This window comes from Caulobacter sp. BK020, from assembly GCF_004342605.1.
Lineage (GTDB): Bacteria > Pseudomonadota > Alphaproteobacteria > Caulobacterales > Caulobacteraceae > Caulobacter.
The window spans coordinates 1-55,626 of sequence record NZ_SLZL01000025.1 but is presented as its reverse complement, the minus strand read 5'-3'; the positions used below and the strand labels follow the sequence as shown (position 1 = coordinate 55,626).

51 protein-coding genes and 1 pseudogene (1 of these 52 only partly in view) are annotated in these 55,626 nt (G+C 69.5%); 22 read left to right on the top strand and 30 right to left on the bottom strand.

Annotation, left to right across the window (positions count from 1 at the left end):
- The 3 genes from EV278_RS21705 to EV278_RS21695 all read right to left on the bottom strand — a co-directional run.
- Positions 1–256 carry the 5' portion of a helix-turn-helix transcriptional regulator gene (locus tag EV278_RS21705; RefSeq protein ID WP_132095973.1) on the bottom strand. The gene continues 134 nt to the left of window position 1, outside the view, so only the first 256 of its 390 coding nucleotides appear in the window; the start codon lies at positions 254–256; its stop codon lies off the left edge, out of view.
- A 47-nt stretch (positions 257–303) separates the two neighbouring features.
- On the bottom strand, positions 304–528 hold the full coding sequence (locus tag EV278_RS21700) for a helix-turn-helix domain-containing protein (protein ID WP_132095971.1): 225 nt from the start codon (positions 526–528) through the stop codon (positions 304–306).
- A gap of 144 nt (positions 529–672) precedes the next feature.
- The gene (locus EV278_RS21695) at positions 673–894 is read right to left on the bottom strand and encodes a helix-turn-helix transcriptional regulator (protein WP_207905544.1); all 222 of its coding nucleotides are present in this window, start codon (positions 892–894) and stop codon (positions 673–675) included.
- Between the two features lie 79 nt (positions 895–973).
- Between EV278_RS21695 and EV278_RS21690 the strand changes: the two genes are divergently transcribed.
- Positions 974–1,396, top strand: coding sequence for a helix-turn-helix transcriptional regulator (locus EV278_RS21690; protein ID WP_132095967.1), 423 nt, complete (start codon positions 974–976; stop codon positions 1,394–1,396).
- A gap of 173 nt (positions 1,397–1,569) precedes the next feature.
- On the opposite strand, the pseudogene EV278_RS24545 reads toward EV278_RS21690, so the two are convergent.
- A pseudogene (locus EV278_RS24545) lies at positions 1,570–1,661 on the bottom strand (hypothetical protein); the annotation flags it as partial.
- A gap of 729 nt (positions 1,662–2,390) precedes the next feature.
- Positions 2,391–2,987 carry a hypothetical protein gene (locus EV278_RS21685; RefSeq protein ID WP_132095965.1) on the bottom strand — a complete coding sequence of 199 codons (597 nt, stop codon included), beginning with the start codon at positions 2,985–2,987 and terminating at the stop codon, positions 2,391–2,393.
- A 139-nt stretch (positions 2,988–3,126) separates the two neighbouring features.
- On the opposite strand from EV278_RS21685, the gene EV278_RS21680 reads away from it, so the two are divergent.
- From EV278_RS21680 to EV278_RS21665, 4 genes are all read left to right on the top strand, one after another.
- Positions 3,127–3,684, top strand: a complete 558-nt coding sequence (locus tag EV278_RS21680; protein ID WP_132095964.1) for a hypothetical protein — start codon at positions 3,127–3,129, stop codon at positions 3,682–3,684.
- 160 nt (positions 3,685–3,844) lie between these two features.
- Positions 3,845–4,156 (top strand): hypothetical protein, encoded by a 312-nt coding sequence (locus tag EV278_RS21675; protein WP_132095962.1) that lies wholly within the window; start codon positions 3,845–3,847, stop codon positions 4,154–4,156.
- 56 nt (positions 4,157–4,212) lie between these two features.
- On the top strand, positions 4,213–5,295 hold the full coding sequence (locus EV278_RS21670; protein ID WP_132095960.1) for a glycerophosphodiester phosphodiesterase: 1,083 nt from the start codon (positions 4,213–4,215) through the stop codon (positions 5,293–5,295).
- Positions 5,296–5,362: 67 nt separating this feature from the next.
- Entirely contained in the window at positions 5,363–6,670 is a 1,308-nt protein-coding gene (locus EV278_RS21665) for a hypothetical protein (protein WP_132095958.1), read from the top strand.
- 149 nt (positions 6,671–6,819) lie between these two features.
- On the opposite strand, the gene EV278_RS21660 is transcribed toward EV278_RS21665, so the two are convergent.
- Entirely contained in the window at positions 6,820–7,884 is a 1,065-nt protein-coding gene (locus EV278_RS21660) for a DUF2855 family protein (protein ID WP_132095956.1), read from the bottom strand.
- A 194-nt stretch (positions 7,885–8,078) separates the two neighbouring features.
- Here EV278_RS21660 and EV278_RS21655 point away from each other — a divergent pair, with 194 nt between their 5' ends.
- The 3 genes from EV278_RS21655 to rpoD all read left to right on the top strand — a co-directional run bounded on the left by EV278_RS21655 (position 8,079) and on the right by rpoD (position 13,568).
- The gene (locus tag EV278_RS21655; protein ID WP_132095954.1) at positions 8,079–8,975 is read left to right on the top strand and encodes an EamA family transporter; all 897 of its coding nucleotides are present in this window, start codon (positions 8,079–8,081) and stop codon (positions 8,973–8,975) included.
- A 310-nt stretch (positions 8,976–9,285) separates the two neighbouring features.
- Positions 9,286–11,178: a DNA primase gene (gene dnaG / locus EV278_RS21650; protein WP_132095952.1), complete on the top strand. Its 1,893-nt coding sequence runs from the start codon at positions 9,286–9,288 to the stop codon at positions 11,176–11,178.
- Between the two features lie 437 nt (positions 11,179–11,615).
- Positions 11,616–13,568 carry an RNA polymerase sigma factor RpoD gene (gene rpoD / locus EV278_RS21640; RefSeq protein ID WP_132095950.1) on the top strand — a complete coding sequence of 651 codons (1,953 nt, stop codon included), beginning with the start codon at positions 11,616–11,618 and terminating at the stop codon, positions 13,566–13,568.
- Positions 13,569–13,739: 171 nt separating this feature from the next.
- Here rpoD and EV278_RS21635 read toward each other — a convergent pair whose 3' ends face one another.
- The 12 genes from EV278_RS21635 to EV278_RS21580 form a co-directional block, all read right to left on the bottom strand.
- A complete protein-coding gene (locus EV278_RS21635; protein ID WP_132095948.1) occupies positions 13,740–14,585 on the bottom strand; it encodes a hypothetical protein in 846 nt (281 codons plus the stop codon).
- A 177-nt stretch (positions 14,586–14,762) separates the two neighbouring features.
- Positions 14,763–16,862, bottom strand: coding sequence for an ATP-binding protein (locus tag EV278_RS21630; protein WP_132095946.1), 2,100 nt, complete (start codon positions 16,860–16,862; stop codon positions 14,763–14,765).
- Between the two features lie 107 nt (positions 16,863–16,969).
- A complete protein-coding gene (locus tag EV278_RS21625; protein WP_132095945.1) occupies positions 16,970–17,623 on the bottom strand; it encodes a hypothetical protein in 654 nt (217 codons plus the stop codon).
- A gap of 72 nt (positions 17,624–17,695) precedes the next feature.
- On the bottom strand, positions 17,696–18,778 hold the full coding sequence (flhB, locus tag EV278_RS21620; RefSeq protein WP_132095943.1) for a flagellar biosynthesis protein FlhB: 1,083 nt from the start codon (positions 18,776–18,778) through the stop codon (positions 17,696–17,698).
- A gap of 9 nt (positions 18,779–18,787) precedes the next feature.
- Positions 18,788–19,543 (bottom strand): flagellar biosynthetic protein FliR, encoded by a 756-nt coding sequence (gene fliR, locus EV278_RS21615; protein WP_132095941.1) that lies wholly within the window; start codon positions 19,541–19,543, stop codon positions 18,788–18,790.
- Positions 19,544–19,553: 10 nt separating this feature from the next.
- Positions 19,554–19,817, bottom strand: coding sequence for a flagellar biosynthesis protein FliQ (gene fliQ, locus EV278_RS21610; RefSeq protein WP_132095939.1), 264 nt, complete (start codon positions 19,815–19,817; stop codon positions 19,554–19,556).
- Positions 19,818–20,087: 270 nt separating this feature from the next.
- Entirely contained in the window at positions 20,088–20,582 is a 495-nt protein-coding gene (locus EV278_RS21605; RefSeq protein ID WP_132095937.1) for a RidA family protein, read from the bottom strand.
- 96 nt (positions 20,583–20,678) lie between these two features.
- The gene (locus tag EV278_RS21600) at positions 20,679–21,083 is read right to left on the bottom strand and encodes a cytochrome c (protein WP_132095935.1); all 405 of its coding nucleotides are present in this window, start codon (positions 21,081–21,083) and stop codon (positions 20,679–20,681) included.
- Between the two features lie 41 nt (positions 21,084–21,124).
- Complete coding sequence (locus EV278_RS21595) at positions 21,125–22,741, bottom strand: flavin monoamine oxidase family protein (protein ID WP_132095933.1); 1,617 nt, start codon at positions 22,739–22,741, stop codon at positions 21,125–21,127.
- Positions 22,742–23,045: 304 nt separating this feature from the next.
- Complete coding sequence (locus EV278_RS21590) at positions 23,046–25,448, bottom strand: TonB-dependent receptor (RefSeq protein ID WP_132095931.1); 2,403 nt, start codon at positions 25,446–25,448, stop codon at positions 23,046–23,048.
- A gap of 479 nt (positions 25,449–25,927) precedes the next feature.
- Positions 25,928–28,324: a TonB-dependent receptor gene (locus tag EV278_RS21585; RefSeq protein ID WP_132095929.1), complete on the bottom strand. Its 2,397-nt coding sequence runs from the start codon at positions 28,322–28,324 to the stop codon at positions 25,928–25,930.
- 394 nt (positions 28,325–28,718) lie between these two features.
- On the bottom strand, positions 28,719–31,280 hold the full coding sequence (locus tag EV278_RS21580) for a family 20 glycosylhydrolase (protein ID WP_132095927.1): 2,562 nt from the start codon (positions 31,278–31,280) through the stop codon (positions 28,719–28,721).
- 177 nt (positions 31,281–31,457) lie between these two features.
- On the opposite strand from EV278_RS21580, the gene EV278_RS21575 reads away from it, so the two are divergent.
- On the top strand, positions 31,458–33,068 hold the full coding sequence (locus tag EV278_RS21575) for a carboxylesterase/lipase family protein (RefSeq protein ID WP_132095925.1): 1,611 nt from the start codon (positions 31,458–31,460) through the stop codon (positions 33,066–33,068).
- 99 nt (positions 33,069–33,167) lie between these two features.
- Here the strand turns inward: EV278_RS21575 and EV278_RS21570 are convergent, their stop codons facing one another.
- The gene (locus EV278_RS21570) at positions 33,168–33,557 is read right to left on the bottom strand and encodes a hypothetical protein (protein ID WP_132095923.1); all 390 of its coding nucleotides are present in this window, start codon (positions 33,555–33,557) and stop codon (positions 33,168–33,170) included.
- Positions 33,558–33,686: 129 nt separating this feature from the next.
- Positions 33,687–34,853 carry a glutamine-hydrolyzing carbamoyl-phosphate synthase small subunit gene (carA, locus tag EV278_RS21565; protein WP_132095921.1) on the bottom strand — a complete coding sequence of 389 codons (1,167 nt, stop codon included), beginning with the start codon at positions 34,851–34,853 and terminating at the stop codon, positions 33,687–33,689.
- Positions 34,854–35,180: 327 nt separating this feature from the next.
- On the opposite strand from carA, the gene EV278_RS21560 reads away from it, so the two are divergent.
- The 4 genes from EV278_RS21560 to EV278_RS21555 all read left to right on the top strand — a co-directional run bounded on the left by EV278_RS21560 (position 35,181) and on the right by EV278_RS21555 (position 36,769).
- Entirely contained in the window at positions 35,181–35,468 is a 288-nt protein-coding gene (locus EV278_RS21560; RefSeq protein ID WP_132095919.1) for a DUF1272 domain-containing protein, read from the top strand.
- Between the two features lie 127 nt (positions 35,469–35,595).
- Positions 35,596–35,727 carry a hypothetical protein gene (locus EV278_RS24660; RefSeq protein ID WP_279389385.1) on the top strand — a complete coding sequence of 44 codons (132 nt, stop codon included), beginning with the start codon at positions 35,596–35,598 and terminating at the stop codon, positions 35,725–35,727.
- Between the two features lie 107 nt (positions 35,728–35,834).
- Positions 35,835–36,002: a hypothetical protein gene (locus EV278_RS24120; RefSeq protein ID WP_165916739.1), complete on the top strand. Its 168-nt coding sequence runs from the start codon at positions 35,835–35,837 to the stop codon at positions 36,000–36,002.
- A 71-nt stretch (positions 36,003–36,073) separates the two neighbouring features.
- Positions 36,074–36,769, top strand: a complete 696-nt coding sequence (locus EV278_RS21555; protein WP_132095917.1) for an HAD family hydrolase — start codon at positions 36,074–36,076, stop codon at positions 36,767–36,769.
- Between the two features lie 18 nt (positions 36,770–36,787).
- Here EV278_RS21555 and EV278_RS21550 read toward each other — a convergent pair whose 3' ends face one another.
- Positions 36,788–38,062 (bottom strand): S8 family serine peptidase, encoded by a 1,275-nt coding sequence (locus tag EV278_RS21550; RefSeq protein WP_132095915.1) that lies wholly within the window; start codon positions 38,060–38,062, stop codon positions 36,788–36,790.
- 128 nt (positions 38,063–38,190) lie between these two features.
- On the opposite strand from EV278_RS21550, the gene EV278_RS21545 reads away from it, so the two are divergent.
- Together EV278_RS21545 and EV278_RS21540 are read left to right on the top strand one after the other, a co-directional pair.
- The gene (locus EV278_RS21545) at positions 38,191–38,691 is read left to right on the top strand and encodes a sigma-70 family RNA polymerase sigma factor (protein WP_207905543.1); all 501 of its coding nucleotides are present in this window, start codon (positions 38,191–38,193) and stop codon (positions 38,689–38,691) included.
- Positions 38,688–39,515 (top strand): anti-sigma factor, encoded by an 828-nt coding sequence (locus EV278_RS21540; RefSeq protein ID WP_132095914.1) that lies wholly within the window; start codon positions 38,688–38,690, stop codon positions 39,513–39,515. The genes EV278_RS21545 and EV278_RS21540 overlap by 4 nt, the downstream gene beginning before the upstream one ends.
- Positions 39,516–39,601: 86 nt before the next feature.
- On the opposite strand, the gene EV278_RS21535 is transcribed toward EV278_RS21540, so the two are convergent.
- Complete coding sequence (locus EV278_RS21535) at positions 39,602–39,841, bottom strand: flagellar basal body rod C-terminal domain-containing protein (RefSeq protein ID WP_132095912.1); 240 nt, start codon at positions 39,839–39,841, stop codon at positions 39,602–39,604.
- 99 nt (positions 39,842–39,940) lie between these two features.
- On the bottom strand, positions 39,941–40,132 hold the full coding sequence (locus EV278_RS21530; RefSeq protein WP_132095910.1) for a hypothetical protein: 192 nt from the start codon (positions 40,130–40,132) through the stop codon (positions 39,941–39,943).
- A gap of 220 nt (positions 40,133–40,352) precedes the next feature.
- Here EV278_RS21530 and EV278_RS21525 point away from each other — a divergent pair, with 220 nt between their 5' ends.
- Both EV278_RS21525 and EV278_RS21520 read left to right on the top strand, forming a co-directional pair.
- The gene (locus EV278_RS21525; RefSeq protein ID WP_132095908.1) at positions 40,353–42,005 is read left to right on the top strand and encodes a M28 family metallopeptidase; all 1,653 of its coding nucleotides are present in this window, start codon (positions 40,353–40,355) and stop codon (positions 42,003–42,005) included.
- A gap of 102 nt (positions 42,006–42,107) precedes the next feature.
- Positions 42,108–42,773 carry a DUF998 domain-containing protein gene (locus EV278_RS21520; protein WP_243692292.1) on the top strand — a complete coding sequence of 222 codons (666 nt, stop codon included), beginning with the start codon at positions 42,108–42,110 and terminating at the stop codon, positions 42,771–42,773.
- On the opposite strand, the gene EV278_RS21515 is transcribed toward EV278_RS21520, so the two are convergent.
- Together EV278_RS21515 and EV278_RS21510 are read right to left on the bottom strand one after the other, a co-directional pair.
- Positions 42,752–43,303 (bottom strand): YbhB/YbcL family Raf kinase inhibitor-like protein, encoded by a 552-nt coding sequence (locus tag EV278_RS21515; protein WP_132095906.1) that lies wholly within the window; start codon positions 43,301–43,303, stop codon positions 42,752–42,754. The two genes, EV278_RS21520 and EV278_RS21515, sit on opposite strands and share 22 nt — an antisense overlap.
- 59 nt (positions 43,304–43,362) lie before the next feature.
- Positions 43,363–43,983 (bottom strand): TIGR02466 family protein, encoded by a 621-nt coding sequence (locus EV278_RS21510; RefSeq protein WP_132095904.1) that lies wholly within the window; start codon positions 43,981–43,983, stop codon positions 43,363–43,365.
- 60 nt (positions 43,984–44,043) lie between these two features.
- Here EV278_RS21510 and EV278_RS21505 point away from each other — a divergent pair, with 60 nt between their 5' ends.
- From EV278_RS21505 to EV278_RS21490, 4 genes are all read left to right on the top strand, one after another.
- Entirely contained in the window at positions 44,044–44,301 is a 258-nt protein-coding gene (locus EV278_RS21505; protein ID WP_132095902.1) for an antitoxin, read from the top strand.
- Positions 44,302–44,304: 3 nt separating this feature from the next.
- Complete coding sequence (locus EV278_RS21500) at positions 44,305–44,586, top strand: type II toxin-antitoxin system RelE/ParE family toxin (RefSeq protein ID WP_132095900.1); 282 nt, start codon at positions 44,305–44,307, stop codon at positions 44,584–44,586.
- A gap of 19 nt (positions 44,587–44,605) precedes the next feature.
- Positions 44,606–46,516 (top strand): excinuclease ABC subunit UvrC, encoded by a 1,911-nt coding sequence (gene uvrC, locus EV278_RS21495; RefSeq protein WP_243692294.1) that lies wholly within the window; start codon positions 44,606–44,608, stop codon positions 46,514–46,516.
- A gap of 96 nt (positions 46,517–46,612) precedes the next feature.
- Entirely contained in the window at positions 46,613–49,930 is a 3,318-nt protein-coding gene (locus EV278_RS21490) for an AAA domain-containing protein (protein WP_132095896.1), read from the top strand.
- Here EV278_RS21490 and EV278_RS21485 read toward each other — a convergent pair.
- The 5 genes from EV278_RS21485 to EV278_RS21465 form a co-directional block, all read right to left on the bottom strand.
- Positions 49,876–51,408, bottom strand: coding sequence for a sodium:proton antiporter (locus EV278_RS21485; protein WP_132095894.1), 1,533 nt, complete (start codon positions 51,406–51,408; stop codon positions 49,876–49,878). The genes EV278_RS21490 and EV278_RS21485 overlap by 55 nt on opposite strands.
- 94 nt (positions 51,409–51,502) lie before the next feature.
- Positions 51,503–52,666 carry a saccharopine dehydrogenase NADP-binding domain-containing protein gene (locus EV278_RS21480; RefSeq protein WP_132095892.1) on the bottom strand — a complete coding sequence of 388 codons (1,164 nt, stop codon included), beginning with the start codon at positions 52,664–52,666 and terminating at the stop codon, positions 51,503–51,505.
- Positions 52,667–52,750: 84 nt separating this feature from the next.
- Positions 52,751–54,034 carry an MFS transporter gene (locus EV278_RS21475; protein WP_132095890.1) on the bottom strand — a complete coding sequence of 428 codons (1,284 nt, stop codon included), beginning with the start codon at positions 54,032–54,034 and terminating at the stop codon, positions 52,751–52,753.
- 161 nt (positions 54,035–54,195) lie between these two features.
- Positions 54,196–54,606, bottom strand: coding sequence for a type II toxin-antitoxin system VapC family toxin (locus EV278_RS21470; protein ID WP_165916738.1), 411 nt, complete (start codon positions 54,604–54,606; stop codon positions 54,196–54,198).
- Entirely contained in the window at positions 54,603–54,836 is a 234-nt protein-coding gene (locus tag EV278_RS21465; protein ID WP_132095887.1) for a hypothetical protein, read from the bottom strand. The genes EV278_RS21470 and EV278_RS21465 overlap by 4 nt, the downstream gene beginning before the upstream one ends.
- Before the next feature lie 82 nt (positions 54,837–54,918).
- On the opposite strand from EV278_RS21465, the gene pgsA reads away from it, so the two are divergent.
- Positions 54,919–55,536: a CDP-diacylglycerol--glycerol-3-phosphate 3-phosphatidyltransferase gene (gene pgsA, locus EV278_RS21460; RefSeq protein WP_132095885.1), complete on the top strand. Its 618-nt coding sequence runs from the start codon at positions 54,919–54,921 to the stop codon at positions 55,534–55,536.
- Positions 55,537–55,626: the final 90 nt, after the last annotated feature.

The following is a 55,626-nucleotide window of genomic DNA, read 5'->3' as shown; positions in this document are numbered from 1 at the left end:
CGGCGCGGTCGGGGGGTTCGACGAAGAACGCGCCCAGCGGGGCGCCCAGGACCAGGGCCAGGCGGTCGAGCAGGTCGACGGTGGGGTTCTCGCGGCCGCGTTCCAGGCCGCTGACATAGGTGCGGTCGACGCCGGCCTCCTGGGCCAGCCGCTCCTGGGTGAGGCCGCGCGTCACGCGCAGGCGGCGCAGGTTCCAGCCCACGCGCGCACGCTCGTCACGACCGCCGCGCGGGGGATTGTCCGACCGCTGTTCCATCGCCCCAGTATGGAACAAAACGGGTACGACGCAATCCCCGGCGACGGTCAGGGCGCGTCGGCGGCGCCTAGCAGGTCGGCGGCGCTCGCGTCCAGGGCGCGGGCCAGGCGGACGAGGACGGTGAAGGGCGGGTCGGCGTCGCCGGCCTCGATCGCCGCGACCGCCTCGGCGTCGAGGTCCGCGGCGGCCGCCAGGCCCTCGCGGGTCCAGCCCCGCGCCTCGCGGCGGTCGCGGAGCGCCCGGCCCAGCCGTCCGAGATCCGGCCTAGCCATGGCGGCGAAGTCCGGTCGGAGGGCGGCGGCGCGCGGGCGGGGCGATGGGTCGGCGGCGGGTCATCCGACGACAGAACAGCAAGCCGGCCCGTCAAACCACGGACTATAGACCACAGATTTCCGATTTCGCCGGAGGTCCAGGCCCTAGCCGACGCCCGCCACCAGATCGGCGGCCCGGACCTCCAGCGCCTGGGCGACGCGGAACAGGGTGGTGACGCTGGGATTGCGCTCGCCGCGCTCAAGGAAGCCGACATAGTTGCGGTGCAGGCCGGCGCGCTCGGCCAGGAGTTCCTGGCTGAGGCCCAGCGCCTTGCGATGGCGGCGGATTTCGCGCCCCAGGGCGAGGAGATCGTCTTTGTCGGCCACGCCGGACCGTTGCCTTGGTCGGCGTCGCATTCTACATACTGACAGTGTGTATTTTCTCAACCAGGAGGCAAGTCACGCCATGAAACCCATCGCCGACCGCCATCCCGTCGACGTCCATGTCGGCCAAGCCGTGCGGTGGCGGCGCAAGCTGCGGGGCCTGAGCCAGGAGGCGCTGGCCAGGCGGCTGGGCCTGACCTTCCAGCAGGTGCAGAAGTACGAGACCGGCGCCAACCGGATCAGCGCCTCGGCCCTGCACGCCATCGCCCGGGCGCTGGAGGTTCCGGTGGCGGCCTTCTTCGAGGGCCTGCCGGACGCGGCCGATAGCGCGCCGGCGACGGGCGAGGCCGAGGCCGGCGCGTCGCTGACCGCGCGAATGCTGGGCGCGCCCGGCGGCCTGGCCCTGGCCGAGGCCTGGCTGGACCTGCCGCCCGGTCCGCTGCGTCACCGCCTGGCCGCCCTGGTCCAGACGACGGCGGCGGCGCTGCGCGGCGCGGCGGCGTAGGGCGCGCGGCCGGGGACGCGCCCTCGCAGCGTGTCCCCAGAGTTCGCACTGAGCCAGGGCTTGGGGACACGCCGCAAGGGCATGTCCCCGTCACTGTGGCGGACAAGCCGCTGATCTTGCTGCGCTAAAACTTTATGCCCCTCACCCTCTCCGGGCGCCCTTATCCTGGTCTCACCTCGACGCGGGGAAAGGGCGCATGGCCAGCGACCGATGCGGCGGCGGGGGGCGATCGAGCGGGACTGGGCTGGAGGGGGTTACTCCAGCGTGTCCGGGGAGCCTGGCGTTGCAGGCCCCGCCCGCCGTCGGCGTCGATGGGGACCAAGCGCGTGATTGCCTGGCGGCCCGCGCCCCTGTCGTCCGGTTTCTCCCCAAAGGGATCGAGACCGGGTCCGGCTAAGCGTTAAGAGCGCTGCCTACCGGACGCTGGCGAATAACGAGCGCGCGGAGCGATATGGGCTTCGTCGAAACGGTAATAACTCAAAGACCTCCGGACGATGTCCGGCGCTCCGCGACCCTTTCCATCCGCTCAGCGAGTGATCGCGTGAGGATGAGAGATCGTGCCCGCGAACACTTGCCCCCACCTGACCGCTTCGCGGTCTGTCCGCCCCCATGGGGGGCGGAGCCAGCGCTCTTCCCCCTCTGGGGGAAGACGACCGCGAAGCGGTCCGTAGGGAGCAAGTGATCGCCTCCCCCGGTCCTTGAAACAAAAAAGGAGCCCTTCCAATGACCCAGCCCCGCGCCAGACGCGTCCGCCGACCCCGGCTCAAGCGCGCCATGAAGGGCTACATCAAGGCGATGCGAAAAGCCGGCTTCGTCCGGGCGGCGATCGCCAAGTTCGCCCAGATCCGCCGCGACCATCCCCACGACGCCCACCAGGCTCTCCTCCACTTCCCTCGCTGGGTGCGCCAGATGGCCGAGGACGGCGTCGCGCCGCCCGAGCCGGACATGTGGGCCTTCTACTGGCGAGGCCGGGGCGAGAAGAACCGGGGCCAGCCTAAGCCCCCCGCTTCAGCCGCTCGCGATACGCCCCCGAGCTCGCCACATAGCCCTCGGCGTCGCCATAGGCCTGGAAGTCGCGATAGCGCTCGTGGCTGCCCTTGACCTTCAGGGCGTGCTTGATCGGGCACCAGTACTGCTCGGTGCGGGCGGTGATCTCGCGGGCGTAGGCGATGACCCCGTTGCCGTAGCCGCAGAACACGCAGTTGAGCTTCTGGACGGGGTTCAGATAGCCCAGCCGGTGGCGGTCGATGACGACATAGTCGGAGCGTTTGACCCGCTGGATGCCCCAGGCGGTGAAGCAGCCCAGCTGGTAGAGGCTGACGCTGAGGTCGAGGATCATCAGCGGCAGGGCCATGCCGTAGATCAGCGGCATGGTCAGCAGGGTCGGCCACGGGGTGGCGGCCAGGCGCAGGCCCTTGCGGTGGGCGCGCTGGCGGCGCAGGGCGTCGGCCTTGAAGCAGGGCTTGCCGCCCTCGATCACCAGGCCGGCGGCGGCGCTCCGCTCGGCGTCCCGCGCGGCGAAGGCGGCCTCGATCTGCGCTTCCACCAAGCGCAGGCGGTCGATCAGCTGTTCGAGGGTTTCGTCGGCCATGGCGGGAGCATGGGGCGAGTCGCCAGGGAAGGCGCGGGCCGTCTGAGATAGGGCGAGGCGGGGCGGGGCGAGGCGGGGCGGGGCGAGGGGGGCGAGACGGGGCTTTCCCGCCGGCCGCTGAACGCGTTAGGCTTGGTCCATGCCTCACCTGGTTTCGAGTTCCCGCCGCCTGGTCCCGATCCTGCTGCTCGGTCCCGCCCTGCTCGGCTTGATCGCCTGCTCCCGCACCGACGACCGGACCCACGACCCGGCGGCCGGCTCCAGCCAGACGCCGATCGCCCAGCCGGACGCCGCCCCGGTCGCCGGCGGCCCCACCACCCTGAAGCCCGGCCTGTGGAAGACGGTCACCCAGACCCCGGCCGGGCCCGAGGATTCGACCCAGTGCGTGGGCCAGGGCTTCGACCCCGGCGCCGAGGCGGCCCGCAAGGTCTCGCCCTGCGGCAATCCGACGGTGACGCGCACGGCCGACGGCTTCCGCCTGGACCACGCCTGCCAGAAGGACCACATCGACTACGCCCTGACCGGCCGGGTCAGCGGCGACTTCGTGACCACCGCCAGGACCGACCTGGAGCTGGTCGTCTCGGCCTTCGGGCGCAAGCAGACCCTGCGCCTGAACGCGGTCAGCACCTACCAGGGCCCCTGCGAACCGGGGGCGCCGACGGCGGGCAAGCCGGCGACCAAACCCCCCGCTTCATAAGGGCGCAAACCACCTCCGCGCGAAGCTGTGGCATGGGGGCCACGGCGCCGGACGATCGTGCGGAACGGCGCCGGGCCGGGGAACGCTCGGCCCTGGCGCAGCCTTCTATTGTCGAGGGCCGGCGCCACGTCCGGACGCCGCCCGAGGAGGCGACGACGTCATGAACGGTCCGCTTTTGACCCTGGTCCCCGAACAGACCGGCCCCGTCGAGGTCTATGATCTCGGCCGCGGGCCCGAGACCACCACCCAGCGCGTCCGGCGCCTGCAGCGCGAGGCGCGGCTGCTGGCCCGCGAGCAGGTCGAGGCCCTGGCCCGCGACCTGGAGGACCTGGCGCGGCGAGCCGGCGAGATCGCCGAGGGCGGCGAGGCCTATGCGGTCGGCGTGCGCGAAATGGCCTCGCGCCTGGCCTCCGACCTGCCCCAGAAGTCGCAGAGCCTGCTGGCCATCCTCAGCCGCTCGGGCAAGGACTAGGAAAGGCCGCGAGGGGGAGCGTCGAGGCTGGTCAAACCGTCACATCGGCGCGCTAGATGGCCGCCATGACCCTGCTGACCCGACGCGCCCTCACCACCGCCGCCCTGGCGGGGACCCTGACCTCCGGCCTGAGCTTCGCGGCGGACCCGAAGCGGCCGATCGTCATCGCCCACCGCGGCGCCTCGGGCCTGCGCCCCGAGCATACCCGGCTGGCCTACGACCTGGCCATCGACCAGGGCTGCGACTTCATCGAGCCCGACCTGGTCCCGACCCAGGACGGCCACCTGATCGCCCGGCACGAGAACGAGATCGGCGGCACCACCGACGTCGCCAGCCGCCCGGAGTTCGCCGGCCGCAAGGCGACCAAGACCATCGACGGCCAGGCGGTCACCGGCTGGTTCACCGAGGACTTCACCCTGGCCGAGATCAAGACCCTGCGGGCCCGCGAACGCCTGCCGCAGCTGCGTCCCGGCAACACCAAGTACGACGGCCAGGCCCCGCTGCTGACCTTCGACGAGGTCGTGGCCATAGCCAAGGCCGGCGCCCGGCGCACCGGCCGGACGATCGGCGTCTATCCCGAGATGAAGCACCCCAGCTACTTCGCCGGCATCGGCCTGCCGCTCGAGGACCGCCTGGTGGCCCTGCTCAAGAAGCACGACCTGGACTCCGCGACCGCCCCGGTCTTCGTCCAGTGCTTCGAGGTCACGCCGCTGAAGAGGATCCGCGGCAAGACCCGGGCGCGGCTGGTGCAGCTGACCGCCGGCGAGGGCGGCCCGGCCGACCTGCCGAACGCGACCTACGCCCAGCTGTGCAGCCCCTCGGGCCTGAAGGGCGTCGCGCTCTACGCCGACGGCCTGGGACCGGAGAAGACCCAGGTGGTGCCGCAGGACGCCGCCAACCTTCTGCCGGCCACCGCCCTGGTGAAGGACGCCCACGCCGCTGGCCTTGTCGTCCATCCCTGGACCGTGCGGGCCGAAAACTACTTCCTGCCCTCGTCCCTGCGCCGGGGCGACGCGGCGGCCGCCGACTACCTGGCCCAGCCGGGCGAGGTCTCGGCGGTGTTCAAGGCGCTCTACGCGGCCGGCGTCGATGGCCTGTTCAGCGACTTTCCGGGCCTGGCGGCGGCGGTGCGGGGCTAGCCGCGCCCTTGCGGCGCGGGGCGGCTCAAGGCAGCGTGCGCGTCCGTTTCGACTGGATGCGCCTTCCATGATCCTCCGCCTCGCCGCCGCGGCCGCCGCCTTCGCCCTGCTCGCGGCTCCCGCCGTGGCCGCCCCGCCCGCCAAGGCCGCGGCAGGCGCCAAGCTGGACGCGATCGCCGGGGACTTCGTGCGCCTGACGCTGGAAGCCGGCGAGCGCGAGCCGGGCTATGTCGACGCCTATTACGGCCCCGCCGAATGGGCGACCGCCGCCAAGGCCAAGCCCCGCGAGGTCCCCGCCCTGCGTGCCGAGGCCAACCGGCTGGCCCGCGCCCTGAAGGCCGTCGACGGCAAGGCGCTGGGTCCGGACGAGGTCCGCCGCAAGGCCTTCCTGGCGGGCCAGGTCCGGGCCGCCCAGACCCGCCTGGCCATGCTGGCCGGCCAGAAATTCAGCTTCCAGGACGAGGCCGAGGGTCTGTTCGGGGTGCGGCCGCCGATCAAGCCGCTCAGCGCCTATGACCCGATCCTGGCCCGGATCGACAAGCTGGTCCCCGGCGAGGGCGACCTGGCGACCCGCGTCACCGCCTTCCAGGCCCGCTACACGATCCCGACCGACCGGCTGGAGCTGGTGATGAAGGCGGCCATCGCCGAGTGCAAGGCGCGGACGCAGGCCCACATCGCCCTGCCCAAGGGCGAGCGCTTCGACCTCGCCTTCGTCACCAGGAAGCCCTGGAGCGGCTACAACTGGTACAAGGGCGGGGCCCACAGCCTGATCGAGGTCAACACCGACCTGCCCACCCCGATCAGCCGCGCCGTCGACTTGGGCTGCCACGAGGGCTATCCGGGCCATCATGTGCTCAACGCCCTGCTGGAAGAGAAGCTGACCAAGGGCAAGGGCTGGGTCGAGTTCAGCGTCTATCCGCTGTTCTCGCCGCAGTCGCTGATCGCCGAGGGCTCGGCCAACTATGGGATCAAGCTGGCGTTCCCGGGGGCCGAGAAGCTGGCCTTCGAGCGCAAGACCCTCTACCCGCTGGCCGGCCTGGATCCGGCCACGGCCGCCACCTACGACGCCCTGACCAAGGCCACCGCCGACCTGGCCAGCGTCCAGAACACCATCGCCGATCTCTATCTGTCCGGAAAGATGGACAAGGACGCCGCCGTGGCCGCCCTGGCCAAGTACGCCCTGACCACCCGCGCCAAGGCGGAGAAGTCGCTGAGCTTCATCGAGACCTATCGCAGCTACCTGATCAACTACAACCTCGGCCAGGACATGGTCCGGGCCTACGTCGAACGGGCCGGCCCGTCTCAGGACGCGCGGTGGAAGCGGATGGAGGCGGTGATCTCGCAGCCGACCACGCCGGCGGACCTGGCGCGGTAGAGAATCTCAAGGCGGACGCCTCCAGGGCTTGAAGGCGAAAACCTCGCCCTTCGACAAGCTCAGGATGAGGTTTTCGACTGATCGGGCCTATCCATGGTCCTCATCCTGAGCCTGTCGAAGGACGAGGACCGCGCGCGGCCTTGACCATCCTAAGGGAGAGGACTCAGCACATGCCCCTCGTCCGGCCCCGCGCGGCCTTCCAGCGCCGCCCGGTAGGCCTCGGCCACTGCTTCGGGGCCCACGCCGTCGATGATCCGCAGCCACCGGGGCGCGTCGGCGGCGAACGGGGTCCAGGCGGCGTCGTGGCGCTGGTCCAGCCCGCCGGGCCCCCAGTCGACCGCGCGCTTGCGGATGCGGTCGGGGGCGAAGAAGAACACCGGCTTCGGACCCGGCAAGGGGCCGCCGCCACGCTCGGCCTCCCAATGGGTTCCGCCGACCACGCAGGAATAGGCCAGAGCGTCGTCGAACCGCTCATGCACGGCCCGCCGCAACGGCGCGTCCCCCGCGAAATCGATCAGGACCGCCGGTTCCTCGATCGGCGCGGAGGCCACCGCGTCGTAGGTCACGACCTGGTCGTAATAGCCCAGTCCCTCGACGAAGGCGGCGTTGCGAGGCGAGGTCAGGCCCACCACGCGCGCCTTGCCGCGCTGCTTCAGCTGAAAGGCCAGGCTGATCGCCGTCTTGCTGGACGCGCTGGTCAGCACCACCGACCGCGCGCCGAACAGGTCGTTCTCGTCCAGGAAGTCCTCAATCAGGAAGCCGGTGATGAACAGCGGTCGCAGCAGGGCCTGGTAGTCCTCGGCCGGGCTGGCCGCACCTACCGCCTGGTACTGGTTGTAGACCGGCGGCAGCCCGGCCCGATGCGGCGCGGCGTCGGCGAAGCCCGTGCGGGTCTTGCGGGGCGTCACCGCCAGGTGGGTCGACATCGGGAAATAGCCGTAGAACCGCTGGCCGACGGCGAGCTCAGGATGGCGGGAGGCCTCGACCCGCGCGTGACCCCAGACCGGGATCCGTCCCCAGCCCTCCGGTCCAGGGAAGAAGTCCCAGTAGCGCATCTGGTCGCCGAACACCGCGTAGGTGATGTTGTTGGCGGTCAGGGCGAAGCGCTCGATCGCCAGCCGCGCCTCGCCCTCGGCCAGGGGAGGCGGCGGGACCTCCACGATCTTGGTTCGCCGCAGGTCGGTCTTGTCGACCACGAAATCCCAGCTCGTCATCGGTGCGCCTCCTGGCGAGGATCGCCTCGCGAGAACCCAAGCTAATCCCGTCTCATGACAGAACGTCAAACGTTTGTTTGAACCTGACCAGCCAAAGCCCCGCCTTCATTGTCATCGGAGACAATGTTTTCGTTGCGACGCCTGGCGCGAAGCTCCAAGTCCGGCCGCAGTCCCGCTTGCGATCGGAAGCCGCCATGACCGACACGCCCCTGCCGCTGCGTCACTTCCTGCTCGCCCTGGCCGTGGTGGCGGTGTGGGGGACCAATTTCGTGGTCATCCGGGTGGCGCTGGACCATCTGCCGCCGCTGCTGTTCGCCACCCTGCGCTTCACCCTGGTGCTGCTGCCGATGGTGTTCTTCATCAAGCGGCCGCAGGTCCCGTGGAAGAACCTGGCGGCCTATGGCGTGCTGATCGGGGCGGGGCAGTTCGGCCTGCTGTTCGTGGCCATGAAGGGCCACATCTCGCCGGGTCTGGCCTCGCTGGTCGTGCAGACCCAGGTGTTCTTCACCATCGGCATGGCCATGAAGATCAGCGGCGAGAAGGTGCAGCCGTTCCAGGTCGCGGCCCTGCTGCTGGCGGCCTCGGGCATCGTGCTGATCGCCGCGCACGGCGGCGGAGCGGCCACGCCGCTGGGCGTGCTGCTGATCCTGCTGGCCGCCGCCAGCTGGGCCGGCGGCAACATCGTCGCCCGCCAGGCCGGTACGGTGAACATGCTCGCTTATGTGGTCTGGGCCAGCCTGTTCTCGATCCCGCCGCTGTTTGCGATGTCGCTGTGGCTGGAGGGCTGGCCGGCCATCGTGGCGGGCGTCGCCCACGCCGACGCCCTGACCTGGGGCGCGGTGGCCTGGCAGGCGGTCGGCAACACCATGTTCGGCTACGCCGCGTGGGGCTGGCTGCTGGCCCGCCACCCGGCCGCCACCGTGACGCCCATGGCCCTGCTGGTGCCGGTGTTCGGCATGGGCGCCTCGGCCGTCCTGCTGCACGAGAGCCTGCCGGCCTGGAAGCTGATCGCCGCGGCCCTGGTGCTGACGGGCTTGGCGGTGAACATGTTGTGGCCCAAACTCAGGACGCGGTTTTTGGCGGCGGCCTGATTTTTGATCCGCTCATCCGTCCCAAACCCCGTCATCCCGACGAAAGTCGGGACCCAAGCCGAGTCCGAAGTTTGGATCGTTGGCGGCACGATCGCACCGCGCCGTTGCCGAGAGTCAGCTTGGGTCCCGACTTTCGTCGGGATGAGCGGATTGTGGGGAATCGGCGGATGATCGCTGCGGAGGCGGCGTATTCGCCCCACCTCCGCATCTGTGGACAACATCGGAAAGCCGTTGACGCCTCCGCCCGGGGGTCTGGGCTCAAGCCCGACGTATCTGCATGGTGCCGCCTGAAAGACCCTAGCCGCCAACCATGCGTTTCGACGACCATTTCCTCGACGAACTGAAGCAACGCCTTCGCCCTTCCGACGTGATCGGGAAGTCGGTGAAGCTGCGGCGGCAGGGGCGCGAATATGCGGGGCTGTCGCCGTTCACCAAGGAGAAGAGCCCGTCGTTCTTCGTCAACGACGACAAGGGCTTCTATCACTGCTTCTCCAGCGGCAAGCACGGCGACATCATCTCCTACCTGCAGGAGACCGAGCGGCTGACCTTCACCGAGGCGGTCGAACGGCTGGCGGCCGAGGCCGGCATGGCCCTGCCCGAGCCCGACGCCCGCGCCGCCCAGGACGACAAGAAGCGCGCCACCCTGACCGACTGGATGGAGCTGGCCGCGGCCTGGTTCGAGAGCGAGCTGCGCCGCCCGGTCGGCCAGGCCGCCCGCGACTACCTGGCCCGCCGCGCCCTGCCCGAGGACCAGTGGAGCCGCTTCCGCATCGGCTTTTCCCCAAGCGGGCGCACCGCGCTCAAGGACTATCTGGTCGCCAAGGGCGCCAAGCCGGCCGAGCTGGTCGAGGCGGGCCTGCTGATCGCGCCGGAAGACGGCGGCCAGCCCTATGACCGCTTCCGCGACCGGATCATCTTCCCGATCACCGACACCCGCGGCCGGGTGGTGTCGTTCGGCGGCCGGGCCATGGATCCCCAGGCCCGCGCCAAGTACCTGAACGGGCCGGAGACCACGCTCTTCCACAAGGGCCGGCTGCTGTACGGCCTCTACGAGGCCCGCAAGCTGCTGCACGCCGCCCAGGCCGCGGCGCCGACGGAACAGACGCCGATGCTGGTGGTCGAGGGCTATATGGACGTCATCGCCTGCCAGCGGGCCGGCCTGCCGGCCGTGGCCCCGATGGGCACGGCCATGACCGAGGAGCAGATGGAGGTGCTGTGGCGGCTGCATCCCGAGCCGACCCTCAGCTTCGACGGCGACAAGGCCGGCCAGCGCGCCGCCAGCCGGGCCATCGACCGCGCCCTGCCGCTGCTGAAGCCCGGCCGTTCGTTCAAGTTCTCGATCGTGGTCGGCGGCAAGGACCCCGACGACGTGCTGCGCGAGCAAGGCCCGGCCGCCCTCAAGGCCCAGCTGACTCAGACCACGCCCTTCGTCGACGCCCTGTTCGCCCGCGAGCGCGACCTGGAACCGCTGGACACCCCCGAGCGCAAGGCCGGGTTCAAGCAGCGGCTGCGGGCCGCCGCCGGGACAATCGCCGACAAGGACCTGTCGGCCGCCTATCGCGACGATCTCTACGCCAAGCTGGACGCGCTTTTTCCCAAGCCGACCTTCGGCGGCGGGTTCGGCGATGGCGGCGGCCGTCCCTTCGTCCCGCGCGGCCAATGGAAAGGCGGCCGTGATCGCGGTCCGCCCGACCCGGGCATCCGGGGCGTGGCCCGGGCGCAGATCACCACCCGCCTGAACCCCTTCCACGCCGCCGTGGCCGTGGCCGCCCTGCGCCACCCCGCCTGGGCCCGGCCCTATGACGAGGCGATCGAACGGGTCGGCTTCGGCGACCCGCGTCTGGCCCCGCTGGCGGTCGAGCTGTTCGAGGCCCTGGCCGACGAGATCAGCGACGACGTCCCGTTCCGCGACATCCTCAACCGCAAGGGCCTGGGTCCGCAGCTAGCGGAAGCCGAACGGGTGGCCTCGGCAATCAGCGCGCCCTTCCTCGACCCGAAGATGGAGGTCCACCAGGCCCGCGCCCTGTGGTCCGCCTGCTACGAGGCTTTGATCGAGATCGCCGACAGCGAACGCGCGCTGGAAGCCTTGCGTCGCGAGGCCGTCACCGCCGGCACCCTGGCCGCCACCCGCGACCTGCGCACCCGGATCGCGGCGCTGGAGCGCCAGATCAGCGGGCTGGAATTCTGGCAGGCGGCCAGCTGAGACCGGGACCAGGCGACGGGCGTCTGAAATAGAGCGATACGGAACGCCTTCCATCTTGACTCGCGCGTCACGCAACGCCATCTGGCGACTCAAGGATTTGCCACGCTGCTGATTGACATCGCTCGGGCCGCCATTCTCATGCGCGCGCCCTCCCTGAAACAGGATGTCACCCTCGCCGCCGCCAGGTCCCAGTGGCCGCCGAAACCCTCAAGGGTCGACGCTGATCGCGCGTGAACAAGACGCCTCCGCAAAGCGCCATGCTCGCGGAGCGTTAGCCCATGGCTCTTCCGCGCGCGTCAGGCGTTTATCTTGAGATTTTTTTCAGCGGTTCATTGGACAGCTTGCACGGACGACAGGGCGCGATGCGCAGGCGACCCATCACGAACACATTCTCGACGTGCGCCACGTTTCGGCGCCGCGTCGTTTCGGAGACCTGAATGAGCACCAATTCCTCGGCCGAGACGGAAGCGCCCGAAGCCACCGGCGGCGATGGGCCCCTGCTCGACCTGACCGACGCCGGCGTCAAGAAGTTCATCAAGCAGGCCAAGGCCCGCGGCTACGTCACGATGGACGAGCTGAACAAGGTCCTGCCGTCCGAGGAAGTCACCTCGGAAGCCATCGAAGACACCCTCGCCATGCTGAGCGAGATGGGCGTCAACGTGGTCGAGGCCGAAGAGGACGCCGAGACCTCGGAAGGCGGCGAAGTCGTCGCGCGCGAGGACAACCAGGCGGTCATCACCAGCGACAAGCCCGCGGCCTATGACCGCACCGACGATCCGGTGCGCATGTACCTGCGCGAGATGGGCTCGGTGGAGCTGCTGTCGCGCGAGGGCGAGATCGCCATCGCCAAGCGCATCGAGGCCGGCCGCGACACCATGATCCGGGGGCTGTGCGAAAGCGCCCTGACCTTCGAGGCGATCATGGTCTGGCGCGAGGAGCTGGGCACCGGCCGCATCCTGCTGCGCGAAGTGATCGACCTGGAAGGCACCTACGCCGCGATCAACGGCGTGGCCGCCGCCCCGGCCGCCGAGGACGAGCCGGCCGAGCCGGTCGACGACGAAGCCGGCGGCGAGGCCAAGGCCGAGGGCGAAGGCGAGGACGAGGACGATTTCGACGACGGCGCCGGCCCCACGGTCAGCGCCATGGAAGGCGAACTGCGCGAAGGCGTGATGGCCATCCTCGACGCGATCGCCGGCGAGTTCGAGACCTTCCGCAAGCTGCAGGACAAGCTGGTCGGCAGCCGCCTGAAGGGCGCCGACCTCAGCGAGGCCGACCGCCAGGCCTATGAGAGCCTGTCGAACACCATCATCCAGCACCTCAAGACGCTGAAGCTGAACAACAACCGCATCGAGGCGCTGGTCGAGCAGCTGTATGCGATCAACAAGCGCCTGATCGGGCTGGAAGGCCGGCTGCTGCGCCTGGCCGACAGCTACGGCATCAGCCGCGGCGAGTTCTTGAAGGCCTATTTCGGCTCCGAGCTGAACCCGAACTGGGTCGAGCAGGTCAAGGCCATGGGCGTGCGCTGGACCAAGTTCGTCGAGAACGACAGCAACTCGGTCAGCGACATCCGCCAGGAAATCGCCGCCCTGGCCACCGAGACCGGCGTGCCGATCGACGACTATCGCCGCATCGTCCAGACCGTGCAGAAGGGCGAACGCGAGGCCCGCCAGGCCAAGAAGGAGATGGTCGAGGCCAACCTGCGTCTCGTGATCTCGATCGCCAAGAAGTACACCAACCGCGGCCTGCAGTTCCTGGACCTGATCCAGGAGGGCAACATCGGCCTGATGAAGGCCGTCGATAAGTTCGAGTACCGCCGCGGCTACAAGTTCTCGACCTACGCCACCTGGTGGATCCGCCAGGCGATCACCCGCTCGATCGCCGACCAGGCGCGGACCATCCGCATTCCGGTGCACATGATCGAGACGATCAACAAGATCGTCCGGACCAGCCGCCAGATGCTGCACGAGATCGGCCGCGAGCCGACCCCCGAAGAGCTGGCCGAAAAGCTGGCCATGCCGCTGGAAAAGGTGCGCAAGGTCCTGAAGATCGCCAAGGAGCCGATTTCGCTCGAAACGCCGATCGGCGACGAGGAAGACAGCCACCTGGGCGACTTCATCGAGGACAAGAACGCCATCCTGCCGATCGACGCGGCCATCCAGTCCAACCTGCGGGAAACCACCACCCGCGTGCTGGCCTCGCTGACGCCGCGCGAGGAGCGCGTGCTGCGCATGCGCTTCGGCATCGGCATGAACACCGACCACACCCTGGAAGAGGTCGGCCAGCAGTTCTCGGTCACCCGCGAACGGATCCGCCAGATCGAGGCCAAGGCCCTGCGCAAGCTCAAGCACCCGTCGCGGTCGCGCAAGCTGCGGTCGTTCCTGGACTCGTAAGGGTTCCAGCGGTTCGAAGATCGAACGCCCGCTCCGGGAAACCGGGCGGGCGTTTTCCTGTGGGCTGCTCCCCCTCTGGGGAGCTGTCGGCGAAGCCGACTGAGGGGGCCTCGCGCCCGAAAAAAGGCGGCCCCTCTCGGAGCCGCCTGAACGTCCGACGGAGCGGTCGGGCTAGTTGCCGACCTTGACGTCGCCCGAGCCGGCGCCGTTGGCCGAGGCGCTGGCGCCGTGGCGCGAGGCCGAGCCGGACAGGCCCAGCGAGCCGCTGTTGCCGGTCGAGCCGTGGCTGGTCGAGGCGTTGCTCGAACCCGAGCCGGTCAGCGAGCCGGACAGGCCGTCGCCGGTCAGGCCGCCGGCCGCGTCGGCGTCGCCTGAGCCGTTGGCGCTGGCCGAACCCGCCCTATCGCGGGCAGAACCGATGGCGTTGCGGGCCGTGCTCGTTCCGCGCGAGGCGGCCGAGGTCGCCCGGTCGCGGGCGCCGCCGACCGCGTTGCGGCCCGTCCCGGCGACCTGCGAGGCCACGCCGCTGGCGTCCGGAGCGGTCAGCGAACCGCTGCCCGATCCATTGCCCGACAGGACGCCGGTCAGGGACTGGCCGGCGGTCGAGGCCGAGCCAGAGCCGGCGGCCGAACCGCTGGCGGCGGCGCTGCCCGTCGCGCCCTGCGCCAGGCCCTGGACGCCGCCGGCGGTGTCGCGAGCCCGCCGCGTCGCGCGATCGGCGTGGTCGCGAACCCGGCCGGTGGCGTCGGTGGCGCGGTCGCGCACGCGGCCGGTCGCCTCGGTGGCGCGCGAGGCGACGCCGCCGATGTCGGGGGTCCCGAACTGGCCGGAGCCGGTAAGCCCGCCGGCGCCCTGTCCGGTCAGCCCGCCAAGGCCGCCGCCCAAGCCGCCGCCGAGACCTCCGCCGAGGCCGCCTCCCAGGCCGCCGCCGCCACCGAGAATCTGAGCTTGCGCCATCGGCGCGGCCATCAGCATGGCGGCGGCCGTGGCGGTCATGAAGAACGAGATCTTGCGCATGGTCTTCTCCTGAAGATGGCTCGGAGCGGCGCTTCCACCGCTTCCTGATCCGTCCAACGACCGGACCGCGCGTTTTCTTCCGTGACCGTGCGATTTTTTCGCCGAGCGCCCCCTGGGCCGCCGAACCGCTCCACGCCTCCGGATCGCGGCGTGGAGGGATTTGTCGGCTGTACGGCCCTAAGCCGCCTGCAGCTGCTGCTTGACCCGTTCGGCCAGGGTCTTGATGTCGATCGGCTTGGGCAGGAAGGTCACGCCGGTCTCGCCTTCCAGGAGGTCGCTGAATTCGGCCTCGGCATAGCCGCTGATGAACATCACCGGCGCGTTGCCCAGATAGCCGCGGGCCTTCTTCAGCAGGGTCGGCCCGTCGATGCCGGGCATGATCACGTCGCTGATCAACAGGTCGATCGTGCCGGCGTGCTCCTCGGCGATGATCAGGGCCTCCTCGCCGTCGCTGGCCTCCAGCACCTCATAGCCGCGGGCGCGGAGCAGGCGGGCGGCGACGCCGCGCACGGCGTCCTCGTCCTCGACGAACAGGATGCGGCCGGCGCCCGACAGGTCGCGCGGCGGGCGCGGCTTGGCCTCGGGAGCGGCGGCGGCGGTCGCGGCGACGGCCTGCTGGGCCGGGGTCGGCTCGTGCACCGGCAGGAAGATGCGGAAGGCCGCGCCCTCGCCCGGACGGCTGTGGACATGGATCCAGCCGTCGCTCTGCTTGACGATGCCGTAGACGGTCGCCAGGCCCAGGCCCGTGCCCTCACCCACCGGCTTGGTGGTGAAGAACGGGTCGAAGATCTTGCCCATCACCTCGGGCGGGATGCCGGGGCCGTCGTCGCTGACCTCGATGAAGGCCTGGTCGCCCTCGGCCCCGGGGAAGCCCAGGCTCTGGGCTTCGTCCTGGGTCAGGCGGGCGGTGCGGATGCGCACCACGCCGCCGCCCTTGGCCGCCCGCACCGCATCGCGGGCGTTGACGGCCAGGTTCATGACGGCGGTCTCGAGCTGGCTCTTGTCGGCCCGCACCTGCGGCAGGTCGCGGCCGTAGTCGGTGACCAGCTTGACGTCCTCGCGCAGCAGCCGGCGCAGCAAGACCTCGAACTCGCTGATCAGCTCGCCCAGCTCCAGCACTTCGCGCTGCACGGTCTGCTTGCGGCTGAAGGCCAGCAGCTTGCGGACCAGGTCGGCGGCGCGCACGCCGGTCTGGCGGATCTCGTTGAGGCCTTCGTAGGAAGGGTCGCCGACCGGATGGCGATGCAGCAGCTCGTCCAGGCGCAGCTGGATGGCGGTCAGCAGGTTGTTGAAATCGTGCGCCACGCCGCCGGCCAGCTGGCCGATGGCCTGCATCTTCTGGGCCTGGGCCAGCTGCAGCTCCATCTGCTTCTGCTCGGACACGTCGATCAGATAGGCCACCAGCCGCCCGTCGGCGCGGTAGAGATAGAGGTGGGCGATGCGGGCCGGGTCGCGGGCCAGGCGCACCTCGAACGGGCCGCTCTTGCCCTCGGCCAGGCGGGTCTCGGCCTCGGCGCGCGAGGGCGGGTCGATCAGGGCGCCGAACAGCGCGCCCGACGGCACGGGGCCGGTCATGGCGGCCAGGGCCGGGTTGGCCTCGAGGATGCGGGAGTTGAACGGGTCCAGCCCCTCCAGCAGGGCCGCGCCGAACGGCGAGGCGCCGGAGAAGGCGTCCAGCGACCGCGGGGCCGGGGCGGACGGGGCGACCATCGGAGCCGGGGCGGCGGTCGGAACGAAGACCTCCTTCTCGACCACGGACAGCAGGCGGACCAGCAGGCGGCCGCCGCGCAGGCGGGCGGCCTCGGCGCGGCGCTCCTGGCCAGCGATGACCAGCGTCCCCTCGGCGCGCCCGCCCTCCCCCTTGGCCCCGTCGCGGGCCTTGACCAGGGCGGCGAACAGGCGGGCTCCGGCCGCGCCGCGAGGCAGGCGCCGGGCGTCGCCCACGGCCTGGATCCAGGCGGTATTGGCGGCCAGCACGCGACCGTCGGCGGCGGTGACGGCGGCCGGCTCGGACAGGGCCTCGACGAAGGCCTCGGCGCCCTCGGGCTCGGCGTCGCCGGTCGCGGTCGAGGCGCGAATGGCCACCAGGCCCAGGATCGCCACGCCGGCGACGCCGCCCAGCAGCAGCAGGCCGGCCAAGGTGGCGGGGCCGGCCCGCAGGGCGGGGGCGGCGGCGAACACCGCGGCCAGGACCAGGAAGACCGCCGCGCCCCAGATCAGCAGGTCGGGGCGGCGCTTGCCGGCGCCGGCGGGGTCGGCCGCGCCAAAGTCTTTCATGGGCGTCTCGGTCATGGTCGACCGAAATCCTTCTTCAGCCTTGCGGGCCTGAAGGCCCGTCGATTCGGGTTTAGAATACTCTTTAACCAGCCTTGGAGCGCGGCTCGTCATCGATTCCCGATTCCATGACGGAAATGTGGTGTGACGGCATCTTGAGCGAAGCATTCCGCCGCCCCCCGATAAGACCGCGCCGCCAGCATCAAGAGCACCTCCTTTTGTTCCACCAACCGCCAAACTCCGCCCGTTCGGCGCAGAAGCATGACGTTTCGGGTCTGGCTCCAAGAGCGCGGAAGAAGGTCGCAACTGCTCCAAGTGATCAGGGCGTAGTGGTCGCCCGGCCAGAACACGGCGCGCGAATAGGCTGAGCGCTGAGACGTCTCCACTGGGCGGCCGGGCAAGTAGCGGACGGCTTTCGGCGCCCTGGCCCTGTCCATCGCCGCGGCGCAGGCGATCGGCGCGATGGCCTTGCGGGCGCGCGCCGCAAGGACCCGATCGATGATCTTCCAGCGCCAGGCTTTCGGTTCAAAAGCGGTCGGCGCGCCGCTCACGCGCTCGGCCCTGAGAACCAGGTAGGGCAAGGGCGTGTCACGCGCTCGCTCGACATGACCCGTCATGCGTTCACGCTCAAGGGCGGCGATAAGGCGGCATTCGCGGGCGATGTGGTTCGGCGTGTCGACGGGATCGTACAGCCACAAGGCCGGCCCCGCCACGGCGGCGACGCCCAACACCAACCCGATCGCAAGGTATGCCGCCTTGACCATCCCGCCCTTCCCCACCGTACGCGTCCATGCCGCATGGCCTGCGGGGAAAGGTCAACCTTCAGGCGAAGACGCTCAGTCCGCCCAGGCCCGCTTCTTCGCCTGCTTGTTGCTCATCACGAAGCCGATGACCTTGGCCACAGCCTCGAAGTGCTCGGCCGGGATCTGCTCGTCGATGTCCATGGCGGCGTAGAGGGCGCGGGCCAGGGGCGGGTCTTCCAGCACGTAGACGCCGGCCTCCTCGGCCACGGCGCGGATCTTCAGGGCTAGGTCGTCGACGCCCTTGGCCACGCAGATCGGCGCGGCGGTCTCGCCCTGCTCGTACTTCAGCGCCACGGCGTAGTGGGTCGGGTTCATGACCACGACAGTGGCCTTGGGCACCGCCGCCATCATCCGCTGGCGCGAGCGCTGCATGCGCAGCTGCTTCTGCTTGCCCTTGATGTGCGGGTCGCCCTCGGACTGCTTCATCTCGTCCTTGACGTCCTGGACGCTCATCCGCATGCGCTTGTTGAAGCGCAGGCGCTGCCAGAACCAGTCGAAGCCGGCGGTGGCGACCAGGAAGATCAGCACCATCCAGAACAGCTTCATGCACAGCTTCAGGGCCATCGGCGCGATCGCCGCCACGTCCATGCCGACCAGGGTGGTGATCTGGGCCGCGTCGGGCTTGACCACGAACCAGGCGATGATCCCGGTGACCAGGAACTTCAGGGCCGACTTGGCGAACTGCACGAAGCCGTCGGGACCGAACACCCGCTGGAGGCCCTTGATCAGGTCCAGCTTCTTGAGGTCCGGCTTGATCTTGTCGGCCGACAGGATGAAGCCCGACTGGGCCACATTGGCCGCCGCGCCCAGCAGGCCCGAGACCACCATCACCAGCACCACCGCCGGCAGGGCGGCCATGACCGCCGTCTTGGCGATGGCGCGGATGCCGCCCTCGACGTCCATGGTGCCGGCATGGGCCAGGAACGGGGTCAGCGAATTGACCATGTCGCGGGTCAGCCAGCCGCCGGCGATGACCACCACGCCGAACGCCCCGGACAGCGAGGCCAGCTGCGAGATGTCGGCGGATTTGGGGACGTCGCCCTTGGCGCGCGCGTCCGACAGCTTCTTGGCTGTTGGTTCTTCTGTCTTTGACGCGTCGTCCTGCTCGTCGGCCACGGCGTCCCCCTAGTTGAACACCGCCAGCAGGTCCCGATAGTGATCGGTCCACACCATGGCGATGCCGCCGAGCGAGAGGCCCAGCAGGGAGAGGCCCAGGATGACGCTGAGCGGCGAGGTGACGAAGAAGATCTGGAACGACGGCATCACCCGGCCGACCAGGCCGGTCGCCAGGTTGAAGACGATCGAGAACACCAGGACCGGGGCCGCCAGCTGCAGGCCCAGCTTGAACGAGTCTGCGACGGTGCGGACGGCCAGTTCGGCCGCGTCGCCCACCGGCACCGGGCGGCTGAACGGGAACAGGTCGTACGACTTGGCCATCGCCCCGATGAACAGGTGGTGCAGGTCGGTGACCATGATCAGGGTCAGGCCCAGCATCGACAGGAAGGTGGCCACCGAGGTGCTGCTGGGCGCGCCGGCCGGGTTGGTGGTCTGGGCGAAGGACAGGGTGGTCTGGATCGAGATGATCTCGCCCGCCGTGCTCAACGCCGTGACGAACAGCTTCAGCACCGCCCCGATCATCAGGCCGACCAGCACCTCGTGCAGCACCGCGCCGCCGACGGCGCCGACGCTGGAGGGGACGGTCACGATCGACTTGGAGACCAGGGGAGCCAGCAGCATGGCCATCAGCACGGCGAACGACAGCCGGATGCGCGGCGGCACGACGGTCTCGCCGACGCCGGGCATCAGCATGACCATCGCGCCGATCCGGGCGAAGACCAGGCCGTCGGCATAGACCTGCAGAACGGTGGCGAAACTGTCCAAGTCCTGCCCCCTACATCCCGGCGATCTTGGCGGCGATCTCTCTCATGAAGCCGGACATCAGCGCGCCCATCAGCGGCAGGAACAGCAGCAGCGCGATGAAGATCGCCACGATCTTGGGCGCATAGACCAGGGTGGCTTCCTGGATCTGGGTCAGGGCCTGGAACAGGCCGATGGCCACGCCGACCACCAGGCCGACGATCAGGATCGGCGCGCAGAGCTGCAGGGTCAGCCAGATGGCGTCGCGGCCGACATCCAGGACTTCGGCTCCGCTCATCGGATGGCCTCTAACTACGCGGTCAACGCGGGGGACTTCAGGTGACTCGCACCATCGCCCGCCATGGTTAACAGCCAGTTAGGGAGGATTAACAGGGGGCGCTTGCGCGCGTGGCGAAAGGTCGCTTGGAGAGGTTCTTCCCCCTTAGGGGGAAGACGGCCGCGAAGCGGCCCGTAGGGGGCAAGTGTTCACCGCCGCGCGGCGACCACTTGCCCCCACCCTGACCGCTGCGCGGTCTGTCCGCCCCCGCAGGGGGCGGAGCCGTGTCGCTTACTTCGGCTTCCGCGCCGCCTGGACCTCGATTTCGACCAGCATGCCGCCGGCCACCAGCGAGGAGACCTGGCTGGTGATGCGCGAGGGCTTGTTGGGTTGTTCGGCGGTGCCGAAGAAGGTCTTGTAGGCCTCCATCATGCCGGGGAAGTCCATCTTGCCGCCCTTGGCCGGGTCGCCGACCAGCAGGACGCGCATCATCACCACGTCGCCCATGGTCGCGCCCTGGCTCTTGAGGGCCTCCTGGATGCGGGTCAGCACGCCCATGGTCTGGGTCTTGGTGTCGCCGAAGGTGGCGGGCAGGGCCGGGTCGCCCTTCGGATCAAGCGGCGGCGGGGTCATGCCGCTGACATAGATGGTGTCGTAGCCGGCCGGCACGGTGACCACGCTGGCGATCGGCGAGGTCGGCGCGCCGCCCCGGACGATCTCCTGGGCGTGGACGGCGGTTCCGGCGAGGCTGGCGAGAGCGGCGGCGGCGAGGATCAGGCGCTTCATGGTCGTCTCCTGTTGAATTTGTTCGAAGGATCGAAACCGTCTTCTTGACCGCTCGTCCCGGCGTTCGCCGGGACGAGCGGATCTTTGTTGTTCTTGTTAGTGCGCCTGCAGGCTGGCCGGCTTCTTGCCGGCCTTGATCGCGGCCCGGGCGGCGGCGACGTCGGAGGCGCTGACCGGCTTGCCCTTGTTGCCCCACGAGGTGCGGACATAGGTCAGCACCGAGGCCAGCTCCAGGTCGGAGAGGTCGTCCTTGAACGACGGCATGCCGGCCCGGCCGGCCAGGACCGTGGCCATCATCGGACCGGGATCGCCCTGCACGAACGGGTCGCCGGCCAGGGCCGGAAACGCGCCCTTGACGCCCTTGCCGGTGGTCTGGTGGCAGGCCGAGCAGTTGTCGTTGAACAGGGCCGAAGGCGTGGCCGCGTGGGCGGCGGCCGAGACCGCAGCGGCGGCCAGCAGGCCGCCCGCAAGACGGACGAAGACGGTGATCGAGCGACTCATGAAAACTCCCCAGAGAACCTTGGAACAGCCATAGCGCGCCTTCACGCCTGGAGCACGCGGGCGTGCAGCTTGCCGATCTGCTGCCAGGCGGATTCGATGGCCCCGGCCTGCCAGCCGCCCAGATAGGTCAGGTGCTCGCCGGCCAGATAGACCCGGCCGTCGGGCTCGCACAGCACCGGATAGGCGGCCTTGCGCCCCTCCTCGCCCCACTCGGCCCAGCCGCCGAGGTTGAACGGCGCCAGGTGCCAGCTGAACGAGAAGGCGTTCTCGAAGTTCTCGGCGTATTCGGGGAACACCTTCTGGCCTGCGGCCACGGCGAAGGCGGCGCGGTCGGCCGGGCTCTTGGCGCTGATCTTGGCCGCCTCGCCGCCGAACGCGTAGTAACCCAGCAACACGCCCTTCTGACCCTGCCAGCCGGTAGACGGCAGGGTGATCGTGCCGATGCCCGGCATGTCGTTGTAGATGTGGCCGCCGTAGATGTGGTGGTTCTCCTCCCAGAACCGGGTCTTCATCTGCAGGCCGATCTTGTTGACCGGCGCATAGGACACGCCCGACATGGCCGCCTTGAACGGCTTGGAGAAGTCGGCGTCGATGTTCTTGAGCACGCTGAGCGGGATGGTGCAGACGCAGTAGTCGGCGGTGATGGTGTCCTGCTCGCCGAACTTGTCGGTGTAGGTGACGACCACCCCCTTGGGCCCCTGCTTGATCTTGTCGACCACGCAGGAGTAGCGGATCAGCGTTCCGACGCGCTTTTCGAAGCCCTTGGCGATCTGGTCCATGCCGCCGATCGGCTGCAGCATGGTGCGCTGCTGCTCGTAGCCGGACACCGAGGTGAGCACGCGCCAGGCGTTGGAGTGCAGCACGTCGCTGAGGCTGTAGGGCGTCGAGGGCTTGCCCGGGCCGGGATCCACGCCCGCGCCGGGATGGACGTCGAAGCCGCGGCCTTCCGTGCCGGTATAGGCCAGGTCGGTCGGCGACAGCCGCCCCTCATTGATCATGTAGGCCACGAACAGGTCGCGGTCCGCCGGGGTCAGCGGCGCGTCGAGCTGGCCCTTGGAGGCGGCCTTGGCGATCATCTCGGCGGCGTAGCCGCGGGCGTCGGCGGCGATCTGGCCCTTGCGGATCGGCTTGCCCGCCAGAGGTCCGTCGCCCTTCTCGAAATAGACATAGGCCGCGTCGTTGTCGTTGACGAAGCTCTCCAGCGGCACCCCGAACAGCTTGGTGTAGTGCAGGGTCGAGCGGTGGTGGTACGGGATCCGCCACGGGCCGTGGTTGATGTAGAGCCCCTCGTCGAACTCGCAGGTCTGGTTGTTGCCCACCAGGTCGGTGTGCTGGAAGCCCTTGCGGGCCGTCTGGCAGCGGCCGCCGGCGAAGGATCGGGCCTCGATGACCTGCACCTGGTAGCCGGCCTTGGTCAGCTCGTAGGCGGCCGTCATGCCGGCCAGGCCCGCACCCAGCACCACGACCTTGGTCCCCTTGGCGTCGCCCTCCAGCTTGGGCGGAGCCGCCTGGGCCGACGCGAAGCCAAAGCCCAGGGCGTCCATGCCGGCCATGGCCAGGGACACCCCGCCGAAAGCCGCCAGGCTCTCGAAAAACCGCCGCCGCGTCAGTACGCCGCCAGCCCCGCTCGCCGGCGCGGCCGTCGAAAGATCACCCATACCGCATCCCCGATTTTTTGTTGTCGCGAAAGGCGCCTGCGAGGCAGGCGATCGCCCTGGCTATGTCAGGCCAAGCCCGTCCGACAACAATGCGAAAAACTCGTCCGTCTTATGAGAAAACGTACTGGCGCCGCGCCCTTGGGCGCCCGCGACCTGGCCTGTGCGGAGAGCGGGCGACCTGAAATTTCACGAAAAAAACAAAGATTTCGCCGACGGAAAATTCGCGGCGACCATCTTTGACGAAAAAGCAGAAAAGCCGGGCGCGAGGCCCGGCTTTTCCTTGTTTCACAACACTTTCCAGAGATCAGAAGTTGTAGGCGAACTTGGCGTAGTAGTAGCCGCCATTGAGGCCGTAGGGCGAGAAGCTGGGATAGATGTCCTGGGCCCCGTTGCCGTTGTCGGCCTCGTCCTTCAGTTCGGCGGCGCTCTTCTTGTCCGGGTGCTTGTCGAACAAGTTGTTGGCGCCAATCGACACCTTGAACTGCTCCATCACCCGCCAGTCGATTTCCAGGTCGGTGATGAAGGCCGGCTTGATCTTTTCGAGCCAGTAGGTGCCGCCGTCATAGGTGGCGTATTCGGACGACTTTCCGTACAGCGTCTCGTGCAGGTTGACGGTGATCGGCCCACGATTGTAGAGCGCGCCGGCCGAGACCTTGTACCGCGGCGAAGCCGTTTCCAGGTCGGAGATGGCGGCCTTGTCGTACAGCGAAGCGCCGGACAGCTGGGGCGGCGCGGCGGCGATCTTGGTGACCTCGGTCTTGCCGTAGTTGGCCGCCAAGCTCCAATCGACGCGACCCAGGTCGCCAAAGCTCGTCGCATAGGTGACCACCGCCTCGGCGCCGCGGGTGCGGGTGTCCAGGCCGTTGGTGAAGATGTTGATGCCGATGTCGGTGGCGTCGTCGGAGATCGAGTTGCCGTTGGCCGCGATGGCAGCGGCCACCGCCGGGTAGTTCACCGCGCCGCCGGCCCCGTACAGCGAGCCGCTGCCGGCGATCCGGTCTTCGATCTCGATCTGGTAGACATCCAGGGTCGCCGTCAGGCTGGAGGCCGGGTGAGCCACGAAGCCAACGCTGTAGTTGGTCGACTTTTCAGGCTTCAGGCCGTTGACGCCCACCAGCTTGGCGCCGGCGGAGTTGGGGGCCAGCTGCACGAAGGCCGAGGTCGGTCCGACATTGGTGGCCGAATAGTACTCCTCGGCCAGGGTCGGAGCGCGGAAGCCGGTGCTGGCCGTGCCGCGCAGGGCGAAGGCCGGCGAGAAGTCGTAGCGGCCGGTCAACTTGCCGACGGTGGTGTCGCCAAAATCGCTGAAATGCTCGTACCGGACGGCGGCGTCCAGCTGCAGGGCCTCCACTGGCTTGACCGCCAGGTCGAGATAGGTGGCGACGTTGTCGCGCTCATGCTTGCCGGCGTCGGTCAGCGAGAAGCCCGGATAGGATTGCGACCCGCCATTGTAGCGCGAGGCGTATTCCCCGGCCTTGATCTTGTAGGTTTCGTGGCGCTGCTCGACCCCGAAGGCGACGTTCAGCGGCCCCGCCAGGCCGATGTCGAACGGGCGGCTGACGTCCAGGGTGGTGGTCCACTGGGTGGCGAGGAAGGCGCCCGCATCGAAGGCCGACTGGGTCGAGCCATGGCCGGGAACGGACGAAGGGGCGAGATAGAGGTCCTTGTTGACCGAGTTGGTGACATTGATGTCGTCGAAGTCGCGGCCGTAGGTCGAGCTCAGATCCCAGTCCCAGTCGCCGAACACCTTGCCCTTCACCCCGCCGGTGACGGCGTAGTCTTCTTCCTTGATGGTCTCCATCGGATTGAAGCCCAGCGGATAGAGCTGCGGCAGGCGGGTGGGCGTGCGGAAGTTCTCGTAGGCGCCAGCGTATTTGTGGCCGTAGGTGCCGAACGAATAGAGCTCCAGGTCGCCGATCTCGACGCCGCTGTTGTAGGCGAAGGTGGTCAGCTGATAGCGGGCGTCGCCCGAGATCTTGTTGGTGTGCGGATAGCCCGCCAGGCTGGTGGCCCAGTCGGCGCCGGCCGCCACGGCCCGCACGACGCGCTGGTCGTCGCCGCCCCAGTCGCTGAAGTCGTGGTAGCGGGTCTCGGCGGTGAGGTTCAGGTAGGAATTGGCGAACGGCGACAGGCCGATATTGCCCGACACGTTGCCGGTCTTGCCGTCACCGCCGTAATAGCGGCCGGCCGTGACGTCCAGCGAGCCGCCCGAGGTGTTCTTCTTCAGGATGATGTTGACCACGCCGGCGATGGCGTCGGTGCCGTACTGGGCCGCGGCGCCGTCGGTCAGCACTTCGATATGGTCGATGGCCGACAGCGGGATGAAGTTCAGGTCGGCGGCCGCGCCGCCCTGGTAGGGTCCGCCCAGGACCGCCAGGTTGGCCGTGCCGTGCCGCCGCTTGCCGTTGATCAGCACCAGGGTGTGGTTGGCGCTCAGGCCGCGAAGCCGGGCCGACAAGGTCAGGGCGGCGGTGTCGCCGCCGAACGACTGGGCGTTGAACGACGGGATCGCCTGGGCCAGGGCCGCGATCAGGTCGGGCTTGCCGGCCCGCTTCAGCGACGCGGAGTCGACGACCTGGATCGGCGCGGCGCTGTCGACCGCCTTCAGGCCCGTGACGCGGGTGCCGGTGACGATGACCGTCTCGACCTCGGTGACGGCCGGCTCGGCCGGCGTGTCGGCGGCATAGGCCAAGCCGGCGTTCGCCATGCTGATCGAAAGAGTTGAAATCCCGGCAAGCAGGATATTTCGCGAATATTTATTCATTAAGATCCCCTGGTGGCGCTACAAGCGCGCATGAGCTTCGCTTCCCGCGGAATCTTCCCCACGCATTTTTTGTTTTTCGGTTTTCGAACTCTATCAACCGTAAGAAGTGTCTTTCAGCTGCCTCGACATATACAGCGGACGGCCGACCGCCGCCGATTGAAGACTTCATCAGGGGGGAACCTTCGGCAATGGGCGTAACCGTTAATGGATGACGAGGCGGCGTCAGATCCGCCCCGGCGCCCCATTGCACGGCGCCCGTCGCGGCTTTTGGCGGTCTTCTGATCATTGGCGCAGCGCCCGAGGGCCGAAAAAGCCTCCGCGCCCCTGAAACAGGACGAGCCGGACGCGAACGTCCGGCTCGATGATCTGGTCCGATCGCGGCCCCGACATCCGAACCGTGGACGCCGGAACCGCTCTGGGCCCTAGAAGCTGTAGGTGATCTTCCCGTAATAGTAGCCGCCGTTGATGCCGAACGGCGAGAAGCTGGGGAACTTGGTGACGTAGCCGTTGCTGTTGGCGCGGAAGAAGTCGTCCTTGAGGCCGCCGTTCACCCGGTCGGGGTACTTGTTGAGCAGGTTGTTGGCCCCGATGCTGAGCTTGACCGACTCCAGGGCCTGGTAGCTGACGTCGAGGTCGACCAGCACCGCCGCCTTGATCTCGGTCTTGTAGTAGGTCGCGCCAGTGCGGCTGGCCCACTGCGAGGCCGGCCCGTAGAGCGACTCCTTCAGGTTGACGGTCCACTTGTCCTTGGACCACAGCTCGCCGAGCACGACGCGATACTTGGGCGCGGTGTCCTCGAGGTTGGAGATCGCGGTCTTGTCGAACAGCGACACGCCCGCCGCCAATTGCGAGGGCGGCGGAGCGATCCGGGTGACCTCGGTCTTGGTGTAGTTGGCGGTCAGCGACCAGTCGACATGACCCCAGTCGTCGAAGTCGCTGCTGTAGGTGGCCACGAAGTCGGCGCCCTTGGTGCGGGTGTCCAGGCCGTTGGTGAAGATGTTGATGCCGGTCTGGGTGACGGTGGAGTCCAGCACATTGCCATTGGCGATGATCGCCGCCAGAACCGCCGGCGAGTTGATCGCGCCGCCCGAGCCGAACAACGAGCCGGAGCCGACGATGCGGTCCTTGATCTTGATCTCGTAGAGGTCGAGCGTCATCGTCAGTTTCGGGACCAGGTGGGTCACGAAGCCCACGCTGTAGTTATCCGACTTCTCCGGCTTCAGACCGTTGACGCCCACCAGCTTGGCGGCCGCCGAGTTGGGCGGAAGCTGCACGAAGGCCGAAGTCGGCGACACGTTGGTGGCCGAGTAGAACTCCTCGGCCAGGGTCGGGGCCCGGAAGCCGGTGCTGGCCGTGGCCCGCACGGCGAAGGCTGGCGAGAAGTCGTAGCGGCCGGTCAGCTTGGCGACCGTGGTGTCGCCGAAATCGCTGAACTTCTCGTAGCGAACCGCGGCGTCCAGTTGCAGCGCCTCGATCGGCTTGACGGCCAGGTCGGCATAGACGGCCTTGTTGTCGCGATCGTGCTTGCCCGCGTCGGTCAGCGAGAAGCCCGGATAGGACTGCGAGCCTTCCTTGTAGCGCGACCCCTCGTCGCCCGCCTTGATCTCGTAGGTTTCCTCGCGGTACTCGGCGCCCGCCGCGAAGGTCAGGGGCCCGGCCAGGCCGACGTCGAAGTCGTGGGTCACGTCCAGGGTGGTCGACCATTGCGAGCCGATGAAGTCGCCCGCGTGGAAGTCGCTGGGCGAGAAGCCCTTGGTCGTGGCGGTCGAGCTGTCGATGTACAGTGAGCGGTTCAGCGAGTTGAGGACATTGACCGATTCGTCGTCCTTGCCGTAGGTCGTGCTCAGGTCGAAGTTCCAGCCCGCCAGCACGCCGCTGGCCCCGCCGGTGACGGCGTAGTCGTGCTCGGTGATCGACTCCTTGGGGCTGAAGCCCAGCGGACGCGCCCGCGTGCCGTCCTTGCCGACCACCAGGCTGGGCACCCGGTAGTTCTCATAGGCCTGGCTCTTCTTGTAGCCGTAGGTGCCGAAGCTGTAGAGTTCGATGTCCGGCGTCACCTCGTAGCCGAAGTTGTAGGCCAGGGTGCTGAGGCGGTACTGCGCGTCGCCGGCGATCCGGTTCATGTACGGATAGTCGCTGGCGTTGGCGATTTCCGGATAGTTCGAGAGCCTGGAGCTTGAGGTCGTGTTGTAGGGGGTGTTCAGGGTGCGCGGGTCGGAGTCCCCGCGGAAGCTGAACCCGTGATATTTCGTCTCGCCGGTGATGTTCAGGTAGGACTTGTCGTTGGGGGCGAAGCCCACATTGGCGGTGAAGTCGCCGGTGTCGCCGCCGCCGTCGAAATACTTGCCGCCCGACAGGACGACCTCGCCGCCGGTGGTCGACTTCTTCTGGATGATGTTGATGACGCCCGCGATGGCGTCGGTGCCGTACTGGGCGGCTGCGCCTTCGAGCAGCACTTCGACGTGGTCGACCGAGGCCAGCGGAATGAAGTTCAGGTCGGCCGAGGCGCCGCCCTGGAAAGGCCCGCCCAGCACCGCCAGATTCGCCGTGCCGTGCCGGCGCTTGCCGTTGACCAGGACCAGGGCGTGGTTGGGGCTGAGGCCGCGCAGCTTGGCCGACAGGGTCAGGTTCGCGGTGTCGCCGCCGAAGGCCTGGGCGTTGAAGGACGGCACGTTTTGGGCCAGGGCCTGGATCATGTCAGGCTGGCCGGTCTTCTTCAGGACATCGTTGCCCAGGACGGTGATCGGCGCGGGGCTGTCCACGGCCTTCATGCCGGTGGTGCGCGTGCCGGTGACGATCACGGCCTCAAGTTCGGCCACTTCGGGCGAAGGCTCGGGCGTATCGGCCGCATAAGCATTTGCGCCATAAGCAAAAGCGATACTGACGGTGGAAACTCCCGCGAGCAGGATGTTTCGCGAACGATTATTCATAATACCCCCTCAGGCGCTATCTAAGCGCGATTGTTATTCTCCTCTGTGGCGTTTCCCGGTAAGCGTGTTCTTGTTTTTTTACGCGAATACAGACACAAATCACGACCAAGGTCGCGACGGAAACAGTTCGTCGAACGTGAAATTTCCGCAAGCGCCACGGCCATCATCGGATCGTAACGGACGTCCTGAGGGGTCTTGGCGCCCCTTTGGATGGCGCCGGCCATGATTTTTGTGCAGCGCGATGATTATGATTGGGGCGCCTTTGCGGCGCCCGGCGACCGTCTCAGGGGATAAATACCGCCCGTCCCGCCCGTTTGCCGTCCGCCGAACGAGCCCGCACCTCGACCTTGCCGACGACCGGCGCGTCGGGCGCATAGGGCCGCCAGGCGCCGCCATCGACCCGATACTCGATCGGCAGGCCCGGGAACTCGACATTGGCCCGCAGCCGGCCGTTTTCGACCACCGCTCCGACCGTCGGGATGCGATAGGCCACGCCCGCCGCGTCCAGCCGCGCCAGCTCGCGCCCGCCCAGCAGGTTGGCGAAGGCCCTCCAGTCAGCGTCGCGCCGGACCCGCATCTCGGCCGTGAAGGCCCCGGTCGTCGGGTCGTAGGCCTTGCCGGGCGTATAGGGCGTCTCCCAGCTGGCGCCGTGCCAGGCCCGCTCGGCCAGGGCCAGCATCCGCGGATACAGCATGTAGTCCACCTGGGTGTCCGAGCGAATCGTCTCGCTCCACAGCTGGCCCTGCAGGCCGCTGAAGCGCACGCCGGGTTCCAGCGGATGGTCGTCCTTCGAGGCCTGCGGCTTGCCGCTCAGGTCGGGCCACAGCTCGGCGTGGGCGGGCAGGTTCTCGGGCATGAAGTCGAACACCTTGCGGGTGTCGGTGGCGCGCGAGGGCCAGTCGTAACCGCGTTCCTTGGGATCGGCCGCCTGGGGGCTGTCAAAATACAGGACCTCGGGCGTGGAGATCACCACCTCCCAGCCCTGGTTGGCCTGGAGGTGAGCGCTGGCGGGCCCCTCCCCCGCCAAGGCGCCCCAGTTGTTGGAGTGGACCTTGGCCGGCATGCGATCGGGCTCGGCGTGGCTCATGCCGTCGCTCCAGCCGGCCACCACCACGCCCCGCGCCGCCAGCAGGGCCGAGACCTTCTCGATGAAGTGCCCGCCCAGCTCGGCCGGCCTGACCCCGGTGCGAGCCTCGTAGGCCGCGCAGGCCGGCGAGGCGCTCCAGGCGCCGGGGGTCTCATCGGCGCCGATGTGGTAGCGGGTTAGGGGCTGGCCGGCGGCGGCGTGCAGGGCCGCCATCTCGTCCACTACCTTGCCGAGGAAGGCGTAGGCGCTGTCCAGGCAGACATTGATGGTGTTGTCGCTGTAGTGCTGAATGCTGCTGTAGACCGAGGCGTTGGCGGCTTCGCTCAGCAGGTAGCGGCCGGCCTCGGCCTCCGGCGCCCCCTCGGCGCGCAGGCGGGCGGCCCGCGCCTCCATGGCCTTGATCGCCGCCCGCGAATGGCCGGGCATGTCGAACGACGGGATCACCTGGATGTGGCGCGCCTGGGCCGCGCGGACGATCTCGACATAATCGGCGCGGGAATAGAAGCCGTTGACCGGCGTCGACGGGTCCGGCCCGGAGCCCAGCTGCGGCAGCAGGCAGGTCCGCTCGGCCGGATCGTGGCAGCGGCGCGCGCCGATCGTGGTCAGCTCCGGCAGGCCGGCGATCTCGACCCGCCAACCCTCGTCGTCCGCCAGGTGCAGGTGCAGGCGGTTCAGCTTGTAGGCCGCCATCTGGTCGAGGATGGCCAGGATCTCGGCCTTGGAGTGGAAGTTGCGCGCCACGTCGATGTGCAGGCCGCGGAAGTCGAAGCGCGGCGCGTCGTCGATGGTCAGCAGCGGAGCTGTGCGGGGCGCGCCCACCAGCTGGGTCAGCGACGCCAGGCCATTGGCCGCGCCTTCCGGGTCGGAGGCGACGATCGCGACGCCGCCCGCCTTGATCGTCAGTTGGTAACCGCCGGCCGCCAGCTTGTCGCCGGGCGCCAGCCGGATGCGCAGCGGGACGCCGCCGGCCGTCTCGCCGACGCCGGCCTTGGCCAGGGACGCCAGAGCGGCGGCCAGCGCCGCGCGTGGAAGGCCGCTGATCGACACCTTCACGCCGCGCGTCAGGTCCAGTTCGCCGCCGCGCGGATCCAGCCTCGTCCTCAGCGGCGTGGGCAGGACGGCGGCGCGCGGGATCGGCTGGAGGCTGGCCCCGGCCGCGGCGTTGGCGGCGTAGACCCTGGGCGCGGTGGCCCAGACCGTGGCGTCGGCCGTCGAACCGCCGGCCAGCCGGGCCTCGTCGGTGAACGGCGCGACGAAAGGCAGGGTCTCCAGGCCGGTCTCGGGATCGATCATCGGCCGGGTGCTGGCGATGGTCCGCGCCGCCAGGCCGTCGGCCGCGACGTAATAGTTGGGCATTGGATAGAGCTCGGACAGCTGGTGGCCTTCCAGCTTCAGCGGGATGCGAACCGGGCGGCCCGCCGCGAAACCGGCGAAGGCCGGCGTCGGCGTCAGGCGGTAGAGGTCGCCGTTGACGTGGCTCAGGGCGAAGGCGTCGCTGTCGGCCCGCAGGATGGGCGTGACGCTGCTGAAATACAGCGACCAACCGGCGGCAGGCGTCTGGGGCGCGGCGAGGGTCAGCTCGGCCAGATGGCAGCCCAGAGCGGGCGCGCAGGCGGCGGGACCTGGGCGGTTGTCGAGCACCTGGTAGCCCACATCGAGCGTGGCCGCGAAACGGTCGAGCTCCCCCTGGCTCGGCTGGGCGTGAGCGCCCGTGGCCAGAACCGTCGAGGCGATCAGCGCGATCAGGCGTCGTGGCATGGAGTCTCCAGGATTCGCAGACCTACCCCCGAGACGGGCTAGCAGCTTTCGATCTCCGATGTGAACCTGCGGGTCCGCGCCGGGCTCTACCGGCGCTAAAAAAGTGGATGTCACCGGTGTCATGATCCGTGGTAGCCAATCCGCCGAGCGCGAGCCCAATCGCGCCGGAGGAAACCCATGGATCAGCTTCACCTGGATCGCCGCGGCCTGATCGCCGGCACGGGCGCGGCCTTCGCCTTGGCCTCGGGCCCGGCCCTCGCCGCCGCCAAGTCGGGTCCGGTGGTCGCCACCACCTATGGCAAGGTGCGCGGCGCGGCCGGCGACGGCGTCCAGGTGTTCAAGGGGGTGCGCTACGGGGCCGACACCGGGCCGCTGCGTTTCATGCCGCCCCAGCCACCCCGGCCCTGGACCGGCGTGGCCGACGCCCGGGCCTATGGCGCGGCCTGTCCGCAGGGCAAGGGCGAGGACGGCGAGGCGCTGAGCGAGGACTGCCTGTTCCTCAACGTCTGGACCCCGGCCAAGGTGGGCAAGAGCGGCCTGGCCGACGGGGTCAAGCGCCCGGTGATGGTCTATATCCACGGCGGCGCCTACAACACCGGCTCGGGCGCCAGCCCCTGGTACGACGGAACCAAGCTGGCCCGGCGCGGCGAGGCGGTGGTGGTCACGGTCAACCACCGGCTCAACGCCTTCGGCTACCTGTACCTGGCACGCCTGTTCGACGACCCGAGCGTTGCCGACAGCGGCAATGTGGGTCAGCTGGACTTGGTCCTGGCCCTGCAATGGGTGCGCGACAACATCGCCGCGTTCGGCGGCGATCCGGGCAAGGTCATGCTGTTCGGCCAATCGGGCGGCGGAGCCAAGATCGCCACCCTGATGGCCATGCCGGCCGCCAAGGGCCTGTTCCACCGTGCGGCGACCATGAGCGGTCAGCAGGTCACCGTCGGCGGCCCGTTCAACGCCACCCGACGCGCCAGGGGCTTCGTCGACAAGCTTGGGATCAAGGACCTGGCCGCCCTGCGCGCCCTGCCCGCCGACCAGTTCCTGGCTGGGCTGAAGGCCATCGACCCGATCGCCGGCGGCGGCGGGGTCTATATGGGCCCGGTGCTGGACGAGCGCTCGCTGACCCGCCACCCGTTCTTCCCCGACGCGGCGCCGGACGGGCTCTCCGTGCCGATGATGGTCGGCAACACCCACGACGAAACCCGCGGCTTCGTCGGCTACGACAAGAGCCTGATGAACCTCACCTGGGAGCAGGTGATCGAGAGGCTGCCGGCCCAGTTCAACGCCCGCATCGACATCGACCCGGCCACCGTGGTGGCGGCCTATCGCAGGATCTATCCGCACTACACCCCGGCCGACGTCTATTTCGCGGCGTCGACGGCCGGCCGCTCGTGGAAGGCGGCGATCATCCAGGACGAGGAACGCGCCCAGGCCGGCGCCCCGGCCTGGGCCTACCAGCTGGACTGGCGCGCGCCCAAGGACGGCGGCGTCTGGGGCGCGCCCCACACCCTGGACATGCAGCTGGTGTTCGGCAATTTCGACGCGCCCGGCGTGATCACCGGCTCGGGACCGGACGCCGTGGCCATGCACGAGCGGCTGGCCGACACCTTCGTGGCCTTCGCCCGCACGGGCGATCCCAACAACCCGTCGATCCCGAAGTGGGAGCCCTACACCCTGCCCCGGCGCCAGACCCTGGTGTTCGACAACGCCACGCGGATGGAAGACGACCCGCGCGGCGCCGAGCGCGAGCTGTTCAACAAGGTCCCGTTCACGCAGTTCGGGACCTAGGTAGCGCGCCCCCTCCGGCCCTTGGGGGAGCTGTCGGCCCTCCGGACCGGCCCTTGGCCGGCCGCAGGATAAACTCCGCCGACTGAGGGGGTCGACGCCTTAGGCGGCCACCTCGTCGTCCTCGTCCTCATCCTCGTCGTCCGGCCAGACCCCCAGCGCCGCGTCACGCAGGCTTTCGGCGCGGTCGGCGATCTCGGCGATGATCTCGTCGCCGATCCCTTGCGCCTCGAGGGCCAGGGCGAGGTGGCCGATCATGTGGTCCAGGTCCTCGTCCTCGGGGCCGCTGTCCGAGAGCCAGGCCAGGGCCGGCGCCAGGCGCGCCTCGTCGTCGTTCCCGAGATCCAGGGCCGCGGCCATGAAGGCCCGGACGCCGGGCGAGATCACCGGCCCGACCAGATGGGTCAGCAGGTCGTCGTCCTGGGCGCGCTGGAAGAAGTCGTCGAGGGCGGCGTTGGCGATCGTCTCGCCGCCGATGCGTTCGTAGGCCATGGGATCCTCGTCGTCGAAGGGTCGCAGGTGAACCGGAACGCGAAGAGGCTATCACGCTCCCCGGCGGGGAGCGTGATGCGGCCATGACAGCTTGGTTTTTGTTTTGTGTAAGCGGAGCCGTTAGGCCGCCTACTTCGCCGCGTCCATCAGGCCGGCGAAGCGTTCGAACAGATAGAGGCTGTCGGTCGGGCCGGGCGAGGCCTCGGGGTGGTGCTGCACGCTGAACACCGGCTTGTCGGTCAGGGCGATGCCGGCGTTGGTGCCGTCGAACAGCGAGACGTGGGTCTCGGTGACGGCCGCGGGCAAGCTGGCGCTGTCGACGGTGAAGCCGTGGTTCATCGAGACGATCTCGACCTTGCCGGTGGTCAGGTCCTTTACAGGGTGGTTGGCCCCATGGTGCCCCTGTTCCATCTTCACCGTCTTGGCGCCGACGGCCAGGGCCAGCATCTGGTGGCCCAGGCAGATGCCGAACACCGGCTTGCCGCTCTCGACCAGTTTCTGGATCTCGGGCACCGCGTAGGCGCCGGTCGCGGCCGGGTCGCCCGGGCCGTTGGACAGCAGGACGCCATCGGGATTGCGGGCCAGGATGTCCTCGGCCGAGGTATTGGCCGGCACCACCGTGGCGCGGGCCCCGACATGGGCCAGGGCGCGCAGGATGTTGCGCTTGACGCCGTAGTCCAGGACCACGACCTCGTACTTGGGCTGGTCCAGCTTGGCGTAGCCTTCCGGCCACGACCACAGGCCCTCGTCCCAGGTGAAGGTCTGGGTGGTCGAGGCGTCCTTGGCCAGGTCCAGGCCTTCCAGTCCGGCCCAGGCCTTGGCCTTGGCGATCAGCGCGGGAAGGTCGAACGCACCGGTCGGCGAGTGGGCGATCACGCCATGCGGCATGCCGGTCTCGCGGATCTTGCGGGTCAAGGCGCGGGTGTCGACGCCGGCTAGGCCGATGACGCCGCGCCGCTGCATCCAGGCGTCGAAGTCGCTGTTGGCCCGCCAGTTGGCCGCGTCCGTCGGAACCTCGCGGAACAGGACGCCGCGGGCGGCCGTCTCGGCCCCGCCGCTCATCTGCTCCAGATCCTCCAGATTGGTCCCCACATTGCCGACGTGCGGGAAGGTGAAGGCGACGATCTGGGCCATGTACGAGGGATCGGTCAGGATCTCCTGGTAGCCGGTCATGGCGGTGTTGAAGCACACCTCGCCGACCGCATCGCCGACCGCGCCGCAGCCGACGCCCTGCAGGACCGTGCCGTCGGCCAGGACCAGAACGCCAGTGACGCCGGGAAGAAGGTCTTGGGACATTCTATAAAGCGCCTCCTGAACGCGTGGCCCGGAACGGGCGGATCATTTTCGCAAAAAGGCGGGCCGGGAGTAACCCCAACCCGCGTCCGGCTACCGCCGGACCCTGCTCGCAAGAAGGCGGTCGGGCTTTTGGCCCGACCGCCGCGCAAACGGCGGCGTGTCTAGGGGGGTATGACGGGGGGGTCAACCCCTCTGATCACGGGAGTCCGAGCGTGGCCCCACATTCCCGTGATCGGCCACCAAGCCCCCTCGCGCTGGCGGCCTCAAAGCCCCTATGCTGGAAGGGTTAAGCGCCACAATCAGCATAAGAACACGGGAGGACGGCCCATGCTCGAACTGCGTCCCAATTGCGAGTGCTGCGATCGCGACCTGCCGCCCGACAGCGCGGACGCGCGGATCTGCACCTTCGAATGCACCTTCTGCGCCGACTGCGTGGAAACGCGATTCTCCGGGATCTGTCCCAACTGCGGCGGCGACTTGTCGGCCCGGCCGATCCGACCGGCCGCGGCCCTGCACCGTTTCCCCGCTTCTCTGAAGCGTGTCTACAAGGCCCATCCGGCCTGCGCCGCCGTACGGCCGCCCCCTCGGGAAAGGCAGCCGCCAGCGTGGGCTTGACGCTGGTCCCAGGGAGCGTCGCTTCGGCGCCACAGCTGGAACAACTTGTCGCGGGGCTGCGTCCGTTGGCGCGATCGACGCGTTAACGCCTTGAGGCTCATGGTCGAGCTTCAAAGGAGTTGGTCGCATGAACCCGCCGGTCGCCCGCATCGCCCCCGCCGCCACGGACTGGCACGGCCTGGTCGAGACCAGCCTGCGCGTGCTGCTGGCGGTGGCGGCGCCGATCAGCGCCGTGATCTTCGTGACACAGAGCTTCTAGATTCGAGCTCGATCCGAAAAACCTATCTTGGCCTTGGGAACGTCGGGTAGCCGACATCGTTTGGGTCGGCATGGGCGGGGGCGCCCTAGCTGTGTTTGTGCCTTTGCATGTCCAATTCCTATGACGACTTCGCCGAAGAGCCGGCCTCGGTCATTTCGGCGAACCTGACCCAGCAGATGCTCCACCTGACCAACCGGTTCGAGGAAGAACGCCTCAAGCTGGAGGAGCGGACATTCCGTAGCGACGAGCTCGAAGGCGGCGGCGAAGACGGCTGAGCGCCGTTCGCTGCGGCTTGGCCTCGGGCGGCGACGCGGCGTATGACCGGCGCGGATCCGGAGAGCTTTCCATGCCCGTCAACACCGTCGGCGTCGACGCCGACGACACCCTTTGGCACAACGAGACCCTCTTTCGCCTGACCCACAAACGGTTCGTCGAGCTGCTGGCCCCCTACGGCGACGAGGCCCAGATCGACGCCAGGCTGGCCGAGACCGAGAAGCGCAACCTGCGGCTCTACGGCTATGGGGCCAAGGGCTTCACCCTGTCGATGATCGAGACGGCGATGGACCTGACCGACAGCCAGGTCAGCATCGGCGTGATCCGCCAGATCCTGGCCGCCGGGCGCGAGATGCTGACCGAACCGGTCGAGCCGCTACCCGGCGTGGAAAAGGCCCTGGCTCAGCTGTCCCAGCGCTATCGCCTGGTGCTGATCACCAAGGGAGACCTGCTGCACCAGGAGCAGAAGCTGGCGGGCTCGGGCCTGGGCGACCTGTTCGCCGCGGTCGAGATCGTCTCGGAGAAGGACGCCGACACCTATCGCCGCGTGTTCGCCCGCCACGGTTCGGGACCGCGGCAGGCGGTGATGGCCGGCAATTCGGTCAAGTCCGACATCATCCCCGCCCTGGACGCCGGCGCCTGGGCCGCCCTGATCCCCTACCCGCTGGTGTGGGCGCACGAAGCGGCGACCGCGCCGAAGGACCACGCGCGCTATGTGGAGCTGGGATCGATTTCGGAACTGCCGGGGTGGGTCGACGGCCTCGCCTAACCCTTCCCCGGAGAAGGTTCAGGGCTGGCGCGCCTCGATCAGGCCGTGACCATAGACGTCGTCGGTCCCCGGCGCGCCCAGGTCCACGGCCTGGGCCGCGAGGCGCGCCACCGCCCGCTGGGCGGCCGCCGGGTCGGGGGCGGCCAGCAGGCCCGCCAGCCGGCCGGCCACCACCGGCGCGGCGTAGGAGGTGCCCCGCACGCTGGCTGGACGCCCGCCGGGCGCGGCGACCTTGACCTCGGCCCCGTAGGCCGCGAAGTCGACGTGGGCAGCGCGTCCGGCCTCGGGCAGCAGCCGGCGCCGGCGGTCGACGCCGGTCACGGCGATCACCCCCGGATAGGACGCCGGATAGAGGGCCGGCGCGGCCGGGCCGTCATTGCCCACCGCCGCCACGATCAGGCAGCCCCGGGCCAGCAGCGCCTTGACCGCCGCCCCCAGCGCGCCGTTCGGCGGCCCCACCAGGCTGATATTGATCACCGGAACCCGAGCTTGGGCCATCCAGGTCAGGGCCCCGACGATGGCCGAGGCCGAGCCGCCGGCCGGTCCCTTGCCGTAGACGTCGGCGACCAGGATCCGGTCGACGCCGGCCGCGGCCAGCAGCGAGGCGGTGGCCGTGCCATGGGCGCTGGGCCGCGCCCCGCCGTCCGCGAAGCCGCGCTGCTCCAGCTGGACGCGGGTGAACACCGGCTGGTCGGCCGCGACGCCGCCGTCCAGCAGTCCGGCGCGTCCTCCGCCGCCCTGGGCGGCGACCGGCCCGGCGGTCGAGGCCGTCAGGGCCGCGCCCAGTCCGGCGTCGGCATAGACGTGGTTGAAGTCGTAGGCGCCGTCGGGATCGAGCTCACGCAGCCGCTTGACCGCCGCCCGGGCGCTCAGGCCCTTGGGCGGGGTCAGGGTCACCAGGGACAGGCCCAGCTCGTCGGACCGCGCCTGCCGGGCCACGGCGAAGCCGGCCGCCGTGATCTTCGCCAGAGCTTCGGGCGTGGGCGAGACGGCCAGCACCTCGCCGCGCACCACCGGCTGGCCCTGGTCGTCCAGTTCCAGCGCCCGGGGATGGGCCCGGACCAGGGCGGCCAACCGGTCCAGGCGCGCCGCGGCCAGGGCGTCGGGGGTCAGGCGGTCGGCGAGGGCGTCGACATCGCGGGTCAGACGGTCGGCCAGCGGCAGTTGCGGCAGCGGCAGTCCCGTCCGGCCGACCACGGACGACGGCGCGGGCAGCAGCTGGGCGTCGGCCGGCGCGCCGCCCAGGATCGCCAGGCCGGTCAGCATCAGGATCAGGGCGTTGCGAAAGCGCATGGCGGGTCGGGGTCTCCCAGTCGAACGGAACGTCACAATGGCCGCATCGCGACGGGCATGAAATAAGTTTAGGCTCAGGGATTAAACGTCCCCGACGAAACGTTTCTTCCATAGGACGAAGGCGAACCTTGGATTTCTTCCAGACGGAGATGCTGACCCTGCTGCCGCGCCTGCGCCGGATGGCGCGGGTTCTGGCCTGGGAACCGGCGGACGCCGACGACCTGACGCAACTGACCGTCGAGCGCGCCCTGCTGCGCCGCGACCAGTGGCGTCCCGGTACGCGATTGGACAGCTGGATGTTTCGGATCATGCGCAACGCCTGGATCGACGAAGCCCGCGCCCGCCAGCGCCAGGGTCGTGTCCTGGCCCCGCCCGAGGCGGGCGCCCTGGCCGCCGATCCCAGCGCGCCCTCGCTGGAGGCGCGACTGGAGGCCTCGGCGGTGGAGCGCGCCCTGGACGCCCTGCCCGAAGACCAGCGCGTCGCGGTGGCGCTAGTGCTGATCGAGGGGCTGTCCTACCAGGAGGCCGCCGAGAGCCTGGAGGTGCCGATCGGCACCCTGACCAGCCGTCTGGCCCGCGGCCGCGCCACATTGCAGACTGCGTTGATCGACCAAGGAGCCCAGCCATGACCGTTCCTGACGAAGAGGTCTTCGCCTTTGTCGACGGCGAGCTGCCCCCGGAAGACATGGCGCGCATCGAGGCGGCCATGGCGACAGACCCGCAGCTGGCCCTGCGGGTCGAGACCCAGCGCGCGCTGCGCCGGCTGCTGTCGGGCGCCCATGCCGGGGTCATGCGCGAGACGCCGCCCGAGGCCCTGAGCGCGGCGGTCGCGGCCAGGCCGCAACCCGCGCCTCGGCCGGCCGAGGTGATCGCTTTCCCCGGGGCCAAGAACAAGGGCAAGGCCAGGGAGAAGGCCAAGTCGCGCGAGCCAAGGCTGCCGAAGCCGCCCGGCGCGGCGGGACGGGGCGTTCCCGCCTGGATCGGCCTGGCCGCCTGCCTGGTCGCCGGCCTGGTGGTCGGCCGCCTGGCCGCGCCGCCGCCCGTGACCCTCAGCGGGGGGGATGATCCCGCCCCGATAGCCGCCGGCCCCCTGGCCCAGGCCCTGAACACTCAGAGCGCGGGCCAGGCCGCCGGCCCAGTGCAGGTCAAGCTGTCGTTCAAGACCGCGTCGGGCGTCTATTGCCGGACCTTCCAGGCCTCGGGCCGTTCGCCGATCGCCGGCCTGGCCTGTCGGGATCCGGACGCCTGGCGCGTGCGGGCGGTCAGCCCGGCCGGTCCCGGCCCGACCGGCGATTACCGCATGGCCGGCTCGGAGACGCCCGCGGCCATCCTGGCCACGGTCGACGCCATGATCGCCGGAGCGCCGCTGGACGCGGCCGGCGAGGCCAAGGCCCGGGCCGCGGGCTGGAAGCCGGCCCCTGACGCCGAAAAGGGAGGCGCCGCCCCCCGGTAGGACCGGAGGGCGGCGGGTCCGGACCCGCGCAGGGGGGAATGCGGGGTGGGCCCGGACCGGCTCGCGCCGAGGGACGGACGTCCGTCCTAGACCTTCATGTCCAGGAGGGCGCCCGCCATCTCGTCGGCGGTCTTGATGACGACGGCGTTGGCCTTGAAATCGGTCTTGGCCGAGACCTGCTCGACGGCCTCGTGGGCCAGGTCGACCTTCTGCTCGGCCTGGCTCTGCTCCAGGCCCCAGGCGGCGGTGCGCTGGCCGCTGGCGCTGAGTCGGTCGGCCGCGGCGAACATGCCGGCGGCGGCGGTGTTGAGGACCTGCACGCCCATCTCCCTGGTTGCCGGGCCAATGTCGGGCGCATCGGTTAATCCGCCTTAAGCAAAGACGGTGAAGTTATTCGGTTAACCGCTGTTTCCCGGGGACGAAGCCTAGACGCTGATATTGACCAGCGTTCCGGTCAGCTCACCGGTCACCTGGGCCAGGGCCGCGCCGGCCGATGCGGTCATCTTGGCGTTGGTCTGGGCCACGGCCAACTGCGTAAGATCGACCGGAGGGGCGCTCTGCGCTGGAACGGTCGGCCGCGGGAGATTGGCGCTGGAACGGACGGCGGAGATCTGCACGGCGTCTTCCTTCGAGGTCGCCGTGCAGCCTCGTCGCGAACCCTTAAGCGCGCTTGACCAAAGACGGTAAATGCCGCCGACATTGAGATAACGCGTTATTTCGACACCGTTTTTCCGCGAAGATTACAAAACGTTCAGGTCGCCAAATCTCGACAAGCCGGCGCTGTCTGGCCAAGGTTCGCGCTCGCGCGGGCCCGGCCCGTATTTGGAGCCTGCCTTGATGCCGTTCTCCCGTCGCGCCGCCCTCGCCGGCGTCGCCCTGCTGTTGACCGCCCAGCCCGCCCTCGCCGCGACCACCAAGTCCAAACCCGCCGCGACCAAGGCCGCCGGCTTCACGCCGTCAGCCGACGCCATCAAGGCCCATATGACCTTCCTGGCCGACGACCTGCTGGAAGGGCGCGAAGCCGGCACGCGAGGCTACGACATCGCCGCCCAGTACGTGGCCTCGCAATATGCGCTGATGCACGTCAAGCCGGCGGGCGACGACGGCTCGTACCTGCAGCAGGTGCCCCTGACGGCCTTCCGGCCGGCCAACGAGGGCGGGGTTTCCTACACCAGCGCGGACGGCAAGTCGGGCGCCCTGGTGTTCGGCGAGGACTACCTGCCCTCGGCCCAGGCCCGCCAGGCCGAGACCTCGATCACCGCGCCGCTGGTCTTCGTGGGCTACGGCATGGTCGCCCCGGAACGCGGCCGCGACGACTATGCGGGCCTGGACGTGAAGGGCAAGATCGTCGTCGTTCTCAGCGGCGCCCCCAGCGGCCTGCAGACCGAGATCCGCGCCCACTACAGCAACGCCAACGTCAAGCGGGCCGAAGCCGCCAGGCGTGGCGCGGTCGGCGTGCTGACCCTGCCGACCACCAGCTACGAAAAGCGCCGTCCGTTCGCGCGCGGCGTCGGCGGCTACCAGGAATGGAAGATGACCTGGAACGACGCCCAAGGCGTGCCCTATGTGCGCGGCGCCGAGGCGCCGGGCCTGGCCAGCCTGAGCCTGAAGGGCGGGGCCAAGCTGTTCGCCGGCGCGCCCACCAGCCTGGACGAGGCGCTGGCCGCGGCCGAGACCCCGGAGGGCCTGGTCAAGGGCTTCGCCCTGCCCGCCAACGTCACCATCCAGCTGAAGACCGAGATCGAGAAGCGCCAGAGCAGCAACGTCGTCGGGCTGATCGAAGGCTCGGACCCGAAGTTGAAGGCGCAGACCATCGTCCTTTCCGCCCACCTCGACCACCTGGGCGTCCACGGAAAGGACGCCGACAAGATCAACAACGGCGCCCTGGACAACGCCTCGGGCGTGGCCACCTTGCTGGAGGTCGCCCGCGGCTTCAAGGAGGCCCGGACCAAGCCTAGGCGCTCGATCGTGCTGCTGGTGGTCACGGCCGAGGAGAAGGGCTTGATCGGCTCGGAATACTTCGCCCACAACCCGACCGTGCCCAAGGCCGGCATCGCCGCCGACGTCAATCTGGACATGCCGATCCTGCTGTACGACTTCCAGGACGTGATCGCCTTCGGGGCCAATCGTTCGTCGATCGGTCCGGCCGTGGCCCGGGCCGCCGGCCGCGTCGGCATCGGCCTGTCGCCCGATCCGCTGCCGGACGAGGGCCTGTTCACCCGCTCGGACCACTACCGCTTCGTCGAACAGGGCGTGCCGTCAGTGTTCCTGATGACCGGCTTCAAGAACGGCGGCGAGAAGGGTTTCAAGGACTTCCTGGCCACCCACTACCACAAGCCCAACGACGACCTGAACCAGCCGATCAACTACCAAGCCGGGGCCCGCTTCGCCCTGGTCAACTACGAGATCGCCCGCGAACTGGCCGACGCCCCGGCGCGCCCCAGCTGGAACAAGGGCGACTTCTTCGGGACGCTGTTCGGGAAGAAATAGGCGCGATGCTTGAGAGGTTGGGGACAGGCGCGCCATCCCCTTCTTGACCCCGCCCCCGCCCGGCGCGATCTAGGCGGCTGCGATCGGCCGGAGACAGGGCGCGTGATCAGTGTTGGAAACCTGCTGAGGATCGGCCTGGTCGTGCCCGCGATCATGGTGGCCGACGTCCTGGTGGCCCAACACATGTTTCCCGGCTTTCGGCCCGGCGCCCAGTTCATCAGCGAGCTGGGCGGCCCCAAGGCCCCCAATCCGCAGATCTTCAACATCGGCATGATCCTGGCCGGCCTGGCCGGCGTCGCGGCCGGGGCGGGCTTCGCCCAGGCCCTGGAGCACGCCGGCGGCCGCCGCCAGGTCTCGGCCTTCGCGGGGCTCTGGGTGGCGATGACCGGCCTGGGCGCCCTGTTCGCCGGCCTGTTCCACTGGCCCGACCCGATGCACCGCGCCTGCGGCGTGGGCTTGGCCATCCAGTTCGCCCCCCTGTTCACCGCCTGGGCCCTGTGGGGCAAGCCGGCGCACCGACGGCTGGCGCGCTTCTCGCTGGGCTGGTTCTTCTTCCTGCTGCTGGTCCTGGCGCTGCTGACCGGGGTGTGGAACGTGCGCACCGGCAACGACGTCGGCTTCTGGCAGCGCGGCCACGCGGCCCTGGGCCTGCTGTGGCTGGCCATCGCCGCCTTCTGCCTGGACCGCCACTGGCGGGGGCGCGACGCGCCGACCGCTTCAGGAGACGGCGATTCCGCCGACCCCGACTACGCCCCCGCCGCCTCGTAGGTGACGATCAGGTCGTCCGAGGCCAGGGCGTCGCCCTTCAGCGCGTTGACCAGATCGGCGAGCGGCGTCTTCTCGTCGAACGGCAGCCGCTCGACCAGGGCGAAGATCTGGAAATGATAGTGGTGCACGCCGTGGCCGACCGGCGGACGCGGGCCGAACCAGCCGACCGAGCCGTTGTCGTTCACGCCCTGGGTGGCGCCGCCGATCAGGCCGAGGCTGGTCTCGCCCGGCAGACCCTCGGGCAGGCTGGTGGCCTCGCCGGGGATGTTCCAGATCAGCCAGTGCACGAAGGGGCGCTCGCGGGGCGCGTCCGGATCCTCGACGATAATCGCATAGGCCCCGGCCCCCACGACCGGCGTCCAGACCAGGGGCGGCGAAAGGTTGTCGTGATAGGCGCTGTGGCGGTCGGCCAGGCGGCCGTCGCGGTCCGTGGCCGTCGTGGTCAGGACCAGGGTGTCCTCGCCGAACGGCTGGACCTTCAGCATGGTGATCGCCGCACCGGAATGGTCGGGAGTATGGGCGTGGGGCATGGGAGCTCTCCTGTCGTTCAGGAGAAACCCCCGTCGGCTACGGGCGGTTCACGGCCAGGCTAACGCCAGGCGTAGTTGAAACTGATGCTGATCCGCTGTTCCTCGGCCTGGTTGGGCGTCACCTCGTGGCGCAGCCAGCTTTCCCACATCAGGATCGTCCCCGGCTCCGGCTGGACGTAGACGAACGGCTGCAGGCCTTCGGGCGCGTCGTCCCGCCGAGTGGGCGCGGCCATCATCATCGGCAGGCGCGGATCCTCGAACTTCAATGCCGAGGCGCCCGGCGGGATGGTCACATAGACCGTGCCGGAGATCACGCTGTGCGGGTGGATGTGGCCGCTGTGCGAGCCGCCCGGCTCGAGGATGTTGATCCAGAAGCTGTCCATGACCAGCTTGCCGCCGGCGAGGTCGAAATGCAGGTCTCGGGCGAAGGCCGCCGCGTGCCGGTCGAGCTTCTTCTTCAGGTCGGCGAACAGGCTGTCGCGCTGAGGCAGGTCGTCCAGCGAGGCGTAGGAGGTATAGCCCAGATAGCCCTTCTTCTCGGCCCAAGCCTGGCCGGCCTCGTCGTCCTCGGCGACGGCGATGCAGGCGTCGTGCAGATCGTCGATGAAGGCCTCGAAGCCCGTCTCTCCGGTGAGGCTGGCTTCGTAGAGCGGCGTGACGAAGAGCGGGCGAGTGGTCATGGGCGGGTCATACAGCCCCTCGTGATTGACGACAAATGGCGGTTGGAACATAGTCGGAACATGGCCGACGGCGATCACACCCTGAAGATCAATGCAGCGCTCGCCGAGCGGATGAAGGCTGTGTCTGACGATCTCGGCAAGAGCTTGGACGAATACGCCACACAGCTTCTAGACGCGTTCACAGGCCTTGATCCACGCAAGCACGATGAAGCCTATTGGGAAGAGGTTCAGCGCATCTGCGACGAGACTGAACGTGACGGCGGGATTCCCTGGGAACAGGCACAGGCCAGGCTGCGAAACTTCGGCCAGAAGCGCTAATCCGTGCATCGTATTGAGCTTTCCAGGCTTGCATGGATCGATCTCGATCGCTTGGAAGCCTGGCTTGTAGACAACGGCGCGCCATACGCTTCTGATCTGGGAGACACGCTGGATGACGCCATTGAGAGTCTGCGGGATTTTCCCACGCGGGGCCGTCACTCCGGTTTCGGCGAGTTGCGCGAACTGATCGTGCCATTCCGCACCTGGAGTTACGTCATCACCTATTCCGTAACTGTCAGCAGCGTGATCATCGCGCGCATTCACCACGGCCTGGAAGATCGCTGAACCCACCAGACTCGCCTATATCTCCCCCGTGACCGACGCGACCACCGACACCCCCGCCGCCAGCGCCCTGAAGGGCGCCGCCCTGATCAAGGACGAGGTCTCGCGCCTGCCCGACGCGCCCGGCGTCTACCGGATGATCGGTGAGAACGAGGAAGTGCTCTACGTCGGCAAGGCCAAGAGCCTGAAGAAGCGGGTGATCCAGTACGCCCAGGGCCGCTTCCACACCAACCGCATCGCCCACATGGTCGACGCCACGCGGTCGATGGAGTTCGTCACCACCCGCACCGAAGCCGACGCCCTGCTGCTCGAGATCAACCTGATCAAGTCGCTGAAGCCGCGCTTCAACGTGCTGCTGCGCGACGACAAGAGCTTCCCCGAGATCATGATCCGTCGCGATCACGACGCGCCGCAGCTGCGCAAGCACCGCGGGGCCCACACGATCAGGGGCGACTATTTCGGGCCGTTCGCCAGCGCCGGGGCGGTGAACCGCACGCTCAACACCCTGCAGAAGGCCTTCCTGCTGCGCTCGTGCAGCGACAGCGTCTACGAAACCCGCTCGCGGCCCTGCATGCTGCACCAGATCAAGCGCTGCGCGGCCCCCTGCACCGGCCTGATCGGCAAGGACGACTACCAGGCGCTGGTCGATCAGGCCGAGGCTTTCTTGAGAGGGAAGTCCCGCGCGGTCATGGCGCTGATCGCCCAACAGATGGAAGCGGCGGCCGAGGACCTGGAGTTCGAGCGCGCCGCCCGCCTGCGCGACCGGATCCGCGCCCTGGCCGCCGTGGCCCAGGAGAGCCAGATCAATCCGGAGACCGTGGAGGAGGCCGACGTCGTGGCCCTGCACGTCGAGGGCGGCCAAGCCTGCGTGCAGGTGTTCTTCTTCCGGGCCGGCCAGAACTGGGGCAACCGCGCCTACTTCCCCCGGACCGCCGGCAACGCCGAAGAGGAGGACGAGGGCGTCACCGAGGAACAGCGGATCCTGACCGCCTTCCTGGGCCAGTTCTACGACGACAAGCCGATCCCGCGCCTGATCCTGACCAATCTGGAGCCGGCCGACCGCGACCTGCTGGCCGAGGCCTTCTGCCTGAAGAGCGGCCGCAAGGTCGAGATCAGCACGCCCAAGCGCGGCGAGAAGGCCGACCTGGTCGGCCACGCCCTGACCAACGCCAAGGAGGCGCTGGGGCGCAAGATGGCGGAAGGCTCGGCCCAGACCAAGCTGCTGGCCGGAGTCTGCGAGGCGTTCGGGCTGGAGGCCCCGCCCGAGCGGATCGAGGTCTACGACAACAGCCACATCCAGGGCACGAACGCCGTGGGCGGCATGATCGTGGCCGGGCCGGAAGGCTTCATGAAGGGCCAGTACCGCAAGTTCAACATTCGCTCGACCGAGCTGACGCCGGGCGACGACTACGGGATGATGAAGGAGGTGCTGCGCCGCCGCTTCGCCCGCCTGGTCAAGGAAGAGGAGGAGGGCGACAGCTCCGCCCGCCCCGACCTGGTGCTGGTCGACGGCGGCAAGGGCCAGCTGGACGCGGCGCTGGAGGTGATGGCCGACCTGGGCGTCGACGACATCGCCATCGTCGGCGTGGCCAAGGGCCCGGACCGCGACGCCGGGCTGGAGCGGTTCTTCCTGCCAGGCGCGGTCCCGTTCATGCTCGAGCCCAAGTCGCCGGTGCTCTACTACCTGCAGCGGCTGCGCGACGAGGCCCACCGGTTCGCGATCGGGGCGCACCGCACCCGCCGCTCGATGGACCTGAAGAAAAACCCGCTCGACGAGATCGAGGGCGTGGGCCCAGGCCGCAAGAAGGCCCTGCTGCACGCCTTCGGCTCGGCCAAGGGCGTGGCCCGGGCCGGGGTCGAGGACCTGATGAAGGTCGATGGCGTCAGCCAGCCGCTAGCCGAGCGGATCCACGCCTTCTTCCGCAGGAGCTGAGAAAAGGGGGCCCTGCCATTTACTTCCCAGGCGTGCAGCCGCAACAGTGCAATCCTGAGACGGCGCGGTTCTCCGTCCAGGCTTGCCGAGTGCGCCATGGTAGCGTCCCCCCAAAACACGTCCGGCCAGGCCTCGCCAACCGAGAGTCCCGACCCGGTCGCCCTGATCAACGCCTGGCTGGCGGTCGAGGCGCTGCAGCCCCAGACCTTCGCGACGCAGGAAGACCTGCTGGGACGCGAGCCGCCGCCCGCCAAGCGCCGGGTCAAGGGGCGGCGCGACGCGCCGTTGCCCCGGGCCCTGTTTCCCTTCGACCTGTCCAGCGGCCAGATGCCCTGGGATGGTTCCGAGGGCGACCGCCAGCAGTTGGCGATGTCCGAAGACGACCGCCTGGTCTGGTACGTGCCGCTGGGGTTCGTGAAAATGGAGCCGGCCGTCGAACGGCTGGTGACAGAGGTCCAGCCCCAGGGGCCCGAACGCGAACGCGGCGCGGGGGTGGCGGTGCTGGCCCTGGCGGCCTTCGACGAGGCAGGCCGGGCGCTTCCGTCCAACCTGCTGCTGTCCAGCTTCGGCTGGGCCTGCGGACGCGTGCTGGCCGGCGACATTGACCACCTGCACGCCTTTGTCGACCTTGAGGACGATCTGCGCCACCAGCTGGGACAGGCGCTGGTCCAGCTGGACCTGGACGGACGCAAGATCGCCACGTCCCGGCAACGGTTCCTCGAAGGCATGGCCGCGATCATGGCCGCCCTCGAACTGCCGGCCGACCTGCTGGAGCGGCCGCGGGTGGCGATCCGCGTGTTCGGCGAGGCCGACAACGATCCGGTCGAGATCATCAACAGCTTCTATCTGCGCGACCTGCACCGCGTGCGCACGGCGCTTCAGACGGGCGGCGGCGGCGCGACCCTGTCCGCTTATCTGGGCCAGGCGCAGCCGGCTGAGCGGCAGGACGTCCTGGCCGACAAGGCGGTGCTGGAAAGCCTGGTCGCGCCGGCCCTGACGCCGGGCGCGCGGTGGCCCGCGCCTCGTCCAGCCCGGCTGGTCACCCTGCAGCAGGCGGCGGTCAACGCCGCGATTCGCGACCTGGCCGATGGCGGCCTGCTGTCGATCAACGGGCCGCCGGGCACCGGCAAGACCACCCTGCTGCGCGACGTGATCGCCGCAGTGCTGGAAGCGCGCGCCGACGCCCTGGTCGCGCTCGACGATCCCGCCTCGGCCTTCTCGCCGGTCGATCTGGTCGCCGAGAGCGGCCACAAGCGCACGCTCTATCGCCCGCCGGCGGCCCTGGCCGGTCACGGCGTCGTCGTGGCCTCGTCCAACAACGCCGCCGTCCGCAACGTCAGCGCCGAGCTTCCTCTGGCCGGCGCCGTCGACGATCCGGCGGCGATCCGCTACTTCGCCGGCGCCGCGCGGGCGGCCCAGGGCGGCGGCGCCGACTGCTGGGGCCTGGTTGCGGCGGTGCTGGGCAATCGCAGGAACCGCTCCGAGTTCGTCGAAAGCGCCTGGTGGGATCCCGACTGGGGCCTGGAAAAGTATCTCGCGGCCGCCAACGGGCGGGTCGAGGCCGAGCCGCCGGCCATCGTCGCCGCCGAAGCGCCGCCGCGTACACGCGCCGAAGCCCGGGAGCGCTGGCGGCGAGCCCAGATGGACTATCGCCAGCACAAATCCGCCGTCGCCCGGCTGCTGGCCGGACGCGAGCAGATGCGCCTGGCGCTGACGACCGCCGCCGCGACCCAGCAGGCCGTAGAGGACGCCCTCGCCGCGGACGCCGCCGCCCAGGCCGACGGGCGGGCGGCGGAACAGACCCGGGAGGCCGCCACCCGGGCCCTGGCGCGCGCTGAGGAAGCTCTGGTCGACGCCCGTCGGCTGCACGATGGCGGCGCGGCCCTGCGCCCCGGCTTTGTCGCGCGGCTCCTCGGCCAGGACTCGGCGTGGCGGCAGGCCCAGGCCCGCGTCCAGGCGCTGCTGGAGCGGGCGATGGCGGACGTGGCGGCGGCGCGCGCCGAGCAGGACGCCGCCGAACGGCGGGCGGCCGAGGCCGCGGCCAGGGCGGCTCTCGCCCAGGCGGCGCGGACCCAGGCTATGGAGCATAGCGCGGCGCTTCGGCGGCGCGAAGCCGAGGGCCAGGCCCTCTACGGCGACCAGATCGGCCCCGCCTTCTGGGAAAGCGGTCACGCGGCGATCCATACGGCCAGCCCTTGGGCCGACGCGGCGCTGATCGAGGCCCGCGATCAGCTGTTCGCCGCGGCCATGGCCCTGCACCGCGCCTTCCTCGACGCCGCCGCCCGCCCGATGAAGTCGAACCTGGGCCTGATGATGGACCATCTGAAGGGCAAGCGCCTGCCGTCCGGGGCCGCCGCCCACCTCGACGCCCTGTGGGACAGCTTCTTCCTGGTCGTGCCCGTGGTCTCGACCACCTTCGCCTCCTTCGACCGGCTGATGGACAGCCTGGGCGAGGCCTCGGTGGGCTGGCTGATCGTCGACGAGGCCGGCCAGGCCACGCCGCAGGCCGCCGCCGGCGCCCTGTGGCGGGCGCGGCGCGCGCTGATCATCGGCGACCCGCTGCAGATCGAGCCGGTCTCGACCGTTCCCGCCGGCCTGGTGCGATCGATCTTCGACAGCCGGGGCGCCCATCCGGACCTCTGGGCCGCGCCACGGGCCTCGGTCCAGACCCTGGCCGACGCCGCCAGTCCTTTGATCGCCGCCGTCGGCTGGGGCGCCGACGCCCGGCGGATCGGCTTGCCCCTGCTGGTGCACCGCCGCTGCCAGGAGCCGATGTTCTCGATCTCCAACACGATCGCCTACGACGGCCTGATGGTCCACGCAACCACGCCTTCGCCCTCGCCCATCCGCGAGGCCCTGGCCGGAATCGCGCCGGCCAGTTGCTGGCTGGACGTCGCCTCCAGCTCGGCCAAGTGGAGCCCGCAGGAGGGCCAGGTCGTGCTGGACCTGCTGCACCGGCTGGCGGACCAGGGCCTGTGCGATCCCGACCTCTACCTGATCGCCCCTTTCCGCGAGGTCGCCGATACTCTGCGGACCCTGGTCCTGCGCAGCGGCGTGCTCGACCGTTTGGGCGTCCCCTCCAAGCAGCACCCGCGCTGGGGCGAGACCCACGTCGGCACGGTCCACACCTTCCAGGGCAAGGAGGCCGAGGCCGTGATCCTGGTGCTCGGGGCCAGCGCCGACGCCAGCCGGGGATCGCGCAACTGGGCGGGCGGCGCGCCCAACATCCTCAATGTGGCGGTGACCCGGGCCAAGAAGGCGCTGTACATCGTCGGCCGCCACGAGGCCTGGCGCACCGCCGGCGTGTTCGCCAGCGCGGCCGCGGCCCTGCCCGTGGTGTCGATCGCGCCGACGACGGGCTACTCCCGCGCCGACAGTTCCAGCCAGTCGAACTCCTCCTCCAGCGCCCGATAGGCGTCGTCGCCGATCTCGCCGCGCCGGCGCAGATCGGCGATGGCCTCGCGCGACACCGCCACCACCCGCCGCCGCAGGGCGTTCTCGGCGGAGTCGCGGGCGTCGGCGCCCTTCCTAGTCTGCTGCAGGGCCGCGCCATATTCCCGGCGCAGGGCTTCGGCGGCCTGGGAGGTGTCGCCGTCCAGCTCGGCCAGCGCCGCCTTCAGCGCCTTGGCCCTGGCCAGTTTCAGCTCCTTGCGCACCGGATCGTCGTCGGGTGGGCGCAGCACCCTGATCAAGGGTTTCAGGGTCAGGCCCTGGACCACCAGCGTGCCGATCACCACCGTGAAGGCGGTCAACTGGATGAAGTCGCGATAGGGAAAGCCTCCGGGCAGGGCCAGGGCGGCGGCCAGGGTGACCATGCCGCGCATGCCGCACCAGGCCACCAGCAGCCCGCCCCTCGCCGTCGGCGCGGCCATGCTGGACCGCGCCAGGTGGACGCCGAACCAGTGGTTCTTCAGCCGGACGCCGGTGTTGTAGCTCATCACCCAGGCCAGGCGGATGGCGATGACCGCCGCCAGCACCACCCCGGCCGCGCGGAGGTAGTCGAGCCGGTCGTGGGGCGACAGCGCCTCCAGGATCGGTCGGATCTGCAGGCCGATCAGGGTGAAGGCCAGCACGTTCAGCACCACCGTCACCGATTCCCAGACCGCGAAGGACGGGACGCGCAGCCGCGCCGACAGCTGTGCGCCCGGGCGCCAGGCGATGGTCACGCCGTAGACGACGATGGTCACCACCCCCGACAGGCCCAGCCGCTCGGCCAGGAGCCACACCCCGAAGGTCGTGACGAACTGGACGATCACCGAACTGGGCACGTCGGTGATGCGGTGGAAAAACAGGCCGGTTAGCCGCGCCAGGCCGTAACCGGCCGCCACGCTGCCCACCGCCACCAAAGCCAGGGTCGGGGCGGCGTGGGCCAGGCTGAAGCCGCCGCCGACCGCGCCCACCGCCAGCCGGTAGATCAGCAGGGCCGAGGCGTCGTTGAGCAGGCTCTCGCCCTCCAGGATCTTCAGCACCCGATGCGGCGGCCGCACGTCGCGCAGCACGACCAGGGCGGCCACGGCGTCAGGCGGGGCGACGATGGCCCCCAGGGCGACGGCAGCCGGCCAGGGCATGTCGGGAAACAGCAGTCGCGCCACCCAGGCCACGCCCACGGTGGTCAGGCCCACGGCGACCAGAACCAGCGACGACACCGGCCGCCAGTTGTCCTTCAGATCCCGCAGCGAGGAGTCGTAGGCCGCGTCCAGCAGCACCGGGGCGATGAACAGGGCCAGGATCAGCTCCGGCTCCAGCGTCAGCCGGGGCGCGCCCGGGACCAGGGCCACAGCCGCCCCGCCCAAGGCCAGCAGGGCCGGATACGGCGCGCCGATCCGCCGGGCCAGGGCCGCCAGCAGCACCGCGCCCAGCAGCAGGGCCAGGATCCATTCGAAGATCAGCATGTCTCCAGACCTCCGCCTCGCCGTTCGGCGTAGCAGAGCCGGCCGCTTGTCGGCAACGGTTCGCCAGCCGCCCTTCAGGCGGAAAGGCTCAGGCTCACTCCACCGCGAACGCCAGCCCCGCCGTCTCCCGCAGCCGCTCCACCAGCTTGCCGCGCAAGGCCGCGCCCGGGGTCCAGACCCCGCCGGCCAGGTCGGGCGTGTCGATCAGGCACAGGGCCGTCTCGGCGATCATCTTGCTGGTCGAGCCGTAGCCGGGGTCCTTGTCGCCCTTAACGCCGGCCCGGGCCTGACGACCGTCCGGGGCGAGGGCGACGAACAGCAGGTCGTAGAAGCCCGCCTCGCGCTCGGCCAGGCTGGGCCCCTCGCCCGGCTTGGGACCGCCTTCGGCGCCCATGGCGGCGTTACCGGCGGCCACGGCCTTGGCGGCCGCTTCGCCGGCCTCGCCCGGGCCGGTCAGGAACATCTCGTCATAGACGAAGTCGGCGCCGTAGGGCTGGCCCATCAGCCAGTTGGAGCGGTGGACGTTGCGGGTGTTGATCGCCGCCATCACGAACGGGGCGGTCCAGGCGTTCAGGTCGTCGTCGTAGGCCACGGCCGCGCCGTGCGGCTGCCTGGGGCCGGCGAAGTCGGGGGTTAGGGCGAAGGGGTCCTTCAGGTACTCCAGCACCTGGGGGTCGCGGGCGGCCGCCGCGAGGGTGGCCTTCAGGCTGGCCGCCGTACCGCCCGAGAACGTGCCGCGCATGGCCCGCACCCGGCCCTTGACCCGCGTGGCGGGCGCGCCGAACCGATTGGCCGCCTCCTGCTGCACGAACCAGACGCCCAGCTCGAACGGGATGGAGTCGAAGCCGCACGAGAACAGGATCCGCGCCCCGCTGGCCTTGGCCGCCGCCTCGTAGGCGTCGATCATCTGGCGCATCCAGGCCGGCTCGCCGCACAGGTCCAGATAGTCGGTTCCGGCCTTGGCGCAGGCGGCCACCAGGTCGGAGCCGTAGAGCTGGTAGGGGCCGACGGTCGTCAGGACCGCCTTGGTCCGCGCGACCATGGCCCCCAGCGAGGCGGGGTCGTCGGCGTCGGCGACGATCAGCGGCGTCGAGGCGGCCCCGATCTCGTCGCGGACAGCGGCCAGCTTGGCCTCGCTCCGGCCCGACATGGCCCAGCGAAGGTCCGGATGACGTCGGGCGAAGTGCTCGGCCACCAGCCGGCCGGTGAAGCCGCTGGCGCCGTGGACGACGACGTCGAATTCGGCGTTGGGGTTCATCGGGTCGCCTCCCAGGATCTTATCGTTGGACGGCAGAGTGGCGCGGACCGGCGGCCGAGGCAAACGGGCGTTTGCGGATCCGGGTCAGCGCGCGGTTCTCGGCTTCAATCCCAGCAGGCCCAGGAAGCTCAAGCCCGCCGCCACCGCCAGGTAGACGCCCACCGGCGCCAGACCGCCCTTGTCGGCCAGGGCCTGGGCGATCATCGGAGCCAGGCCGCCGCCCAGGATGCCGCCGAGATTGAAGGCCGCCGAGGCGCCGGTGTAGCGGACGCGGGCCGGGAACAGGTCGGGCAGGAGAGCGCCCAGCGGGCCATAGACGAAGCCCATGACCAGCAGGCCCAGCGACAGGAAGGCGAAGATCGGCAACAGGGCGCCGGCTCCCATCATCACCGGCAGCAGGGCGCCCACGGCCACGGTCATCGCGCAGCCGGCCATCAGCACCCGGCGCGGATTGGCCGCGTCCGACCAGTAGCCGGCGGCGACGATGCCGGCGGCCATGAACAGGATCGCCCCCAGCTGCACGCCCAGCATGGCCGTGCGGCCGTAGCCGAGGATGTTCACGCCGTAACCCAGGGCGAAGGCGGTCATCAGGTAGTAGACGGCGAAGCAGCAGATGGTGGCCAGCGTGCCGCACAGGGTGGCCTTCCAGTGGTCGCGCAGCAGCTCGCCCAGCGGCACGGCCGGCGGGGCCTCGTGGGCGATGGCGGCGGCGAAGTCAGGCGTCTCGGTCAGCTTCAGCCGCACCCACAGGCCCACCGCCACCAGGGCCGCGCTGCCCAGGAACGGCAGACGCCATCCCCAGGCCTGGAACTGCTCCGGCGTCAGGATCACGCCCAGCGCCAGGAACAGCCCGTTGGCGGCGATGAAGCCGACCGGCGCGCCCAGCTGCGGGAACATGCCGAACCGGGCCTTCCAGCCCGGCGGCGCGTTCTCCACCGCCAGCAGCGCCGCCCCACCCCACTCGCCGCCCAGGCCGAAGCCCTGGCCGAACCGCAGCAGGCACAGCAGGGTCGGGGCCAGCCAGCCGGCCATGGCGTAGGTCGGCAGGAAGGCGATGGCCAGGGTCGAGCCGCCCATCAGCATCAGCGAGGCCACCAGGGTGGACTTGCGCCCGATCCGGTCGCCGAAATGGCCGAACACCGCCGCGCCCAGCGGCCGGGCCAGGAACGCCACGCCCAGGCTGGCGTACGAGGCCATCAGCTGCATCGAAGCCGACTTGGAGGGAAAGAACAGCGGCCCGAACACCAGCGAGGCGGCGGTGGCGTAGATGTAGAAGTCGTAGAACTCGACCGCCGTGCCGACCAGGCTGGCGGTCAGCACGCGACGGCGGGAATTGGTCGCGGTCGGTTCGGTGGTGGTGCTGGCCATAACGCCCTCGAAACTGCGCCATTGCCTTGGCCGGCCGCCCATGCGCCGTCAACCTCCCGGAAGGAGAAATAACCCACAACAAGCGGGAGCGCGGCGGAAAAGACCGCTTCACCTTACTGGAAGCTGCGATATGAGGTGAGATCTTCCACCACCGAACATTCTCAATCGCCCAGCAAACGTACCTTGTCGACGAGCTCAGGCACGGCCTGCACGGCGGCCCAGAAACGCCGGTCGGCGGTGACCACCTGACTGTGTTCGCGCACGGCCAAAGCCAGATACAGGCAATCATAGACCGGATGACCCAGACGCCACGCCAGGGCGGCGGCGGCGGACAGGTCGTCTTCGATCGGGACCGAGGTCACCGGCGCGTTGAACAGCTCCGACAGCCGTTCGTCCGCCTCGCCAGCGCTGAGTTCCCCACTCAGGCTGCGCCTCCAAAGCGCGTTGGCGGCTTCAAGAAGCCAGAGGGACGGGGCGATCAGATCTTCGTCGAGCAGGGCGTCGGCGGCGGCCTGGCCAGGCTCGGCCAGCACCCATTTCAATGCAACCGAAGCATCGACGACCAGCGTCACCGGCTGTCGCGATCCAAGCGGATCAGGTCGGCCGATTCGCCGACGATACGGCCCTGGGTCTTTTCGCGCAGGACCGCGGCCCGCTCCCGAAACGCGGATCGCCCCGCTTTCAGGGTCGCCTCGAGGATCAGGCGATGCTCGGCCTCGGCGCTGCGGCCGTTCGCGGCGGCGCGACGCTTCAACGCTTCGACGACGTCGCGGGGAACTTCTCTGACCAGGAGCTGAGCCATCCGAACATGATATCAGTTGATATCACGCCTAACAATCGCCCCCCATAGCCCTTCGCCGCTTTCATGCGTTAGAACCGGCGCCATGAAAGCCCTGCCCAACATCCTGACCTCCGCGCGCCTGATCATCGCGCTGTTCATGTTCGTGGCCCTGGCCGCGGCGGCTGGCGGCGTGCCGTGGCTGAGCGACCAGCTGAGCGTGGACCAGCAGATGTCGCTACAGCGCTGGGCGTTCCGGGCCTTTGTGATCGCCGCGGTGACCGACTTCTTCGACGGCTGGCTGGCGCGCAAGCTGGACGCGGTCAGCGTCTGGGGCGCGATCCTCGATCCGATCGGCGACAAGATCCTGGTCTGCGGCGCCCTGCTGGGCCTGATGGCCCTGGGCCCCAATCCGCTGGTGATCCTGCCGTCGGGTCTGATCCTGTTCCGGGAATTCGCCGTCAGCGCCCTGCGCGAGGTGGGGGCCGGCAGGGGCGTCAAGCTGCCCGTCACCCTGCTGGCCAAGTGGAAGACCACCCTGCAGCTGGTGGCGATCGGAGCCGAGATGATCCTGGCCTCCTGGTCGGCCTTCCACCTGCCGACCGCGTCGTCGGTGGTGACCCCGGCCACCTACGCGACCCACGGCCTGCTGTGGCTGGCCGCCGTGGTGACGCTGATCACCGGGGCGCAGTACTGGGAAGCGGCGCGCAAGGCGCTGGTCTAGAGCCTGTTGAGATTAGGCGGCGTAGCCTGAGTTTCTGAGATAGTTGGCGCATTCTTCTGGTGGGAAGGCGTTGAGGAGCAAGCCGGTGGC

Excerpts from the sequence above, each read along its gene's own strand:
- EV278_RS21700 (WP_132095971.1), bottom strand. The coding sequence starts at position 528 with ATGGCTAGGCCGGATCTCGGACGGCTGGGCCGGGCGCTCCGCGACCGC.
- EV278_RS21690 (WP_132095967.1), top strand. The coding sequence starts at position 974 with ATGAAACCCATCGCCGACCGCCATCCCGTCGACGTCCATGTCGGCCAA.
- EV278_RS21685 (WP_132095965.1), bottom strand. The coding sequence starts at position 2,987 with ATGGCCGACGAAACCCTCGAACAGCTGATCGACCGCCTGCGCTTGGTG.
- EV278_RS21680 (WP_132095964.1), top strand. The coding sequence starts at position 3,127 with ATGCCTCACCTGGTTTCGAGTTCCCGCCGCCTGGTCCCGATCCTGCTG.
- EV278_RS21675 (WP_132095962.1), top strand. The coding sequence starts at position 3,845 with ATGAACGGTCCGCTTTTGACCCTGGTCCCCGAACAGACCGGCCCCGTC.
- EV278_RS21670 (WP_132095960.1), top strand. The coding sequence starts at position 4,213 with ATGGCCGCCATGACCCTGCTGACCCGACGCGCCCTCACCACCGCCGCC.
- EV278_RS21665 (WP_132095958.1), top strand. The coding sequence starts at position 5,363 with ATGATCCTCCGCCTCGCCGCCGCGGCCGCCGCCTTCGCCCTGCTCGCG.
- EV278_RS21660 (WP_132095956.1), bottom strand. The coding sequence starts at position 7,884 with ATGACGAGCTGGGATTTCGTGGTCGACAAGACCGACCTGCGGCGAACC.
- EV278_RS21655 (WP_132095954.1), top strand. The coding sequence starts at position 8,079 with ATGACCGACACGCCCCTGCCGCTGCGTCACTTCCTGCTCGCCCTGGCC.
- dnaG (WP_132095952.1), top strand. The coding sequence starts at position 9,286 with ATGCGTTTCGACGACCATTTCCTCGACGAACTGAAGCAACGCCTTCGC.
- rpoD (WP_132095950.1), top strand. The coding sequence starts at position 11,616 with ATGAGCACCAATTCCTCGGCCGAGACGGAAGCGCCCGAAGCCACCGGC.
- EV278_RS21635 (WP_132095948.1), bottom strand. The coding sequence starts at position 14,585 with ATGCGCAAGATCTCGTTCTTCATGACCGCCACGGCCGCCGCCATGCTG.
- EV278_RS21630 (WP_132095946.1), bottom strand. The coding sequence starts at position 16,862 with ATGAAAGACTTTGGCGCGGCCGACCCCGCCGGCGCCGGCAAGCGCCGC.
- EV278_RS21625 (WP_132095945.1), bottom strand. The coding sequence starts at position 17,623 with ATGGTCAAGGCGGCATACCTTGCGATCGGGTTGGTGTTGGGCGTCGCC.
- fliQ (WP_132095939.1), bottom strand. The coding sequence starts at position 19,817 with ATGAGCGGAGCCGAAGTCCTGGATGTCGGCCGCGACGCCATCTGGCTG.
- EV278_RS21605 (WP_132095937.1), bottom strand. The coding sequence starts at position 20,582 with ATGAAGCGCCTGATCCTCGCCGCCGCCGCTCTCGCCAGCCTCGCCGGA.
- EV278_RS21600 (WP_132095935.1), bottom strand. The coding sequence starts at position 21,083 with ATGAGTCGCTCGATCACCGTCTTCGTCCGTCTTGCGGGCGGCCTGCTG.
- EV278_RS21595 (WP_132095933.1), bottom strand. The coding sequence starts at position 22,741 with ATGGGTGATCTTTCGACGGCCGCGCCGGCGAGCGGGGCTGGCGGCGTA.
- EV278_RS21590 (WP_132095931.1), bottom strand. The coding sequence starts at position 25,448 with ATGGCGAACGCCGGCTTGGCCTATGCCGCCGACACGCCGGCCGAGCCG.
- EV278_RS21580 (WP_132095927.1), bottom strand. The coding sequence starts at position 31,280 with ATGCCACGACGCCTGATCGCGCTGATCGCCTCGACGGTTCTGGCCACG.
- EV278_RS21575 (WP_132095925.1), top strand. The coding sequence starts at position 31,458 with ATGGATCAGCTTCACCTGGATCGCCGCGGCCTGATCGCCGGCACGGGC.
- EV278_RS21570 (WP_132095923.1), bottom strand. The coding sequence starts at position 33,557 with ATGGCCTACGAACGCATCGGCGGCGAGACGATCGCCAACGCCGCCCTC.
- carA (WP_132095921.1), bottom strand. The coding sequence starts at position 34,853 with ATGTCCCAAGACCTTCTTCCCGGCGTCACTGGCGTTCTGGTCCTGGCC.
- EV278_RS21560 (WP_132095919.1), top strand. The coding sequence starts at position 35,181 with ATGCTCGAACTGCGTCCCAATTGCGAGTGCTGCGATCGCGACCTGCCG.
- EV278_RS24660 (WP_279389385.1), top strand. The coding sequence starts at position 35,596 with ATGAACCCGCCGGTCGCCCGCATCGCCCCCGCCGCCACGGACTGGCAC.
- EV278_RS24120 (WP_165916739.1), top strand. The coding sequence starts at position 35,835 with ATGTCCAATTCCTATGACGACTTCGCCGAAGAGCCGGCCTCGGTCATT.
- EV278_RS21555 (WP_132095917.1), top strand. The coding sequence starts at position 36,074 with ATGCCCGTCAACACCGTCGGCGTCGACGCCGACGACACCCTTTGGCAC.
- EV278_RS21550 (WP_132095915.1), bottom strand. The coding sequence starts at position 38,062 with ATGCGCTTTCGCAACGCCCTGATCCTGATGCTGACCGGCCTGGCGATC.
- EV278_RS21540 (WP_132095914.1), top strand. The coding sequence starts at position 38,688 with ATGACCGTTCCTGACGAAGAGGTCTTCGCCTTTGTCGACGGCGAGCTG.
- EV278_RS21535 (WP_132095912.1), bottom strand. The coding sequence starts at position 39,841 with ATGGGCGTGCAGGTCCTCAACACCGCCGCCGCCGGCATGTTCGCCGCG.
- EV278_RS21525 (WP_132095908.1), top strand. The coding sequence starts at position 40,353 with ATGCCGTTCTCCCGTCGCGCCGCCCTCGCCGGCGTCGCCCTGCTGTTG.
- EV278_RS21515 (WP_132095906.1), bottom strand. The coding sequence starts at position 43,303 with ATGCCCCACGCCCATACTCCCGACCATTCCGGTGCGGCGATCACCATG.
- EV278_RS21510 (WP_132095904.1), bottom strand. The coding sequence starts at position 43,983 with ATGACCACTCGCCCGCTCTTCGTCACGCCGCTCTACGAAGCCAGCCTC.
- EV278_RS21505 (WP_132095902.1), top strand. The coding sequence starts at position 44,044 with ATGGCCGACGGCGATCACACCCTGAAGATCAATGCAGCGCTCGCCGAG.
- EV278_RS21490 (WP_132095896.1), top strand. The coding sequence starts at position 46,613 with ATGGTAGCGTCCCCCCAAAACACGTCCGGCCAGGCCTCGCCAACCGAG.
- EV278_RS21485 (WP_132095894.1), bottom strand. The coding sequence starts at position 51,408 with ATGCTGATCTTCGAATGGATCCTGGCCCTGCTGCTGGGCGCGGTGCTG.
- EV278_RS21480 (WP_132095892.1), bottom strand. The coding sequence starts at position 52,666 with ATGAACCCCAACGCCGAATTCGACGTCGTCGTCCACGGCGCCAGCGGC.
- EV278_RS21475 (WP_132095890.1), bottom strand. The coding sequence starts at position 54,034 with ATGGCCAGCACCACCACCGAACCGACCGCGACCAATTCCCGCCGTCGC.
- EV278_RS21465 (WP_132095887.1), bottom strand. The coding sequence starts at position 54,836 with ATGGCTCAGCTCCTGGTCAGAGAAGTTCCCCGCGACGTCGTCGAAGCG.
- pgsA (WP_132095885.1), top strand. The coding sequence starts at position 54,919 with ATGAAAGCCCTGCCCAACATCCTGACCTCCGCGCGCCTGATCATCGCG.